The 53,142-nt window shown below is 73.1% G+C and carries 44 protein-coding genes, 1 tRNA gene and 2 pseudogenes (1 of these 47 cut by a window edge); 36 read left to right on the top strand and 11 right to left on the bottom strand.

Annotated elements, in window-relative coordinates; genetic code table 11:
- The 18 genes from ICC28_RS34300 to ICC28_RS34385 form a co-directional block, all read left to right on the top strand.
- Positions 1-283, top strand: the end of a protein-coding gene (locus tag ICC28_RS34300; RefSeq protein ID WP_188292717.1) for an ABC transporter permease. It extends 737 nt beyond the left edge of the window; the window shows 283 of its 1,020 coding nt (coding positions 738-1,020); the start codon falls outside the window, past its left edge; it ends in the stop codon at positions 281-283.
- An 18-nt stretch (positions 284-301) separates the two neighbouring features.
- On the top strand, positions 302-1,339 hold the full coding sequence (locus tag ICC28_RS34305) for a substrate-binding domain-containing protein (RefSeq protein WP_188292718.1): 1,038 nt from the start codon (positions 302-304) through the stop codon (positions 1,337-1,339).
- Positions 1,340-1,397: 58 nt separating this feature from the next.
- Positions 1,398-2,612: a Gfo/Idh/MocA family protein gene (locus ICC28_RS34310; RefSeq protein ID WP_188292719.1), complete on the top strand. Its 1,215-nt coding sequence runs from the start codon at positions 1,398-1,400 to the stop codon at positions 2,610-2,612.
- 13 nt (positions 2,613-2,625) lie between these two features.
- Positions 2,626-3,624: a sugar phosphate isomerase/epimerase family protein gene (locus ICC28_RS34315; protein WP_188292720.1), complete on the top strand. Its 999-nt coding sequence runs from the start codon at positions 2,626-2,628 to the stop codon at positions 3,622-3,624.
- 83 nt (positions 3,625-3,707) lie between these two features.
- Positions 3,708-6,188 (top strand): PQQ-dependent sugar dehydrogenase, encoded by a 2,481-nt coding sequence (locus tag ICC28_RS34320; RefSeq protein WP_188292721.1) that lies wholly within the window; start codon positions 3,708-3,710, stop codon positions 6,186-6,188.
- Between the two features lie 14 nt (positions 6,189-6,202).
- A complete protein-coding gene (locus tag ICC28_RS34325) occupies positions 6,203-7,573 on the top strand; it encodes a ThuA domain-containing protein (protein ID WP_188292722.1) in 1,371 nt (456 codons plus the stop codon).
- Positions 7,574-7,655: 82 nt separating this feature from the next.
- Entirely contained in the window at positions 7,656-8,987 is a 1,332-nt protein-coding gene (locus tag ICC28_RS34330) for an inositol-3-phosphate synthase (protein WP_223190265.1), read from the top strand.
- On the top strand, positions 8,984-10,162 hold the full coding sequence (locus ICC28_RS34335; RefSeq protein ID WP_188292723.1) for an SCO3242 family prenyltransferase: 1,179 nt from the start codon (positions 8,984-8,986) through the stop codon (positions 10,160-10,162). Before ICC28_RS34330 ends, ICC28_RS34335 begins: the two co-directional genes overlap by 4 nt.
- The gene (locus ICC28_RS34340) at positions 10,159-11,115 is read left to right on the top strand and encodes a sugar phosphate isomerase/epimerase family protein (protein WP_188292724.1); all 957 of its coding nucleotides are present in this window, start codon (positions 10,159-10,161) and stop codon (positions 11,113-11,115) included. The genes ICC28_RS34335 and ICC28_RS34340 overlap by 4 nt, the downstream gene beginning before the upstream one ends.
- A complete protein-coding gene (locus ICC28_RS34345) occupies positions 11,112-11,825 on the top strand; it encodes an EboA domain-containing protein (protein ID WP_188292725.1) in 714 nt (237 codons plus the stop codon). The genes ICC28_RS34340 and ICC28_RS34345 overlap by 4 nt, the downstream gene beginning before the upstream one ends.
- Positions 11,825-12,673 carry a TatD family hydrolase gene (locus ICC28_RS34350; RefSeq protein WP_188292726.1) on the top strand — a complete coding sequence of 283 codons (849 nt, stop codon included), beginning with the start codon at positions 11,825-11,827 and terminating at the stop codon, positions 12,671-12,673. Before ICC28_RS34345 ends, ICC28_RS34350 begins: the two co-directional genes overlap by 1 nt.
- 3 nt (positions 12,674-12,676) lie before the next feature.
- Positions 12,677-13,834, top strand: a complete 1,158-nt coding sequence (eboE, locus tag ICC28_RS34355; RefSeq protein WP_188292727.1) for a metabolite traffic protein EboE — start codon at positions 12,677-12,679, stop codon at positions 13,832-13,834.
- Entirely contained in the window at positions 13,831-15,219 is a 1,389-nt protein-coding gene (locus ICC28_RS34360; protein WP_188292728.1) for a nucleotide pyrophosphatase/phosphodiesterase family protein, read from the top strand. The genes eboE and ICC28_RS34360 overlap by 4 nt, the downstream gene beginning before the upstream one ends.
- Before the next feature lie 273 nt (positions 15,220-15,492).
- Positions 15,493-15,577, top strand: a tRNA-Leu gene (locus ICC28_RS34365).
- Between the two features lie 215 nt (positions 15,578-15,792).
- Positions 15,793-16,215, top strand: a complete 423-nt coding sequence (locus ICC28_RS34370; protein WP_188292729.1) for a hypothetical protein — start codon at positions 15,793-15,795, stop codon at positions 16,213-16,215.
- 183 nt (positions 16,216-16,398) lie between these two features.
- Positions 16,399-16,833 (top strand): hypothetical protein, encoded by a 435-nt coding sequence (locus tag ICC28_RS34375; RefSeq protein WP_317454148.1) that lies wholly within the window; start codon positions 16,399-16,401, stop codon positions 16,831-16,833.
- A 140-nt stretch (positions 16,834-16,973) separates the two neighbouring features.
- Positions 16,974-18,068 (top strand): PLP-dependent cysteine synthase family protein, encoded by a 1,095-nt coding sequence (locus ICC28_RS34380; protein ID WP_188292730.1) that lies wholly within the window; start codon positions 16,974-16,976, stop codon positions 18,066-18,068.
- Positions 18,065-19,357 (top strand): MFS transporter, encoded by a 1,293-nt coding sequence (locus ICC28_RS34385; protein WP_188292731.1) that lies wholly within the window; start codon positions 18,065-18,067, stop codon positions 19,355-19,357. The genes ICC28_RS34380 and ICC28_RS34385 overlap by 4 nt, the downstream gene beginning before the upstream one ends.
- A gap of 203 nt (positions 19,358-19,560) precedes the next feature.
- On the opposite strand, the gene ICC28_RS34390 is transcribed toward ICC28_RS34385, so the two are convergent.
- Together ICC28_RS34390 and ICC28_RS34395 are read right to left on the bottom strand one after the other, a co-directional pair.
- On the bottom strand, positions 19,561-20,520 hold the full coding sequence (locus ICC28_RS34390) for an adenylyl-sulfate kinase (protein ID WP_188292732.1): 960 nt from the start codon (positions 20,518-20,520) through the stop codon (positions 19,561-19,563).
- Positions 20,521-20,615: 95 nt separating this feature from the next.
- The gene (locus tag ICC28_RS34395; RefSeq protein WP_188292733.1) at positions 20,616-21,071 is read right to left on the bottom strand and encodes a Fur family transcriptional regulator; all 456 of its coding nucleotides are present in this window, start codon (positions 21,069-21,071) and stop codon (positions 20,616-20,618) included.
- 152 nt (positions 21,072-21,223) lie between these two features.
- On the opposite strand from ICC28_RS34395, the gene ICC28_RS34400 reads away from it, so the two are divergent.
- From ICC28_RS34400 to ICC28_RS34415, 4 genes are read left to right on the top strand one after another with little or no spacing between them, the layout of a single operon-like run.
- Positions 21,224-21,754: a GNAT family N-acetyltransferase gene (locus ICC28_RS34400; protein WP_282703933.1), complete on the top strand. Its 531-nt coding sequence runs from the start codon at positions 21,224-21,226 to the stop codon at positions 21,752-21,754.
- Between the two features lie 7 nt (positions 21,755-21,761).
- Positions 21,762-23,249 (top strand): ABC transporter substrate-binding protein, encoded by a 1,488-nt coding sequence (locus tag ICC28_RS34405; RefSeq protein WP_188292735.1) that lies wholly within the window; start codon positions 21,762-21,764, stop codon positions 23,247-23,249.
- Positions 23,250-23,252: 3 nt separating this feature from the next.
- Positions 23,253-25,019 (top strand): ABC transporter permease subunit, encoded by a 1,767-nt coding sequence (locus ICC28_RS34410; protein ID WP_188292736.1) that lies wholly within the window; start codon positions 23,253-23,255, stop codon positions 25,017-25,019.
- Positions 25,016-26,257, top strand: a complete 1,242-nt coding sequence (locus ICC28_RS34415) for an MDR family MFS transporter (RefSeq protein ID WP_188292737.1) — start codon at positions 25,016-25,018, stop codon at positions 26,255-26,257. The genes ICC28_RS34410 and ICC28_RS34415 overlap by 4 nt, the downstream gene beginning before the upstream one ends.
- Here the strand turns inward: ICC28_RS34415 and ICC28_RS34420 are convergent.
- Positions 26,215-26,970 (bottom strand): CDP-alcohol phosphatidyltransferase family protein, encoded by a 756-nt coding sequence (locus ICC28_RS34420; protein ID WP_188292738.1) that lies wholly within the window; start codon positions 26,968-26,970, stop codon positions 26,215-26,217. The two genes, ICC28_RS34415 and ICC28_RS34420, sit on opposite strands and share 43 nt — an antisense overlap.
- A 107-nt stretch (positions 26,971-27,077) precedes the next feature.
- Here ICC28_RS34420 and ICC28_RS34425 point away from each other — a divergent pair, with 107 nt between their 5' ends.
- The 5 genes and pseudogenes from ICC28_RS34425 to ICC28_RS41365 all read left to right on the top strand — a co-directional run.
- Positions 27,078-28,061 carry a zinc-dependent alcohol dehydrogenase gene (locus ICC28_RS34425; protein WP_188292739.1) on the top strand — a complete coding sequence of 328 codons (984 nt, stop codon included), beginning with the start codon at positions 27,078-27,080 and terminating at the stop codon, positions 28,059-28,061.
- A 113-nt stretch (positions 28,062-28,174) separates the two neighbouring features.
- Positions 28,175-28,573, top strand: a complete 399-nt coding sequence (locus ICC28_RS34430) for a 6-pyruvoyl trahydropterin synthase family protein (RefSeq protein WP_188292740.1) — start codon at positions 28,175-28,177, stop codon at positions 28,571-28,573.
- 5 nt (positions 28,574-28,578) lie between these two features.
- Entirely contained in the window at positions 28,579-29,751 is a 1,173-nt protein-coding gene (locus ICC28_RS34435) for a glycosyltransferase family 4 protein (protein WP_223190296.1), read from the top strand.
- Complete coding sequence (locus ICC28_RS34440; RefSeq protein WP_188292742.1) at positions 29,748-30,854, top strand: trans-aconitate methyltransferase; 1,107 nt, start codon at positions 29,748-29,750, stop codon at positions 30,852-30,854. Before ICC28_RS34435 ends, ICC28_RS34440 begins: the two co-directional genes overlap by 4 nt.
- A gap of 623 nt (positions 30,855-31,477) precedes the next feature.
- Positions 31,478-32,191, top strand: a pseudogene (locus ICC28_RS41365) (lysylphosphatidylglycerol synthase transmembrane domain-containing protein); the annotation flags it as partial.
- 110 nt (positions 32,192-32,301) lie between these two features.
- Here ICC28_RS41365 and ICC28_RS34450 read toward each other — a convergent pair.
- Positions 32,302-33,078, bottom strand: a complete 777-nt coding sequence (locus tag ICC28_RS34450) for a creatininase family protein (protein WP_188292743.1) — start codon at positions 33,076-33,078, stop codon at positions 32,302-32,304.
- Between the two features lie 38 nt (positions 33,079-33,116).
- Between ICC28_RS34450 and ribA the strand changes: the two genes are divergently transcribed.
- Genes ribA through ICC28_RS34475 form a run of 5 tightly spaced genes read left to right on the top strand, consistent with a single transcriptional unit; the run spans position 33,117 to position 38,107 of the window.
- Entirely contained in the window at positions 33,117-33,776 is a 660-nt protein-coding gene (ribA, locus tag ICC28_RS34455) for a GTP cyclohydrolase II (protein ID WP_188292744.1), read from the top strand.
- Positions 33,777-33,809: 33 nt separating this feature from the next.
- Positions 33,810-34,766: an ornithine cyclodeaminase family protein gene (locus tag ICC28_RS34460; protein ID WP_188292745.1), complete on the top strand. Its 957-nt coding sequence runs from the start codon at positions 33,810-33,812 to the stop codon at positions 34,764-34,766.
- A complete protein-coding gene (locus ICC28_RS34465) occupies positions 34,763-35,902 on the top strand; it encodes an NAD(P)/FAD-dependent oxidoreductase (RefSeq protein ID WP_188292746.1) in 1,140 nt (379 codons plus the stop codon). The genes ICC28_RS34460 and ICC28_RS34465 overlap by 4 nt, the downstream gene beginning before the upstream one ends.
- On the top strand, positions 35,899-36,960 hold the full coding sequence (locus tag ICC28_RS34470; RefSeq protein ID WP_188292747.1) for a saccharopine dehydrogenase: 1,062 nt from the start codon (positions 35,899-35,901) through the stop codon (positions 36,958-36,960). Before ICC28_RS34465 ends, ICC28_RS34470 begins: the two co-directional genes overlap by 4 nt.
- A complete protein-coding gene (locus ICC28_RS34475) occupies positions 36,953-38,107 on the top strand; it encodes a saccharopine dehydrogenase family protein (protein WP_188292748.1) in 1,155 nt (384 codons plus the stop codon). Before ICC28_RS34470 ends, ICC28_RS34475 begins: the two co-directional genes overlap by 8 nt.
- On the opposite strand, the gene ICC28_RS34480 is transcribed toward ICC28_RS34475, so the two are convergent.
- A complete protein-coding gene (locus tag ICC28_RS34480; RefSeq protein WP_188292749.1) occupies positions 38,085-39,347 on the bottom strand; it encodes a serine hydrolase domain-containing protein in 1,263 nt (420 codons plus the stop codon). The genes ICC28_RS34475 and ICC28_RS34480 overlap by 23 nt on opposite strands.
- Before the next feature lie 197 nt (positions 39,348-39,544).
- On the opposite strand from ICC28_RS34480, the gene ICC28_RS34485 reads away from it, so the two are divergent.
- On the top strand, positions 39,545-39,985 hold the full coding sequence (locus tag ICC28_RS34485; RefSeq protein ID WP_188292750.1) for a PPOX class F420-dependent oxidoreductase: 441 nt from the start codon (positions 39,545-39,547) through the stop codon (positions 39,983-39,985).
- A 3-nt stretch (positions 39,986-39,988) separates the two neighbouring features.
- Here ICC28_RS34485 and ICC28_RS34490 read toward each other — a convergent pair whose 3' ends face one another.
- Positions 39,989-41,176 (bottom strand): MFS transporter, encoded by a 1,188-nt coding sequence (locus tag ICC28_RS34490; RefSeq protein WP_188292751.1) that lies wholly within the window; start codon positions 41,174-41,176, stop codon positions 39,989-39,991.
- Between the two features lie 119 nt (positions 41,177-41,295).
- Here ICC28_RS34490 and ICC28_RS34495 point away from each other — a divergent pair, with 119 nt between their 5' ends.
- Entirely contained in the window at positions 41,296-43,386 is a 2,091-nt protein-coding gene (locus ICC28_RS34495) for a tetratricopeptide repeat protein (RefSeq protein ID WP_188292752.1), read from the top strand.
- Between the two features lie 3 nt (positions 43,387-43,389).
- Here ICC28_RS34495 and ICC28_RS34500 read toward each other — a convergent pair whose 3' ends face one another.
- The gene (locus tag ICC28_RS34500) at positions 43,390-44,688 is read right to left on the bottom strand and encodes a hypothetical protein (RefSeq protein WP_223190267.1); all 1,299 of its coding nucleotides are present in this window, start codon (positions 44,686-44,688) and stop codon (positions 43,390-43,392) included.
- Positions 44,689-45,317: 629 nt separating this feature from the next.
- Between ICC28_RS34500 and ICC28_RS34505 the strand changes: the two genes are divergently transcribed.
- Positions 45,318-45,728: a VOC family protein gene (locus ICC28_RS34505; protein WP_188292759.1), complete on the top strand. Its 411-nt coding sequence runs from the start codon at positions 45,318-45,320 to the stop codon at positions 45,726-45,728.
- Between the two features lie 24 nt (positions 45,729-45,752).
- On the opposite strand, the gene ICC28_RS34510 is transcribed toward ICC28_RS34505, so the two are convergent.
- Positions 45,753-47,204 (bottom strand): membrane-associated oxidoreductase, encoded by a 1,452-nt coding sequence (locus tag ICC28_RS34510; protein WP_188292753.1) that lies wholly within the window; start codon positions 47,202-47,204, stop codon positions 45,753-45,755.
- Positions 47,205-47,242: 38 nt separating this feature from the next.
- Positions 47,243-50,107, bottom strand: a complete 2,865-nt coding sequence (locus ICC28_RS34515; RefSeq protein ID WP_188292754.1) for a peroxidase family protein — start codon at positions 50,105-50,107, stop codon at positions 47,243-47,245.
- A gap of 295 nt (positions 50,108-50,402) precedes the next feature.
- Between ICC28_RS34515 and ICC28_RS34520 the strand changes: the two genes are divergently transcribed.
- Entirely contained in the window at positions 50,403-51,677 is a 1,275-nt protein-coding gene (locus ICC28_RS34520) for a lipase family protein (protein WP_188292755.1), read from the top strand.
- Positions 51,678-51,720: 43 nt separating this feature from the next.
- Here the strand turns inward: ICC28_RS34520 and gnd are convergent, their stop codons facing one another.
- On the bottom strand, positions 51,721-52,596 hold the full coding sequence (gnd, locus tag ICC28_RS34525; protein ID WP_188292756.1) for a phosphogluconate dehydrogenase (NAD(+)-dependent, decarboxylating): 876 nt from the start codon (positions 52,594-52,596) through the stop codon (positions 51,721-51,723).
- Between the two features lie 6 nt (positions 52,597-52,602).
- A pseudogene (locus ICC28_RS34530) lies at positions 52,603-53,142 on the bottom strand (glucose-6-phosphate isomerase); the annotation flags it as partial.

A 53,142-nucleotide genomic window follows, 5' to 3' on the forward strand; every position in this document is an offset into this window, starting at 1 on the left:
CGGCATCGCCGCCTTCCTGCTGATCATCCTGTCCGGCTCCGGCCAGAACACCAACGGCAACCTCTACGAACTCGACGCCATCGCCGCCGCGATCATCGGCGGCACCCTGCTCAGCGGCGGCCGGGGCACCATCACCGGCTCCGTGCTCGGCGTTCTGATCTTCACCACGATCACCAACATCTTCGCCCTGAACAACCTGGAGACCGCTGTCCAGCAGATCGCCAAGGGCGCGATCATCGTCGCCGCCGTCCTGGTCCAGCGCCGTACCGCGAGCACGACCTGAAGGAAAGGGTTCACCGCCATGCCAGAGCTCACGAGTCGCAGAGGGCTGCTCTTCGGATCCGCCGCCATAGGGGCGGGCGCCCTCCTCGCCGGCTGCACCAGCAACGAGTCCGGCGACGAACCGGCAGCGAACGACAAGCCGGCCGCCGACGACAAGCCCGGCAAGCCCGTCACCATCGGCTTCGCCGGACCGCAGGCCGACCACGGCTGGCTCAACGCCATCAACGACAACGCCAAGAGCCGGGCGAAGAAGTACTCCGACGTCACCCTGGAGATCACCGAGGGCTCCAACGACACCGCCGCCCAGATCGGCCAGATCGAAACACTGATCAACAAGAAGGTCGACGTCCTGGTGATCCTGCCGGCCGACGGCAAGGCGCTCACCCAGGTCGGCCTGAAGGCGATGCGCGCGGGCATCCCCGTCGTCAACCTCGACCGCATCTTCAACTCCCCGCAGGCGTACCGCTGCTGGATCGGCGGCGACAACTACGGCATGGGCCTCAACGCCGGGCACTACATCGGCGAGCAGCTGAAGGGCAAGTCCGGCGCCCGGGTCATCGAACTGGCCGGCCTGGACAACCTGGAGCTGACCCAGCAACGCACCCAGGGCTTCGACGACGCCCTGAAGAACTACCCCAACATCAAGAAGGTGGCCCGCCAGGCCGCAGAGTTCACGGTCGAGTCCGGCCAGGCCAAGATGGCCCAGCTCCTCCAGGCCCAGTCGAACTTCGACGCCGTGTGGAACCACGACGACGACCAGGGCGTAGGCGCCCTGCGCGCCATCGAACAGGCCGGCCGCGACGACTTCCTGATGGTCGGCGGCGCGGGCGCGCTCTCCGCCTTCCAGGCCATCAAGCAGGACAGCGGTGTGCTGAAGGCCACCGTCCTGTACCCGCCGACCATGGCCGCCTCCGCGATCGACCTCGCCCGCGCGCTCGGCCAGGGCAAGGGGGTCGGCGGCCTCGCCGAGTTCGAGATCCCCGCCTCCCTCACCCTCTACTCGGCCGTCGTCGACAAGACGAACGTCGACCAGTACATGTCCACCGGCTTCAAGTGAGCCGTTCCGCCCGCACCCCCCACGTGCGCCATCCGACGAGGACGAGGAGTACACACCCATGGGACAGCCGCAGCAGTCAGAAGGGACCGAGGGAGAGGGAGGGAAGCCGCCACTGAGGGTGGGCATGGTCGGCTACGCCTTCATGGGCGCCGCCCACTCCCAGGGCTGGCGCACCGCCGGACGCGTCTTCGACCTGCCCCGGCGCCCGGAACTGGCCGTCATCTGCGGACGGGACGCGGCCGCCGTGCGCGCGGCGGCCGACCGGCACGGCTGGGCGGCGGCCGAGACCGACTGGCGGGCCCTGATCGCCCGGGACGACGTCGACCTCGTCGACATCTGCACCCCAGGCGACAGCCACGCCGAGATCGCTGTCGCCGCCCTGGCCGCCGGCAAGCACGTCCTGTGCGAGAAGCCGCTCGCCAACACGGTCGAGGAGGCCTCGGCGATGGTCACGGCGGCCGAAGAGGCTTATGAGCGCGGCCAGTTGTCCATGGCCGGGTTCAACTACCGTCGGCTGCCCGCCACCGCGCTCGCCCGGAACATGGTCGCGGAGGGCCGGCTCGGCAGGCTGCGGCACGTCAGGGCGACGTACCTGCAGGACTGGCTGGTGGACCCCGAGTTCCCGCTGAACTGGCGGCTGCGCAGGGAACAGGCCGGTTCGGGCTCGCTCGGCGACCTCGGCTCCCACGTCGTCGACCTCGCCCAGTACCTGGCGGGAGAGCGGCTGGCCGGGGTGTCCGCGCTCACGGAGACCTTCGTACGTGAGCGGCCCCTGCCCGTCGGTGCGACCAGCGGCCTGTCCGCCGGGGCGACCGCGGGCACCGGCCAGGTCACCGTCGACGACGCCGCCCTGTTCACCGCCCGCTTCCCCTCCGGCGCCCTCGCCACCTTCGAGGCGACCCGCTACGCCACCGGACGCAAGAACGCCCTGCGCATCGAACTCAACGGCGAGCGCGGCTCGTTGGCCTTCGACCTGGAGCGGCTCAACGAGCTGGAGTACCACGACGGCACCGAGCCCGCGACGCACGCCGGATTCCGCCGCATCCTCGTCACCGAACCCGACCACCCCTACCTGGACGCCTGGTGGCCGCCGGGCCACGGCCTCGGCTACGAGCACACCTTCGTCCACCAGGCCCGCGACCTGGTCCACGCCCTCGCCGAGGGCCGCCGGCCCGAGCCCTCCTTCGCCGACGGACTCCAGGTGCAGCGCGTGCTGGCGGCGGTCGAGGAGAGCGCCGAGAAGAACTCCGTCTACACCCCGATAGCGGTCTAGGAGGCCCCCGGTCATGCCGCGCACCTTCACCCTGTTCACCGGCCAGTGGGCGGACCTGCCCCTCGAAGAAGTCTGCCGCCTCGCCCGCGACTTCGGCTACGACGGCCTCGAACTCGCCTGCTGGGGCGACCACTTCGAGGTCGACAAGGCGCTGAGCGACCCGTCCTACATCCCGTCCCGGCAGGCGCTGCTCGACAAGTACGGCCTCAAGTGCTGGGCGATCTCCAACCACCTCGTCGGCCAGGCGGTCTGCGACGCCATCATCGACGAACGCCACCGGGCGATCCTGCCGGCCCGGATCTGGGGCGACGGCGACGCCGAGGGCGTACGACAGCGGGCCGCCGCCGAGATGGCCGACACCGCGCGCGCCGCGGCCGGCTTCGGCGTGGACACCGTCATCGGCTTCACCGGCTCCGCCATCTGGCACCTGGTCGCCATGTTCCCGCCCGCCCCCGAGTCGATGATCGAGCGCGGCTACGACGACTTCGCCGAGCGCTGGAACCCCATCCTCGACGTCTTCGACGTGCACGGCGTCCGCTTCGCCCACGAAGTCCACCCCAGCGAGATCGCCTACGACTACTGGACAACACAGCGCGCCCTGGAGGCCGTCGACCGGCGCCCGGCCTTCGGCCTGAACTTCGACCCCTCCCACTTCGTGTGGCAGGACCTCGACCCGGTCGGCTTCCTCTACGACTTCCGCGACCGCATCTACCACGTCGACTGCAAGGAGGCCCGCAAGCGCCTCGACGGACGCAACGGCCGACTCGGCTCCCACCTCCCCTGGGGCGACCCCCGCCGCGGCTGGGACTTCGTCTCCGCCGGGCACGGCGACGTCCCCTGGGAGGACGTCTTCCGGATGCTGCACTCCATCGACTACCGCGGCCCCATCTCCGTGGAGTGGGAGGACGCCGGGATGGACCGGCTGCAAGGAGCACCGGAGGCGCTGAAGAGCCTCAAGAAGTACGACTTCGAACCGCCGTCGACCTCGTTCGACGCGGCGTTCGGCAACTGAGCACCCCTTGTGAAGCTCCGGGATGACGGCGCATCCCGGCGTCCGCACCCGCCCGTACAACCGGCCCCATTCCGGAGGCATCCGTGCACGGGAACGAACACACCACCGGCAAAGCCAGAGCCGAGGCCCACAGACGACGCTTCCGCAAGACGATCGCGCTGCTCACCGGCGCACTCCTCGCCGGAGCGTCCCTGACCCTCGCGGCACCCCGGGCCGTCGCCGACGCCGACGAAGCGGCCGCCGAGGACTTCCAGCAGGTCACCCTCGCCAAGGGCGAACCGGAGGTCGGCGAGCCCATGTCGCTCGCCGTCCTCCCGGACCGCTCGGTCCTGCACACCTCCCGCGACGGCGAACTCCGCCTCACCGACGCGGCGGGCAACACCAGCCTCGCCGGCAAGCTCGACGTGTACACGCACGACGAGGAGGGCCTCCAAGGCATCGGCGTCGACCCCGACTTCACCACCAACCGCTTCATCTACCTGTACTACGCACCCCCGTTGAACACCCCGGCCGGCGACGCCCCCGAGACCGGCACCGCGGCCGACTTCGCACCCTTCGACGGCGTCAACCGGCTCTCCCGGTTCGTGCTGAAGAACGACGGCACCCTCGACAAGGCCAGCGAGACGAAGATCCTCGACGTGCCGGCCTCCCGCGGCATCTGCTGCCACGTCGGCGGCGACATCGACTTCGACGCGGCCGGCAACCTGTACCTGTCGACGGGCGACGACACCAACCCGTTCCAGTCCGACGGCTTCACCCCGATCGACGAACGCGCGAACCGCAACCCGGCCTTCGACGCCCAGCGTTCCGCCGGCAACACCAACGACCTGCGCGGCAAGATCCTTCGCATCAAGGTCAACGCCGACGGCGGCTACACCGTGCCCGAGGGCAACCTCTTCGCGCCCGGCACCGACCGGACACGGCCCGAGATCTACGCCATGGGCTTCCGCAACCCGTTCCGGTTCAGCGTCGACCAGAAGACCGGCATGCTCTACGTCGGCGACTACGGGTCCGACGCCGGCACCGCCAACCCCTCCCGCGGACCCGCCGGCCAGGTCGAGTTCGCCCGCGTCACCGGCCCCGGCAACTTCGGCTGGCCGTACTGCACCGGCGACAACGATGCCTACGTCGACTACGACTTCGCCACCGGCCGGTCCGGCGACGCCTTCGACTGCGACGCCCCGAAGAACACCTCGCCCCACAACACCGGACTGACCGACCTGCCCCCGGCACAGCCCGCCTGGATCCCGTACGACGGCGGCTCCCTGCCCGAGTTCGGCACCGGCTCTGAGTCCCCGATGGGCGGCCCGGTCTACCGCTACGACCCCGCGCTCGACTCGCCGGTGAAGTTCCCCGAGGCCTACGACGGCGACTTCTTCGCCGGGGAGTTCGGCCGCCGCTGGATCAAGCGCATCACCAGCGACGCCGACGGGGCCGTACAGTCCATCAACGACGTGCCCTGGACCGGCACCCAGATCATGGACATGGCCTTCGGCCCCGACGGCGCGCTGTACGTCCTCGACTACGGCACCTCCTGGTTCGGCGGCGACGAGCACTCCGCCCTGTACCGCATCGAGAACGCCACCGGCAGCCACGCCCCGGTCGCGCAGGCCTCGGCGGACCGGACCTCCGGAACCGCGCCGCTGAGGGTGCGCTTCTCCTCCGAGGGCACCACCGACCAGGACGGCGACGCGCTCACCTACCACTGGGACTTCGGCGACGGCGCCACCTCCACCGCCGCGAACCCGACGCACCGCTACCGCACGAACGGCACCTACACCGCGACCCTGACCGCGCAGGACCCCTCGGGGCGCTCCGGCAGCGCGAGCCTGCGGATCGTCGTCGGCAACACCGCGCCCCAGGTCACGCTCGAACTCCCGCGGGACGGGCAGCTGTTCAGCTTCGGCGACGCCATCCCGTTCCAGGTGCGGGTCACCGACCCCGAGGACCGGACCATCGACTGCGCCAAGGTCAAGGTCACCTTCATCCTCGGCCACGACAGCCACGGCCACCCGGTGACCTCCGCCAACGGCTGCACCGGCACCCTCCAGACCACCGCCGACGGCGGCCACGACCCCAACGCCAACATCTTCGGGGTCTTCGACGCCGAGTACACCGACGGAGGCGGCGGCCAGGCCCCGCTGACCACCCACGACCAGAACGTCCTTCAGCCCAAGCAGCGCCAGGCCGAGCACTTCGGCAACGGCTCCGGGGTCTCCGTCATCGCCAAGGACACCGCGCACGGCGGCAACACCGTGGGCGACATCCACCACGGCGACTGGATCTCCTTCACGCCGTACCTCCTGAGCGACGCGAAGTCCGTGACGGCACGGGTGTCGTCCGGCGGTGCCGGCGGGACACTGGAGTTCCGCGCCGGCTCCTCGACCGGCACCCTGCTCGGGAGGGCGACCGTGCCGGTGACCGGCGGCTGGGAGAACTTCCAGGACGTCACCACCGACCTGTCCCGCGCCCCGCGCGGCACCACCACGCTCTACCTGGTCTTCAAGGGAGCGGGCACGGGCGCCCTGTTCGACGTGGACGACTTCACCTTCACCACCGGCTGAGGAGGGAGAACCGGATGCGATCAACTGGCCGACTGACAACGGTGCTCACCGGCACCACCCTGCTCCTGGGCTGCATGTCCGGGCCCGCCGAGTCCAAGCCCTCCGCCGACGACAGGGTGCTGGTCTTCTCCAAGACGGCCGGATTCCGCCACGACTCGATCCCCGACGGCGTGGCCGCCCTGAAGGAACTGGGCGCGACGGCCGGCATCACGGTCGACGCCACCGAGGACGCCGCCGCATTCACCGCACGGAACCTGCGGCGCTACGACGCGGTCGTCTTCCTGTCGACCACCGGAGACGTGCTCAACGACACGCAACAGCGCGCCTTCGAACGCTACATGCGCCACGGCGGCGGCTACATGGGCGTCCACGCGGCCGCCGACACCGAGTACGACTGGACCTTCTACGGCGGGGTCGTCGGGGCGTACTTCCGGTCGCACCCGGCGATCCAGCCCGCGACCGTCGACGTCGAGGACCACGCCCATCCGGCCACCGCCCATCTGCCCGCCGCGTGGAACCGCACCGACGAGTGGTACGACTACCGCTCCAACCCCAGGGAGCACGTCCACGTCCTCGCCTCCCTCGACGAGTCGTCCTACAGCGGCGGCAGCATGAACGGCGACCACCCGATCGCCTGGTGCCACACCTACCAGGGCGGCCGCGCCTTCTACACCGGCGGCGGCCACACCAAGGAGTCCTACGCCGACCCCGCCTTCCGGCAGCATCTGCTGGGCGGGCTGCGCTGGACCACCGGCGCCGCCCAGGCCGACTGCCGCCCGGAGAACGGCTACCGCCCGCTCTTCGACGGCACGGCCGCATCCCTCGCCGGCTGGCGGCAGGCCGGGCCCGGTTCCTTCGAACTCGGCGCCGACGGCACCCTCACCACCACCGGCGGCCTCGGCCTGCTCTGGTACGCCGACCAGAGCTTCGGCGCCTACTCGCTGAAGCTCGACTGGAAGGTCGACGGAGACGACAACTCCGGTGTGTTCGTGGGATTCCCGCCCTCGGACGACCCGTGGTCGGCGGTCAACAACGGCTATGAGATCCAGATCGACGCCACGGACGTCCCCGAGAGGACCACGGGGTCGGTCTACGGCTTCCAGTCCGCCGACCTGGCCGAGCGCGACCGGGCGCTCAACCCGCCGGGGGAGTGGAACACCTACGAGATCCGCGTGGAGGGCGAACGCCTCCGCGTCTGGCTCAACGGCGTGAAGATCAACGACTTCACCAACTCCGATCCGGCCCGGAGCCTGCGTGACGGGCACGTCGGCATCCAGAACCACGGAGCCGACGACCAGGTGTCCTTCCGCGACATCCGGATCAAGGAACTGCCCCTGAACAAGGAACTGCCCCTGAACAAGGAACTGCCCGTGAAGGGCGACTGAGCGGCGGCGGGCGGGGGACGCCGGACCCCCGCCCGCCGTCCACCACCCCCGGCGCCGGAACCGCACGACAAGGAGGCTGCTCATGTCCGCATCCCTCTCCCGTCCGTCCGTCGGCGTGTGGCTGATCGGGGCGCGCGGCTCCGTCGCCACCACCACCGTCGCGGGCTGCGCCGCCGTCGCAGCGGGACTGCAACCGCCCACGGGCATGGTCACCGAGACCCCCCCCTTCACCGACTGCGGTCTGCCGCCCCTGGCCTCCCTCGTCTTCGGCGGCCACGACACGGTGGACTGCCCGCTGCCCAAACGCGCCGAGGAACTCGCCGCCGGAGGCGTCCTGCCCCCGGGCCTCCCCTCCGCCGTCGCCGCCGAACTGGCCGCCGCGGACGAGGAGATCAGGCCGGGCGGCCCCCTCCCCGGCGACACCCGCACCGAGAACGAACTGATCACCGCCTTCGCCTCCGACATCGAGGACTTCGTACGACGACGGGGCCTGGCGCGGGCGGTCGTGGTGAACGTCGCCTCCACCGAACCCGAGCCGACCGGCCGAGCCCTCCCGCCCAGCACCCTGTACGCGGCGGCGGCCCTGCGCGCCGGCTGCCCCTACGTCAACTTCACCCCGTCCACCGGCCTGCACCACCCCTCCCTCGCGGCCCCGGCGGCCGCCTCGGGCCTGCCCCACGCGGGCCGCGACGGCAAGACCGGCCAGACCCTGCTGCGCGCCGCCCTGGCCCCGATGTTCACCCAGCGGGCCCTCGTGGTGCGCGCCTGGTCCGGCACCAACCTGCTGGGCGGCGGCGACGGCGCGGCCCTCGCCGACCCCGCCGCCGCGGCGGCGAAGAACGCCGGCAAGGAACGGGTCCTCGCGGACGTCCTCGGAGAGGTCCCCCAGGGCGAGGTCCACATCGACGACGTCCCCGCCCTCGGCGACTGGAAGACCGCGTGGGACCACATCGCCTTCGACGGATTCCTCGGCACCCGCATGGTCCTCCAGACCATCTGGCAGGGCTGCGACTCCGCCCTGGCCGCCCCCCTGATCCTGGACCTGGCCCGCCTGACGGCCCGCGCCCACGAGAAATCCCTCTCCGGCCCGCTCACCCCCCTGGCCTTCTACTTCAAGGACCCCGTGGGAGACGCCCCGGCCGCCCTGTCGGACCAGTACGCCGAACTGCTCGACTTCGCCCGGCGGTTGGGCGCGGCCGGGGGAGCGGGCTCGGCCGGCCGCGCCGGCGGGGCGAAGGAAGCGGATGCGGCCGAGGAAGCAAGCGGGTCCGAGGAAGCGAGCGCGGCCGAGAGAGCGAGCGGGTCCGAGGAAGCAAGCGGGGCCGAGAGAGCGAGCGGGGCCGAGGAAGCGAGCGGGGCCAAGAGAGCCAGTGGTGCTGAGCGTGCGCGAGGCGCTGAGGAAGGACTGGCATGACGCTCGGGCTCGGCAGCGCCCCAAAGGGGCGCGGGGAACTGCGCGACCAACCACAACGGCGCCGCAGCGACAGGACGACCCCACCCGCCCCCTCCAGCGAATCGCTCCGCGCATGGGCCGAACTCCTGCGCCTGCCCGCCCTGTTCACCGTCCCCGGCGACGCCCTGGCCGGCGCCGCCGCCACCGCCGCACCCCCCAACCCCCGCACCCTGCTCGCCATCGGCTCCTCCCTGTGCCTGTACGAGGCCGGCATGGCCCTCAACGACTGGGCCGACCGCCACGAGGACGCGGCCGAACGCCCGCACCGCCCCCTCCCGTCCGGCCGTGTCCGACCGGCCGCCGCCCTCACGGCGGCCTGCGCGCTCACCGGCACCGGCCTGGCCCTGGCCGCCCGCGCCGGCCGCCCCGCCCTGGCCGTCGCCGCACCCCTCGCCGCCACGGTCTGGGCCTACGACCTCAAGCTGAAGCACACCCCGGCAGGCCCCGTGGCCATGGCAGCCGCCCGTGCCCTGGACCTGCTCCTGGGCGCGGCGGCCACCACCGGCCGCACCCGCACCGCCCTCCCCTCAGCCGCCCTCCTCGGCACCCACACCCTCGCGGTGACAGCCGTCTCCCGGAACGAAACCCAGGGCGGCTCCTCCCTGACCCCCCTGGCGGCCCTCGCCGCAACGGCCCTGCTGACAAACCTGCTCCGGCCCGGACCCACCCCGCACCGCACGCCGGCCGCCCCCCTGACCGGTCACCCCGGACCGCGCCTGCGAACGGCTCCGACCACCGGCACCGAAACCCCAGCTCACCGACCCGAACCACACCCGGCCACCCCCACCCCGACCCCCGGTCGAGCAACGACCGCCCCCACATCCGGGGCGGCCCGCCCCCCGCTACCGCCCCTCGCGCCCGCCCCCCACACCCCGCACACCACCCTCCCGTCGACCCGCATCCTCCGCACCGCCCTCTCCGCCGCCTACGCGGCAACCGCCGCACGCCCCTACTTCCACGCCGCCCTCAACCCTTCGCCTCCCCTCACCCAACGGGCCGTCGGCGGCGGCATCCGCGCCACGGTCCCTCTGCAGGCGGCGCTTTCCGCCCGCTCCGGCGCCCGCGCCACCGCCGTGCTCGTCATGGCCCTCACTCCGCTCGCCCGCAGGTTCGCGAGGAAGGTGAGCATCACGTGACCTCAGCACCCCACCCCACTCCCGGCGCACGCACCAGCGCCCCCACCGACACCCCTCTCCGCTTCGGCTACGGCACCAACGGCCTCACCGACCTCCGCCTCGACGACGCCCTCCACCTCCTCGCCGACCTCGGTTACGACGCCGTAGGCCTGACCCTCGACCACATGCACCTCGATCCGCTGGCCCCGGACCTCGCCGCCCGCACCCGCCGTGTGGCGCACCGGCTGGACGCGCTCGGGCTCGCGGTCACCGTGGAGACGGGCGCCCGCTATGTGCTCGACCCGCGCCGCAAACACGGGCCCTCGCTGCTCGACCCGGACCCGGACGCCCGCGCCCGGCGCGTCGACCTGCTGCTGCGGGCCGTCCGGGTCGCCGCGGACCTCGGGGCCCACGCCGTGCACTGCTTCAGCGGCATCACCCCGGACGGCACGGACCCGGACACCGCATGGAAGCGACTGGCCGAGTCCCTCACCCCGGTCCTGGACGCGGCCGCCACCGCCGGGGTCCCACTCGCCGTCGAACCCGAACCCGGCCACCTCCTCGCCACCCTCGCCGACTTCCACCACCTCCGGCACACCCTCGGCGACCCGGACCGCCTGGGCCTCACCCTCGACATCGGCCACTGCCAGTGCCTCGAACCCCTGTCCCCGGCCGACTGCGTCCGCGCCGCCGCCCCCTGGCTGCGCCACGTCCAGATCGAGGACATGCGCCGCGGCATCCATGAACACCTCCCCTTCGGAGACGGCGAGATCGACTTCCCGCCCGTGCTCGCGGCCCTCGCCGCCACCGGCTACCAGGGCCCGACCGTCGTCGAACTGCCCCGCCACTCCCACGCCGGCCCCCACTTCGCCGAACACTCCCTCCCGTTCCTCCGCCGCGCCGCCACCGCCGCGCGCACCGCACCAGCACGCCCAGGCGATCCCTCCGCCACCCCCGAAGGGAGCTCCGCATGACCCACCCGCACTCCGCCACGGGCACCCCGGCGGCGGCACCCGAGGGCGCCACCCTCGCCCTCACCCCGCCGGCCGAACTGCACGGCCACCTCGCCGACCGGCTCGGCGGAGCCGCCCGCGCCTGGCTCGACCAGGCCCTCGACGAGGCCGCGGCCCACCCCGGCGCCCACGGGCCCATCTCCGTCTGGGAGCTGCGCCTCGCCGAGGCCGGCCGCCGCTGCGGAGCCGAGTACGCCGACGCCGCCCGTGTCCTCATCCTCCACGCGGCCCGAGCCGACGCGGACGCCGTCACCCGCGTCTACTACCAGGGCACCGGCGCCGAACGCCGCGCCGTCCTGTACGCCCTGCCCCACCTCGTACCGGGCCCCGACGCCCTCCCGCTGGTCGAGGACGCCCTGCGCACCAACGACACCAGGCTCCTGACCGCCGCGGTCGGCCCGTACGCCGCCCGGCACCTCGATGTCCACCAGTGGCGCCACGCCGTCCTGAAGTGCCTGTTCACCGGCGTGCCCGTCGACACGGTGGCCGACCTGGACCGACGCGCCCACGCGGATTCCGAACTGGCCCGCATGCTCCGCGACTACGCCGCCGAACGCACCGCCGCGGGCCGTCCCGTACCCGAGGACCTGTACCGCGTCCTGGCCCTGACCGAGACCGACTCCCCCCTCCCACCGCACGGTTCGGTCCACCCCCACGGCAAGGAGTCCTGATGCGCATCTTCGACCCCCACATCCATATGACGTCCAGGACCACCGACGACTACCAGGCCATGCACGCCGCGGGCGTCCGCGCCGTCGTCGAGCCCTCCTTCTGGCTCGGCCAGCCCCGCACCTCGCCGGCCACCTTCCTCGACTACTTCGACTCCCTCCTCGGCTGGGAACCCTTCCGCGCCGCCCAGTACGGCATCGCCCACCACTGCACGCTCGCCCTCAACCCCAAGGAGGCCAACGACCCGCGCTGCCTGCCCGTCCTCGACGAACTGCCCCGCTATCTCGTCAAGGACCAGGTCGTGGCCGTGGGCGAGATCGGCTACGACTCGATGACCCCCGCGGAGGACACCGCCCTCGCCGCCCAGCTCCAGCTCGCCGCCGACCACGAACTGCCCGCGCTCGTGCACACCCCCCACCGCGACAAGGCGGCCGGCCTGCGCCGCACCCTCGACGTCGTCCGGGAGTCCGCACTGCCCCCGGACCGCGTCCTGGTCGACCACCTCAACGAGACCACCGTCAAGGAGGCCAAGGACAGCGGCTGCTGGCTGGGCTTCTCCGTCTATCCCGACACCAAGATGGACGAGGAGCGGATGGTCGCGATCCTGCGCGCCTACGGCCCCGAGCAGATCCTGGTGAACTCCGCGGCAGACTGGGGCCGCAGCGACCCCCTCAAGACCCGCAGGGTCGCCGACCTGATGCTGGCCGAAGGCTTCACCGAGGACGACGTGGACCGCGTGCTGTGGCGCAACCCGGTCGCCTTCTACGGGCTCAGCGGCCGGCTCAACCTGGACGTCACCGCCACGGACGCCACCCACGAGGGCAACTCGATCCTCCGCGGCGGGGCGTGAGCCATGCGCTTCCGCCACCCCGACGGCTCCACCGTCCACCTCGCCTACTGCACCAACGTCCACCCCGCGGAGACCCTCGACGGCGTCCTCGCCCAACTCCGCGACCACTGCGAACCCGTCCGCCGCCGCCTCGGCCGCGACCGGCTGGGGATCGGCCTGTGGCTCGCCAAGAACGCCGCCGACGCGCTCGTCACCGACCCCTCCGCCCTGCGCGGCCTGCGCTGCGAACTCGACCGCCGCGGCCTGGAGGTCGTCACCCTCAACGGCTTCCCCTACGACGGCTTCGGCGCCGGAGAGGTCAAGTACCGCGTCTACCGACCGGACTGGACCGACCCCGAGCGCCTCGAACACACCACCGCCCTGGCCCGCGTCCTCACCCGTCTCCTCCCGGACGACGTCACCGAGGGCAGCATCTCCACCCTCCCGCTCGCCTGGCGCACCCGGCCCACGGACGGCGCCCACACCGCTCTGCGCACCCTCGCCGAACGCCTCGACGCCCTTCAGGAACTGACCGGCCGCTCCATCCGCGTCGGCCTCGAACCCGAGCCCGGCTGCACCGTCGAGACCACCGCCGACGCCATCGCCCCGCTCACCGCGGTCGGCCACGAACGCATCGGCATCTGCGTCGACATCTGCCACCTCGCCACCTCCTTCGAAGATCCGCACACCGCCCTGGACGCACTCACCGCGGCCCGCGTCCCTCTCGTCAAGTCCCAGCTCTCGGCCGCGCTGCACGCCGAACACCCGCACCTCCCCGAGGTCCGCGAGGCCCTCGCCGCCTTCGACGAACCCCGCTTCCTGCACCAGACCCGCACCTCCACCGCCGCCGGTCTGCGCGGCACCGACGACCTCGGCGAGGCCCTCGCCGGCCATGTGCTCCCCGACGCCGCCCCCTGGCGCGCCCACTTCCACGTTCCGCTGCACGCGGCCCCCACAGCGCCCCTCACCTCCACACTCCCCGTCCTGAAGACCGCCCTGACCCGGCTCGTCGGCGGCCCGCACCCGCTCACCCGCCACCTGGAGGTCGAGACCTACACCTGGCAGGCCCTGCCGCCCGAACTGCGCCCCACCACCCGGGCCCAGCTCGCCGACGGCATCGCCGCCGAACTCACCCTGGCCCGCGACCTGCTGTCGGACCTCGGCCTCAAGGAACTGCCATGAGCGCCCCCAACCCCCCCACCCCGCTCCTCGTCCTCGACGTCGTCGGCCTCACCCCCCGCCTCCTCGACCACATGCCCCACCTCAAGGCCCTCGGCCAGGCCGGCTCCCGCGCCCCGCTCGGCACCGTCCTGCCCGCCGTCACCTGCGCCGCCCAGTCGACCTTCCTCACCGGCACCCACCCGTCCGAGCACGGCATCGTCGGCAACGGCTGGTACTTCCGCGAACTCGGCGAGGTCCTGCTGTGGCGCCAGCACAACGGCCTGGTAGCCGGCGACCGACTCTGGGACGCCGCCCGCCGCGCCCACCCCGGCTACACCGTCGCCAACATCTGCTGGTGGTACGCCATGGGCGCCGACACCGACTACACCGTCACCCCCCGCCCGATCTACTACGCCGACGGCCGCAAGGAACCCGACTGCTACACCCGCCCCGCCGCCCTGCACGACGAACTCACCGACAAACTCGGCACGTTCCCGCTCTTCCACTTCTGGGGCCCCGGCGCCGACATCGTCTCCAGCCGCTGGATCATCGACGCGACCCGCCACATCATCCGCACCCGCCGACCCGACCTGACCCTCTGCTACCTCCCCCACCTCGACTACGACCTGCAACGCTTCGGCCCCGACGATCCGCGCTCCCTGAAGGCGGCCGCCGACCTGGACACCGCCCTGGCCCCGCTCCTGGACGACGCCCGAGCCGAGGGCCGTACCGTCGTCGCCCTCTCCGAGTACGGCATCACGCGCGCCGACCGCCCCGTCGACATCAACCGCGCGCTGCGCCGCGCGGGCCTGCTGGAGGTGCACACCCAGGACGGCATGGAGTACCTCGACGCGATGGCCTCACGCGCCTTCGCCGTCGCCGACCACCAGATCGCCCACGTCTACGTACGCCGCCCCGAAGACCTGGAGGCGACCAGGGCCGCCCTCGACGGCCTGCCCGGCATCGAGCAACTCCTGGACGACGAGGGCAAGAAGGCCCACCACCTCGACCATCCGCGCTCCGGCGAACTCGTCGCCGTCGCGGAGCCGGACGCCTGGTTCACGTACTACTACTGGCTCGACGACGACCGCGCGCCCGACTTCGCGCGACTCGTCGAGATCCACCGCAAACCCGGCTACGACCCGGTCGAACTCTTCATGGACCCGCTCGACCCCTACGTCAAGGTCAAGGCCGCCGCAGCCCTGGCGCGCAAGAAACTCGGCCTGCGCTACCGGATGGCGGTCGTCCCCCTGGATCCCTCACCTATTCGCGGCAGCCACGGCCGCCTTCCCGCGAACGACGACGAAGGTCCGCTCCTCATCTGCTCCACCCCCCGCGCTGTCGGCGACCGCGTCGCGGCCACCGATGTGAAGTCACTCCTGCTCCGACTCGCCGGTCTCACCTGAAGGCTGCACCCCTCGGGTCCGACTGCTCACCAGTGAAGCACTCACCACTGACAACGACCCGTCCTCAGCCCCCACGACAAGTTCTCCACCTTCGCCCAGAACCTCCCGGTGACAGGCCGGTCACTCTTCGCGACACCGCCTGGCCGGCTCGCTCCGGGGACCGCGCAGGAGGCCCCCGAGCGCACGGATATGCAGGTGAAAGGCACTCCGAAACCTTGGTATTGTTGTCCATGTCGCCGCCGGGAACACCCCCGGCAAGGCGGCAGACACCTAGTCCGGGTGGCGGAATGGCAGACGCGCTAGCTTGAGGTGCTAGTGCCCTTTATCGGGCGTGGGGGTTCAAGTCCCCCCTCGGACACAAACAAACGACAAACCTCCCACAAACCGTATGACCACTTCGTGCGGGTCGAGCTGAGCTCGGCCCGCACGAGTCGTTTCGTGGGGGTGTGGCGGAGTCGGCTGATCGCGGCGCGGGCCCCGGCGTGCGCGCGCTCGCCGCAGCAAACAAGCCATTCGCCCAGCGAGTCGATCGGTCCTTGAAGTCGGCCGTCGTGGAGCCGCTAGGATCACGGCATGATTACGGCTCGGTCGCTCCGGCGCGTGGCCAGGACCCGCCTCGACGCGGGTTCTCTGCCGCGGGTGCTGGCGTTGGCCGTGCTCCTGTTCGGCGTCCTGCTCACGCATGGCATGCAGGGGGAGAGCGCCGGCGGGCACTTCTCCGTGCACGACGGAGTTCACCAGGCAGCCGTCGCCTCCGTGCTGCCGCAGTCCGCCGTGGCGGCCGCCGATCACGGGGGCGGTCATGATCCGGCCCGGCACGGTGAGCACTGTGCGTCCGGGCAGCCTCAGCAGGGTCCGGTCCTGGTGTCCCCCTGCTTTGCGGCGTCGGTTCGCGAATCGACCGGCACCGACGACACCTTGCCCCCGTACGTGTCAGCCGCCGGTGCGGCGTCGCCGGTTGCCCTGAGAGCGGCCTCCGTGGTGCGGCAGGTCTAGAAGCGCGGCGGTTTCCTCCCCCGGCCGCCGGTCGTCACCGGTACGGCCGTGCAGTACGACGAGCGCTGTTCTGCATGCCCATGACGGGCCGTCACGTTCGTCGACACCGTCCTGCCCCCCACCCATGCCCGCGCCCCGCTCCGCCCCCACCGGCCGGAGACGCGGCAGCGGCGCGGAGGACCCGTGCCGACACACTTCCGTACAGCCGCGCGCACCCCGTCCCCGTGGCGTCGATGCGTCACGGTGATCCGCGCCGTCCTCGTGACGGCCCTCGGGCTGTGCGCCGTCCTGCACGGTGTGCCCGAGGAGCCCCGTGCGTCGCTGCCCTTGTCGGCGACCGCATCGGCCACGACCCCGGACCCTCAGCCCCACGGGCCCCACAACCCGCACGACCCTCATCACCCCCACGACACCGCGGCCTGCGCGGCGGACGCGTTCGCCCGTACGGCGGCCCAGGCGGCCGAGGATCTCCCGCTCGGGGCGATGGCCCCGGCCGTACTCGTGGCCGTGTCCCTGGTGATCGGCAGACCTCTCGCCCGGCCGTACACGCTGCGCAGACGTCGCGGCGCGCGCACCGGCCGTGCGGCGCTCGTCCGCACCTCGCGCTGGCGGATCTAGAAGCCCGTTCGCAGCCGGCCGCACTCACCGGCTGCCGCGCGCCCACGGCCGTGCACGCGGACCCACGGTCCGTACGCCCCGCCCGGCGCGCGAGATGAACCCGCACCCCCCATTCATCGAGCGAGAGTGACAACACGGACATGCAGTCATCGACGAAGGCCGCACCCACCCCGGACCGGTCCGCCCTTTCCGGGCTGGTGGGCAACACCCCGCTGCTGCGAGTGTCGGAGCCACTGGCTCCGGCCGGGCGCGGCTTCTGGGCCAAGCTCGAAGGGTTCAACCCCGGCGGCATCAAGGACCGGCCGGCGCTCCACATGGTCGAGCGGGCCCGGGCCCGGGGCGATCTGCGGCCCGGCGGCCGGATCATCGAGTCCACCAGCGGCACCCTCGGCCTGGGCCTTGCGCTGGCCGGCATGGTGTACGGCCACCCGGTCACCCTGGTCACCGATCCGGGGCTGGAACTGTCCATGACCCGGCTGCTGACGGCGTACGGCGCCCAGGTCAACGTGGTCTCCGAGCCGCACCCCACGGGCGGCTGGCAGCAGGCCCGCCGCGAGCGCGTGCAGCGGCTGTTGGAGCAGTGCCCCGGCGCCTGGTGCCCCGACCAGTACAACAACCCCGACAACGTCGCCGCCTACACCCCGCTGGCCCTCGAACTCGCCTCGGAGATGGGCCACATCGACGTGCTGGTGTGCAGTGTCGGCACCGGAGGCCACTCTGCGGGCGTCTCCCGCGTCCTGCGCCAGCTCTATCCGGAGCTGACCGTCGTCGGGGTGGACACGACCGGCTCGACGATCTTCGGCCAGCCCGCCCGGCCCCGCCTGATGCGCGGCCTCGGCTCCAGCATCCACCCCCGCAACGTCGCCTACGAGCAGTTCTCCGAGGTGCACTGGGTGGCCCCGCACGAGGCGGTGTGGACGTGCCGCCAACTGGCCGCCTCGCACTACGCCACCGGCGGCTGGAGCGTCGGCGCGGTCGCGCTGGTGTCCGGCTGGCTGGCCCGCACGATGCCCGCGGACGCCCGGATCGTCGCGATCTTCCCCGACGGCCCGCAGCGCTACCTGGGGACGGTCTACGACGACGACTACTGCGCCGCCCACGGCCTGCTGGAGCACCCGGCGGCCCCCGAACCCGACCTGCTCGGCCGCCTGGACGAGAAGGAGGTCACCCGGTGGACGCGGTGCACGGCCGTCGTCGATCCCCTCGGCCCGCGCGCCGCCGAGGAGGACCGGTGAAGGGGCTGCTCACCCAGGTCGGGTCGTACGACCGCAGCGTCCGGCTGTTGATGGTGAACCAGTTCACCATCAACCTCGGCTTCTACATGCTGATGCCGTACCTGGCCGCCCACCTCTCCGGCACCCTCGGGCTGGCCGGCTGGATCGTGGGACTCGTCCTCGGCGTGCGCAACTTCAGCCAGCAGGGCATGTTCCTGGTCGGTGGGACGCTCGCCGACCGGTTCGGTTACAAGCCGATGATCGTCGCCGGTTGCGTGCTGCGCACCCTCGGCTTCGCCACGCTGGGGCTGGTCGGCTCCCTGCCCGCGCTGCTCGCCGCGTCGGCGGCCACCGGCCTCGCCGGGGCCCTGTTCAACCCGGCGGTACGGGCGTACCTCGCGGCCGACGCGGGGGAGCGCAGGGTCGAGGCGTTCGCCCTGTTCAACGTCTTCTACCAGGCCGGCATCCTGCTCGGCCCGCTGGTCGGCATGGTGCTGACCGGGGTGGACTTCCGGGTCACCTGCCTGGTGGCGGCCGGGATCTTCGCGCTGCTGAGCGTCGTGCAGATCCGCGCGCTGCCCGCCCGGCGGGCCGAGGGCGCCGGGGGGCGGGAGAGCGGCGTGCTCGCGCAGTGGCGTGCCGTCCTCGCCAACCGGCCGTTCCTGCTGTTCTCCGTCGCCATGATCGGCTCGTACGTCCTGACCTTCCAGGTCTATCTGGCGCTGCCGCTGGAGGTGCGCCGGCTCGGCGGGGACGGGGAGTTCGGCACCGTGGCGGTGGCGCTGCTCTTCGCGGTGTCCGGGCTGAGCACGATCCTCGGGCAGACGCGGGTGACGGCGTGGTGCAGGACGCGGTACGAGCCCGGGCAGGCGCTCGTGCGGGGGCTGGCGGTCATGGGGCTCGCCTTCGTTCCCCTGGCCGCGGCCACCGCCGTGCCCGTACCGGAGTCCGGGACCGGCCTGTGGCTGCTCGCGGCGCTGCCGCCGACGCTGGCCGCGCTGCTGCTGGCCGTCGGCACGATGATCGCCTACCCGTTCGAGATGGACACCATCGTCCGCCTCTCCGGTGATCGTCTCGTCGCCACCCACTACGGGCTGTACAACACGATCTGCGGTATCGGCATCACCGTGGGCAACCTGGGCGCGGGTGCCGCGCTCGACGCCGCCCGCGCCGCCGGGCTGCCCGCCCTGCCGTGGATCACCCTGTGCGCACTCGGACTTGCGTGCGCGGCCGCGCTGTACGGCCTGCATCGCGCGGGACGCCTGGCGGCACCGCCGTCCGCCAGGGAGGCCCGGGCCGCGCGGCTCTGACCCCGTGCCGCGGTCAGCGGACGCGGGCTCGGGTCCGGGTCCGCGTCCGCTGACCGTCGGTCACCGCGTCGGCCGTGCCCGTGGAAGGTCAGGCGCGGGCACGAAGGCAGGCACACGCCGCGAAGGCGGGCACAGGCCACGAAGGTAGGCACACGCCGCGAAGGCAGACACGGGCCGCGGAGGTCAGGCGTGGTCCGCGTAGGTCAGGCGTGGGCTGCCAGCGCCGCGGGCCCGTGCCGGAAGTCGGGGTCGACCTGCGCGGCGAGATCCTCTCCCGTGGCCTCGTTGGCCCAGGCGGCGGCGTTGCGCAGGTGGAACTCCACGGCGTGCCGCTGGAAGGCCGCCCAGTCCTTGGGGCGTGCGTCGACGGCCTCGCGGAGCAGGTCCAGGGCGCGGGCGTTGTGCGGCTCCAGCCCGTCGTGGCCGCGGCCCTGCTCCTGGGCGCGCACGAAGCCGGACTGCACGCAGTGCGCGACCAGCCCGTCTCCGACGTGGCTCCGGAGGAAGTCCAGGTCGTCCTCGCCGGTGACCTTGTTGCCGACCACGGCGACCGGGATCCCGAACTCGGCGGCGTGGTCGCGGTACTGGCGGTACACCGAGACGCTCTTGCGGGTCGGTTCGACGACCAGGAAGGTCATGTCGAAGCGGGTGAACAGGCCGGAGGCGAAGGCGTCGGCACCGGCCGTCATGTCGACGACGACATACTCGCCGGGGCCGTCCACCAGGTGGTTGAGGTACAGCTCGACGGCCCCGAGCTTGGAGTGGTAGCAGGCCACCCCGAGGTCGCGCTCGTCGAAGGCGCCGGTCACCATCAGCGGCACCCCGCCGACCCGCTGGACGTGGTGGGAGTGGATCTCGTCGTCGCCGAGCAGGCGCAGCAGCCGGGAGCCGCGTCCCGGCGGGGTCGTCTTGACCATGGCGTCCCGGGACGGGATCCGCGGGTTGGTGCCCCGCAGGTGGTCCTTGATCTCACCGGTGCGCGCGCTGAGCGGCGGAGCGGCGAAGATCTCGTCCTCGTCGAGGCCGAGGGCGTGGGCCAGGTGCTGGTTGATGTCGCCGTCGATCGCGACGACCGGAGCGCCGGAGCGCGCGAGGTGACGGGAGAAGAGGGCCGACAGGGTGGTCTTGCCGCTGCCGCCCTTGCCGACGAAGGCAACGCGCATCGCTAGCGGCTCCTGTTGGAAATGGATTTCATGAGCACAGATTGGGTGGGGCGGGCCGCGCTGTCAAATCGGCCGGGTGGTGAACTCGCCCTGGATCAAGACGAGTTGGCGCCCTGTGGGTCCGGCAGGCGGTCCCACTGGCAGGGGGCGTCTCCCTCGTGTCCGGAGGGCTGGCAGTCGGTGCAGATGCCGGTGAGTTCGACGGTGTGCTCGACGGCCGCGAAGCCGGTGTCCGCCGCGATGCGCCCGGCCCACTGCTCGACGACCTCGGAGTCCACGGGTCTGCTGCGGCCGCAGCAGCGGCACATCAGGTAGTGGCGGTGCCCGTCGTCCGGCCGTCTGCGGTAGAGCCGCTCGCCGACCTCGTCGCGGACGACGTCCACGCCGCCGGACGCCTCCAGTTCGCGCAGGGCACGGTAGACGGTCGTCAGGCCGATGGGGGTGCCGTCGGCGGTCAGCAGGGTGTGCAACTCCTGGGCGGACACGAATTCCTGACAGTAGGTCAGACCCCGCAGGACCGCGGCCCGCTGCCGTGTCGTCCTGCCGCCCACGGCCGATCACCTCCCGGCGCTCACGTCGTCGTACGGCCAGTGTAAATAGTAATGATAGTCATGTCCATATGAATGGCGGTTCATATGTCAGGCCGTGCGCCCGCGGAAGGGGGTGTGATCGCCCCGCCTTTCCTCTTGCATATGATGTGCAAGTGCGTGACTACAGCATTAGGGCGGCGAGCCCCCAAGATCTGGACGCTGCCCGGGCCGTGATGCTCGACACCGTCTACCGAGACCTCGGCAGCGGCTACGTGCCCCGCTGGCACCAGGACATCATCGACCCCGCCGCGGCCTACCTGGCCTCCGACCGGCACACCCTCCTGGTGGCCGTCGCCCCGGACGGAGAGATCGTCGCCACCGCGGCCCTCGACTCCCGCGGACCGGCCCACCCGCCGAACCCGCGCGAACTCGCCGAGCGCTACCCCTCCGGGCGGACCGCGCAGCTGCGGCGCGTCTACGTCCGCCCCGGGCACCGCAGGCGCGGGCTCGCCCGGCGGCTCGTCGACGAGCTGCTCGCCTTCGCCGCGGCGGACGGCGGCTACGAGGCCGTATACCTGCACACGGATCCCTCCGTGCCGGGTGCCGAAGCGTTCTGGCGGTCGATCGGCAAGGTCGTGCACGACGAGCGGGAGGACGCCGACGGTCACGGCGTCGTCCACTTCGAGATACCGATGGGACGGTAGAACGACCGTGCGCCGACTCCGCTTCCTCCTCGCCCTCGCGCTCGCTCCCGCCCTGACCGCCTGCTTCGCCTCCTCCGGCGGCGACTCCTCCGACGCCGCCGAGGGCGGCGCCCGGCTGCGGGTGGCGCTCGCCTTCCCGCCCGCCGAGAACCTCTCGCCGTACGGCGCCGACGCCACGATCCTCAGCCGCCTCGGCGTCACCGAGGGCCTGACCGCCCTGGACGCCAACGGCGCCGCGGCCCCCGCCCTCGCCGCCTCCTGGCGCCGGGAGAACGACCGCACCTGGGTCTTCACCCTGCGCGAGGCCACCTTCCAGAACGGCACCCCCGTCACCCCGGCCGCCGTCGTCACCTCCCTCACCCACGCCACCCGGGCCAAGCCCGCGCCCGCCGCCCTGTCCGGCGTCGGCCTCACCGCCAAGGCCGCCGGGACCACCGACGTGGCGATCACCACCGAGGACCCGGACCCGATCCTGCCGCTGCGCCTGTCCAGCCCCTCCCTCGCCGTCCTCGCCGGCAAGGCCTACGGCAGGGGCGACCGCGTCGACCCGGTCGGCACCGCCACCGGACCCTTCGAACTCACCAAGGTCCTCGGCTCCACCGCCGCCACCCTCGACCGCTACGACGACTACTGGGGCGGCCGCGCCCAGGCCCCCGGCATCGACGTGAAGTTCATCGCCGACGGCACCGCCCGTACCAGCGCGCTGCGCACCGACCAGATCGACCTCGCCGAGGCGATACCCGTCGCCCAGGCCGCCACCCTCGACAAGGGCCTGCGCAAGGCGACCGCCACCACCCGCACCACGAGCCTGCTGCTCAACACCGGGTCGGGCCCGTTCAAGGACGCCGGACTGCGGGCCGCCGCACGGCAGGCCGTCGACACCTCCGTCCTCGCCGACGATGTCTACGAGGGATACGCCGACGCCGGCACCGGCATCTACGGCCCCGCCGTCACCTGGGCCGAGGGCAAGCGCACCGCACCGGTCGGGCGCGCGAAGGCCACCGGCCCGGACGGCACGAAGATCACCCTCGCCACCTACGACAACCGGCCCGAGCTGCCCGAGGTCGCCCAGGTGCTCAAGCAGCAACTGGAGAAGGCCGGGTTCGACGTCACCCTGGAGGTGCGCGAGTACTCGCGGCTGGAGAGCGAGGCGCTGGAAGGGAAGTTCGACGCGTTCGTCCTCGCCCGCAACACCCTCGTCGACACCGGTGACCCCGTCTCCGTCCTCGCCGGCGACTTCGCCTGCGACGGCGGCTACAACATCGCGCAGCTGTGCGACAAGGGCGTGGACCGGGCCGTCGCCCGGGCCGAGGACGCCGTCGACACCGCGAAGCGGCAGGACGCGGCGATGGCCGCCGAGGCGCGGATCCTCGGCACCGACGCGGTCGTCCCGCTGGTCCACCAGCGGATCATCACCGGCGTCGGCGGCTCCGTGCGCGGCGCGCTCCTCGACCCGTACGAGCGCACCCTCGTCGGCATCGGCACCCGGCGCTGACCCGTGCGACGGCAGGCAGGCGCGCTCCTGTGGCGGGCGGGGATCGCGGTCGCCCTGGTGTGCGCGATCGGCGTACTGCCCTGGGTCTCGCACACCGACCCGGCGCTCACCGTGCTCAAGGCGCGTTCCGCGGACCGCGATCCCACGCCCGAGGTGCTCGCGGACATCCGCGCCCAACTCGACCTGGACGCGGGCCCGTTCCACCTGCTCGGGCAGTGGGCGGGCGGACTGTGGCACGGGGACCTCGGACGGTCCTGGCTGTCCGGCGGCGAGGTCGCGCCCGAGGTGTTCCGGGCCCTCGGCGTCTCCCTGCTGCTGATGGCGGCGGCCCTCGTGGTCGCCTTCGCCACCGCCGCGCTGATCTGCGCCCGCACCCTGCGCCTCGGCGCGCGGCGGCGGCTCGACGGGCGGCGCGCCGGGACCGGTTCCGCGGTCCTCGCCGCACTGCCCGAGTTCCTCACCGCGACCGTGCTCGCCACCGTCGTGGGCGTCCAGCTCGGCTGGCTGCCCGCCCTCGGCTGGTACGGGCCGCAGTGGACGGTGCTGCCCGCCCTCGCCCTCGGCCTGCCCGCCGGAGCGGTCCTCGGCCGGCTCCTCGACGACCTGCTGCCCGGCGCCTTCGCCGAACCCTGGGCACTGGCCGCCGCCGCCCGCGGCCTGCCCGGCCGGCGGATCGCCCGCCAGGCGTTGCGCCGCGGCCTGCCCGGACTCCTGCCCAACACCGGCCTGTTCGTGGTCGGCATCACCGGCGGCGCGGTCGCGGTCGAGCAGATCTTCGACATCCCGGGCCTCGGCCGCACCACCCTCCAGGCCGCCCTCGCCCAGGACCTCCCCGTCCTCCAGGCCGGCGCCCTGCTGCTCGTCCTCCTCGCCGCGACCGCCTCCGGCCTCGCCCGCCTCGGCACCCGCCTCCTCACCGGCCCCGCCCTGCGCGACGGAGCCCTGCCCACCCTGCACCGCCCCACCCCACCCTCCCGCACCCTCCAGCCCCTCCTCTACGGCGGTGTCCTGCTCGGCGTCGTCGCCCTCGGCCTGCCCCGCGACCCGCTCGCCCTCGACACCGGAGCCCGCCTCCAACCGCCGTCCACGGCCCACCCGTTCGGCACCGACGCCCTCGGCCGCGACGTCCTCGCCCGGGTCGCCCACGGCGCCCTCGACACCCTGCTGCTCGCCCTGGCGATCGGTGCGGTCGCTCTGCTCAGCGGCGTCCTGCTCGGACTCGCGCCCCGGCTGTCCGGGCCGCTCGTGGACACCGTCACCGCCCTGCCGCCCGTCCTCGTGGCGCTCCTCGTCACGGCCGTGGCCGGCAGCGGATCCGCCACCCCCGCGCTCGCCGTCGCCACGGTCGCCTGGGCGCCCCTCGCGGCCCACACCTCCGCCCTGCTCCGCCAGGAACGCGCCGCCCTGCACCTCACCGCCACCCGCGCGCTCGGCGCCGGCCGCGGCCACCTGCTGCGGTACGAACTGCTGCCCGCCGTCCTGCCGCCCGTCACCCGCCACGCCCTGCTGCGCCTGCCCGGCATCGCCCTGGCCCTGGCCTCGCTCGCCTTCCTCGGCCTCGGCGCCCAGCCACCCTCGCCCGAATGGGGCCTGCTGCTGGCCGAGAACCAGCCCTACGCCGAGCGCGCCCCCTGGGCCGTCCTCGCCCCCGCCGCCGTCCTCGCCCTGCTCGGCGCGCTGGCCGTGACCGCGGCCGGAGGCATCCGTCTGCCCAAGTGGCGCGCCCCCGAAGCGGCGGCCCGACCGAAGGAGTTGGCGGTCACCTCATGACAACCGCACCCACATCCACCTCCGCACCCGCACCCGCACGCGCCCGTCTCTCCCCGCTGCTGCGCCTGCTCATCCTCACCCAACTCGCCTTCAACGTCGGCTTCTTCGCCGTCCTGCCCTTCCTCGCCGAACACCTCGGACAGGCCGTCGGCATGGCGGGCTGGCTCGTCGGCTTCGTCCTCGGCCTGCGCACCTTCAGCCAGCAGGGGCTGTTCGTGGTCGGCGGGGCGCTCGCCGACCGCTACGGCATCCGGCCCGTGGTGCTGGCCGGCTGCGCCCTGCGGATCGCCGGGTTCGCCTGGCTGGGGTTCGCCGAGCGGACCTGGGCCGTCATCGGCGCCGTACTCCTCATCGGGTTCGCCGCCGCGCTGTTCTCGCCCGCCGTCGAGTCCGAGGTCGCCCGGCAGGCCGTCGTCCACGAACAGGAAGGCGGCTCGCGCACCCGTGTGCTGTCGCTGTTCACGGTCGCGGGGCAGGCCGGCGCGTTCGTCGGACCGCTGCTCGGGGCGCTGCTGCTGTCCTTCGACTACCGCACGGTGTGCCTCGGGGGCGCCGGGATCTTCGTCCTCGTCCTCGCCGGACACGCCTGGCTGCTCCCGCAGCACATCCCGGGACGGCAGCGCGTCCGGGTCCGCGGCGGCATCGGCCCGATGCTGCGCAACCGGCGCTTCCTCGCCCTGTGCTGCGCGTACGGCGCCTATCTGCTCGCCTACAACCAGCTCTATCTCGCGCTGCCCGCCGAGGTGGAGCGGGTGGCCGGCTCGCAGGCGCCGCTGGCCTGGCTGTTCGCGCTGTCCTCGCTGCTGGTGGTGACCGCCCAACTGCCCGTCACCCGCTGGGTGGGGGAGCGGCTCACCCTGCGCCGGTCCATGGCGGTGGGGCTGCTGGTCATCGCGGCCGGCTTCGCGGTCGTGGCCGCGGTGCGCACGGCGGGCCTGCTGCCCGTGGCCGGGTTCGTCGTGCTGCTCACCTTCGGCCAGATGCTCGTGGCGCCCGTCGCCCGCGCCTGGGTGCCGGACCTCGCCGAGGAGGGGCGGCTCGGCCTCTACACCGGGGCACTGTCCTCGGTGTCCGGCCTGATCGTGCTGGCAGGCAGTTCGGTGACCGGGATGCTGCTGGACAGCGGACTCCCGGCTGCCGTGCCGTGGCTCGTGCTGGCCGCCGTACCGCTGGCGGCCGTGGCCCTGCTGCCGCGTCAGACGGCGACCAGGTCCTCCGTCGCCCCGGCGGCCGCCTGAACCCGGGACGTCCGCCACAGCCACAGCACGTCCCGCCCGAACGACCACACCAGCGCCGCCAGCGCCGTGGCCACGACGCCGAGCTGCGCCGCGTACGGCAGCAGGCCCGAGGCGGCCAGCAGCAGGAACACGCCCTGCAGCGCGGCCACCGTCTTGCGGGCCGTGCTCGGCGGCAGCGGGGCGTTCAGCCACGGCCACACCCGGGCCGCGGCGACGAAGGCGTAGCGCATGCCGCCGATCAGCAGCACCCACGGGCCCTGCGCCATCGCGACGTACACGCTGAGCACCAGGATGAGGAACGCGTCGACCTCCATGTCGAAGCGCGCGCCCAGCGCGGTCGAGGTGCCGGTGCGGCGGGCCACCTTGCCGTCGACGCCGTCGAGGATGAGGGCCACCGCCGTCAGTCCGACGAGGAGGGTGAGCGGCGGCGGGCTCTGGAAGGAGTCGGCGACCAGCGCGGTCACCCCGCCGACCAGGATGGAACGGCCGAGCGTGACCCGGTTGGCGGGTCCGAAGGAGCGCGGCCGCGTGCGGTGCAGGGCCCTGGAGAGCACCGCCCAGGTGGCGAGGGCGAAGGCCAGGCCGGTCAGCCAGCCCGCGGGTCCCATGCCGATCGCGCTGCCGAGCAGGGCGAGCAGCAGGATCTGGACACCCGCTCCGACAGCGGTCTCCTGCTGGACCAGCCGTGCCTCGTACGTGTTGTTCAGGGCCACCGAACATCCTCCGGCCGTGTGACAGAGTCGATCAACGCCGCGTACTGTGCGCGGCCTGTGCACACCTCGGTACGTGAACAGCTTCCCGATCGTTCAGGAGGATCCCGATGAAGCGCACCGCACGGGCGTTCTGGGTCAGCAGTCCGGGTGAAGGCGAGATACGTGAGGTCACCCTGCCGGCCCCGGCCGCGGACGAAGTGCTGGTCCGCGCCCTGTGGTCCGGGATCAGCCGGGGCACCGAAACTCTCGTCTTCCGCGGCGGCGTCCCCGAGAGCCAGCACGCGTCCATGCGGGCCCCCTTCCAGGAGGGCGAGTTCCCCGCCCCCGTGAAGTATGGCTACCTCAGCGTCGGCGAGGTCGAGGAGGGGCCGGCCGACCTGATCGGCCGTACGGTCTTCTGCCTCCACCCGCACCAGACGCGGTACGTCGTCCCGGCCGCCGCCGTCACCGTCGTACCGGAGTCCGTGCCCGCCGAACGGGCGATCCTCGCCGGGACCGTGGAGACCGCCGTGAACGCCCTCTGGGACGCGGCCCCCCTGGTCGGCGACCGGATCGCCGTGGTCGGCGGCGGCATGGTCGGCTGCTCGGTGGCCGCGCTGCTGGCCCGCTTTCCCGGCGTGCGCGTGCAGTTGGTCGACGCCGATCCGGCGCGGGCGAAGACCGCCGAGGCGCTCGGCGTGGACTTCGCGCTGCCCGGGGAGGCGCTGGGGGAGTGCGACCTCGTCGTCCACGCGAGCGCCACCGAGCAGGGGCTCGCCCGCTCCCTCGAACTGCTCACCGCCGAGGGCACGGTCCTCGAACTGAGCTGGTACGGCGACCGGCAGGTCAGCCTGCCGCTCGGCGAGGCCTTCCACTCCCGGCGGCTCGTCATCCGCAGCAGCCAGGTCGGCACCGTCTCCCCGGCCCGCCGCGCCAGCCGCGGCTACGGCGACCGGCTCGCCCTCGCCCTCGACCTGCTCACCGACCCGGCCCTCGACGCCCTCGTCACCGGGGAGAGCGCGTTCGAGGAGTTGCCGGAGGTGATGCCGGGACTCGCCTCGGGCGCGATTCCGGCCCTGTGCCACCGGGTGCGCTACGACAGGAGCGCCTGACCTCAGAAAAGAGTGAGATGCGGCTGAACAACGGGAAGCGAAGAGCCGTACTACTCGGCATCCCCGGCGACCATCCGCCGGGGTCAGACGCACCGCACCTGGAGGGTCGTCCGTTGTTCAGCATCACCGTCCGCGATCACATCATGATCGCCCACAGCTTCCGCGGGGAGGTCTTCGGACCCGCGCAGCGCCTGCACGGAGCGACGTTCCTGGTGGACGCCACGTTCCGGCGCGAGCAGCTGGACGAGGACAACATCGTCGTCGACATCGGTCTCGCCACCCAGGAACTCGGCGCGGTGGTCGCCGAGCTGAACTACAGAAACCTCGACAACGAGCCCGATTTCGCCGGGATCAACACCTCCACGGAGTTCCTGGCCAAGGTCATCGCCGACCGCCTCGCCGAGCGCGTGCACAAGGGGGCCCTGGGCGAGGGCGCCAAGGGGCTCGCCGGCCTCACCGTCACGCTGCACGAGTCGCACGTCGCCTGGGCGAGTTACGAGCGTGGCCTGTGACCGACATGACCGTGGACCGCGCCCCGCTGGCCTATGTGCCCGTGCAGCACGCGGCCCTGAAGAACGCCGAGATCGTCCCCATGTCCCTGCGCTCCGTGCACTTCGTCATGCCGGGCGGCGTCGACGACCCGGCCGCGCCGAGCGGCGGCAACGCCTACGACCGGCGGGTGAGCCTGGACCTGCCGGGCTTCGGCTGGCAGGTGCACAAGCGCGCGGTGGCGGGGGAGTGGCCCCGGCCCGGCGGTGAGGCCCGTGCGGAACTCGCCCGGGTGCTGCGGGAGCTGCCCGACGACACCGTCGTACTGATGGACGGGCTGGTCGCCTGCGGCGTGCCCGAGATCGTCGTGCCCGAGGCGCAGCGGCTGCGGATCGCCGTGCTCGTCCACCTCCCGCTGGGCGACGAGACCGGGCTCCCGCCGTCCGTCGCGGCGGAACTGGACGCCCGGGAGCGCACCGTGCTGCGGGCCGTCCCCGCGGTGATCGCCACCTCGGACTGGGCGGTCCGCCGCCTGGTCGCCCACCACGGCCTCGCCCCCGACCGGGTCCATGTCGCCGCCCCCGGCGCCGACATCGCCCCGCCCGCCTCCGGCACCGACGGCGTCTCCCGGCTGCTGTGCGTGGCCGCGGTGACTCCGCGCAAGGGGCAGCACCGGCTGGTGGAGGCGCTGGCCGCGGTCAAGGACCTGCCGTGGAGCTGTGTGTGCGTGGGCAGCCTCACCCAGGACCCGCAGTACGTGGCCGGGCTCAGGGAGCGGATCGCACGGCACGGCCTTGCGGACCGGCTGCTGCTGGCGGGACCGCAGGCCGGCGCCGAACTCGACGCCAGCTACGCCGCCGCCGACCTGATGGTCCTCACCTCCTACGCCGAGACCTACGGCATGGCGGTGACCGAGGCCCTCGCCCGCGGCATCCCCGTCCTCGCCACCGACGTCGGTGGCGTGCCGGAGGCGGTCGGCCGCGCCCCCGACGGCGGGATGCCCGGCATCCTCGTTCCGCCGGAGGACCCCGCCGCCCTCGCCGTCGAACTGCGCGGCTGGTTCGGCGAGGCGGACGTACGACGCCGACTGAAGGCGGCCGCGCGGGGCCGACGGGCCGCCCTCGGCGGCTGGGCGGCCACGGCCCGCAGCCTGGCCGGAGTACTGGGCCGACTGCCGAACGATCCCAGGAGGACGGCATGAGGAAGACGGCGACGACGCGCGAGGCGGGACTGGTGCCGGGCCAGAGGGGGCCGGCGGACCGGGAAGCCCAGGCCTCGGACCCGGAACAGGGCCCCACCTCGCACGGCTCCCCCCTTTCCGGTCCGGGCGCGGAGCCCGCGGGGCGGCGGGCTGAGGGCGTGCCGGAGGCTCCGGACTCCGGTGGCGGTGTGATCGCCGGGGCCGGGCCCGCCGCTCCTCGGCCCGGTGAGCGGCCCACCGTGAAGCTGCGCGAGGGCGGGTCCGAGGAGCAGCCGCGGTACGCGCCCGAGTGGCTGGAGCTGCGCGAGGCGCCGGACGGGCTCGCGCGGGCGCAGGAGTTGCTCGACCCGTTGCGGATGCGGCTGGCCAACCTGCCGGGCCGGGGCGACGGGCTGGTCATCCACGACCTGGGCTGCGGCACCGGTTCCATGGGCCGCTGGCTCGCGCCCCGCCTCGACGGCCCCCAGCACTGGATCCTGCACGACCGCGACCCCTACCTGCTCCACTTCGCCGCCGTCGCCTCCCCGCGCGCCGCCGCCGACGGCAGCCGGGTCACGGTGGAGACGCGCCGCGGCGACGTCGCCCGGCTCACCCCGGACGCCCTGACCGGCGCCTCCCTGGTGACGGCCTCCGCACTGCTGGACGTCCTCACCCGTGAGGAGGTCGAGACGCTCGCCGAGGCGTGCACCGGCGCCGGCTGTCCTGCGCTGCTGACGCTGTCCGTGGCCGGGCGCGTGGAACTCACCCCCGCCCATCCGCTCGACCAGGAGATCGCCGAGGCGTTCAACGCCCACCAGCGGCGCACGGAGCTGCTCGGCCCCGACGCCATCACGGTGGCCTGCGAGGCCTTCTCCGAACGCGGCGCCACGGTACGGCTGCACCCGAGCCCCTGGCGGCTCGGCCCCGCCGACTCCGCGCTGACCGCCCAGTGGCTGCGCGGCTGGGTCGGGGCGGCGGTGGAACAGCGCCCCGAACTGCGCGTCCCCGCCGAGCGCTACCTCCGCGAGCGCCTGGAGGCCTGCGAGGCGGGGGAGTTGCACGTCGTCGTCCAGCACAGCGACCTGCTGGCCCTGTCCCGGCCGACGGGCGGGACGGCGTCATGAGCGCGCAGACCGTGGTGGCGTGGGTGGCCGACCGACGCGGGACCCGGAGGTGCCCGACGCGGGTCCGCCCGACCGAGGTTGCCCCCAGGGCCGCGTCGGTACCGACGACGGCGACCGTGACGCCGACCTCCGCACCCGTGGCCCGGCCTGCCGCGCCTGCGTCGGCTTCGGCCGCGGTGCCGGGTTCGGCGTCTGCGGTCCGGTCTGATGCCGGTGTTTCCGGTTCGGCCGCGGCACCGGGTTCCGCGTCTGCGGCTCGGCTTGGCGCGGGTGTTTCGGCTGTGGCCGGCTCGGCGGTGTCCGTGCCCGTGGTTCGGCCTGGTGCGGGTGCTTCCGCTACGGCCGTGATGCTGGCGTCCGCCTCCCCGGCCCCGCTCGGCATGATCACCTCGGTCGCCGCACCCCCGGCCCCACCCGGCACGATCACCCCGGCCCCGGCACCCGCGCCCCCCACCGCCGTCTCCTCCGCCGCCGTCTCCTCCTCCCACACCGGCGTCATCGTCACCGCTCCCCGCCCCGAAACCGCCCCCGGGCACTGCGCACCCACCCCCCGCCCGTCCCGCTTCCGGGCACTGCGCACCCACCTCGGTACGGTCGCCGGAGTGGTCATCCTCGCCGTGCTGATGTGGCGTCTCGGGACCGGTGTTCTGCTGGACGGGCTGCGCAGGATCGACGCGGCGAGCGTGGCGGGGGCTGTCGGGATCGGCGTCGTCACCACCGTGTTCAGCGCCTGGCGCTGGCAGTTGGTGGCACGCGGGCTGCGGATCAGGCTGCCGCTCGGGGAGGCCGTGGCCGACTACTACCGTGCGCTGTTCCTGAACGCGGCGCTGCCCGGCGGTGTCCTGGGCGACGTGCACCGGGCGGTGCGGCACGGCAGGAGCGCCGGGGACCTGGGCCGGGGGGTGCGGTCCGTCGTCCTTGAACGGGCCGCCGGACAGCTCGCGTTGGTCGTCGTGGGCGCCGTCGTGCTGCTGACCGTGCCGTCGCCGGTGCGGGCGGAGACCAGGCAGTTCGCCCCGCTGCTCGCGCTCGCCGCGGTGGGCGGACTCGCCGTCTTCCTCGCCCTGCGCATGAACCGGCCCCGGGCCCAGGCCCTGCGCGCGTCGCTCGGCGGACTGCTCGCGCGCTCCAACTGGCCCGCCATCGCCGTCTCTTCCGTTGTCGTGCTGGCCGGACACCTCGTGATGTTCGTGCTCGCGGCCCGGGTCGCGGGCACCACGGCCTCCGCCGCCGTCCTGCTGCCGCTGGCCGTCCTCGCCCTGCTCGCCATGAGCCTGCCGCTGAACGTCGGCGGCTGGGGCCCCCGGGAGGGCGTCACCGCCTGGGCGTTCGGCGCCGCCGGGCTCGGTGCGGGCAGCGGACTGGCAGTCGCCGTCGTCTACGGGGTGCTCTGCCTCGCCGCCAGCCTGCCCGGCGCCCTGGTCCTGCTCGCCCGCCGGCGGTCGGCCTATTCCGAGTCGGACGAGTCGGACGCGGCCGAGGTCAGCAAGGAGAAATATGACCCGAAGGAATCCGCAAGGCTCGCCAGGAGTTCCTTCCCTTTTTCCGCGGATCCCAGGGAAGGACGCCCGATGACACCCGAATCGGTATAGGCGGACATACCGAGGGAGAGCAGATGGCGTCGGTCGTCCGCGACGAAGTCGGCAGTCTCGTGTCCGGGGCGCAGCATTTCCGGATGAGTATGCAGAAGGATGGAGGTCTCTATTTCCCCCGCATGCATGTCGGTGAGCAGCGAGGTGACCACCCCGGCCCGCTCCCGCGCCGCCTCCCAGTCCTCCGCGGCCGGGAAAAGTGCCATCCGCTCATTGCGCGCGGAGGCCTCCTGAACGACGTTGCCCAGTACGTAGTTTCCGCCGTGCCCGTTGACCACCACCAGGGCGTCGACGCCGGACCGGCGGAGCGAGTCCGCTATGTCCCGCACCACCGCATGGAGGGTCACGGAGGAGATGCTGACGGTCCCCGGCCACGCCGCGTGCTCGTGCGAGCAGGAGATGGTCACCGGAGGAAGGAGGTGCACCGGATACGCGGCGGCGATCTCCCGGGCCACCGCGCACGCGACGAGGGTGTCGGTCGCCAGCGGAAGGTACGGGCCGTGCTGCTCGAAGCTCCCGACGGGCAGGACGGCGACCTGCGGTGAGACGCCCGCGCCCCGGCTCCGTACGTCTTCCGTGGTGTCCGCGGGCAACAGACCGTACACCGCTGAACGTATTCCCGAACCACTCATCTTTTCACGGCCTTTCGTCTCTGCTTAGGAACCAGATCATGACAGAAAAAATTGGCGTACTCGGCACGAAGGCGCCACAGCGCACCGGCGTGGAACGCGTCGTGAATGCCCCGCTGCCCACCGTGTACGGGGAATTCCAGGCGGTCGGCTACCTCGACCACGACCGCGGCGACGAGCAAGTGGCCCTGGTCTACGGTGACATCGGCACCGAGGAAGTCCTCACCCGGCTGCACTCGGAGTGCCTCACCGGCGACGCCTTCGGCTCCCGGCACTGCGAGTGCGGCGACCAGCTGGCCTCCGCGCTGCGCGCGGTGGTAGCCGAGGGCCGCGGCATCGTCGTCTACCTCAGAGGGCACGAGGGCCGGGGCATCGGCCTGCTCGCCAAGCTGCGGGCGATGGCCCTGCAGGCGGAGGGCTTGGACACCGTCGAGGCGAACCTCGCCCAGGGCCTGCCCGTCGACGCCCGCGACTACGGCGTGGCCGCCCGCATCCTGGACGACCTGGGCGTGAAGTCGGTCCGCCTGATGTCCAACAACCCGCGCAAGCGCGAGGCGTTGCTGAGCCACGGCATCAAGGTCGCCGAGCAGGTGCCGCTGCTGATTCCGCCGTGCGAGAGCAACATCACCTATCTGCGGACGAAGCGGGAGCGGATGGACCATCACCTGCCCCATCTGGACGCGGTGGCGCACTGGTCCTGATTGCCGCGAGGACTGCCGGGACAGGAAGAGGGAATGACCGACGACGTCCTCTTCCTCTCCGGCGACGAGGTGACCCGCCTGCTGGACCCCGACGCGGCGATCGCCTCGCAGCGCGCGGCGTTCCGGGCCCTCGGCTCCGGCCGCGCCGACCTGCCCGGGAAGATCATGCACCCGAGCCGCTTCGACGACAGCGTCGTCTTCGCGTACGTCTCCCGGCTGTCGGCCAACACCGGGGCGGTCGCGAAGATCGGCAGTGTGAACCCGGGCAACGCGGCGGCCGGGCTGCCCACGGTGCACGCCGTCGTCACCGCCCTCGACCCGGTGACCGGCCGCCTCGCCGCCGTCATGGACGGCACCGCGCTGACCACCCTGCGCACGGCCGCGGGCAGCGCTGTCGCCGTCGACGCGCTGGCCACGCCCGACAGCGCGGACCTGGCCCTGATCGGCTCCGGCACCCAGGCCCTCGCCCACGCCCGCGCGTTCGCCCGGGTGCGGGACCTGAAGTCCGTACGGCTGTGGAGCCCGAACCCGGCCCACCGGGAGCGTGCCGCCGAGGCCCTCGCCGTCGAACCGGGGCTCGCCGTCGAGGCCGTGGACAGCGCGGAGGCGGCCGTGACGGGCGCCCACCTCGTCGCCGCCTGCACGCTCAGCACCACCCCCGTCGTGCGCGGGGAGTGGCTGGCGCCGGGCTGCACGGTCGTCAGCGTGGGCTCGTTCGAGCCGACCCGATGCGAGGTGGACGCCGAGGTCGTACGACGCGCTCGGGTGGTTGTCGACGACCCGGAGACCGCCGCCCACCACGCGGGCCCGATCACCGCCGCCCGCCTCGCACCGGCGGACCTGATCCCCCTCGGCGGCGTCCTGACCGGCACCCACGAGGGCCGCACCACGCCCGACGACATCGTCTACTACAACAGCGTCGGCCTCGGCATCCAGGACGCCGCCGCGGCCTGGGCCGTGGTCCACGCGGCGAAGGGGGTACGGCGATGAAGGCGTCCGTCGTCGTCATCGGCGGCGGGGTCATGGGCACGAGCATCGCCTGGCACCTGGCCCGCGCGGGCGTACCTGACGTCGTCCTCGTCGAACGGGACGAACTCGCCTCCGGCTCCACCTCCAAGGCGGCCGGCGGAGTACGGGCGCAGTTCTCCGACGAACTGAACATCCGCCTCGGCGCCCGCAGCCTGGAGGCCTTCGCCCGCTTCGAGGCGGACACCGGCCATGACATCGGCCTGCACCGGGTCGGCTACCTGTTCCTGCTGTCCACACCCGAGGAGGTCGCCTCCTTCGAGGCCGGCGTCCGCCTCCAGAACTCCCTGGGCGTGCCCAGCCGCATGCTCGACCCGGACGAGGCGCGCGGACTCTCCCCGCTGATCACCACCGACGGACTGCTGGCCGCCGCGTTCTCGCCGGACGACGGCCACTGCACGCCCGAGTCCGTCGTCCACGGCTACGCCTCCGCCGCCCGCCGCCACGGCGCGACGATCCTGCGCCACACCGAGGTCACCGGCATCGACCTGCACGGCGACACGATCACGGGCGTGCGGACCACCGGGGGCCGTATCGCCACCGACACGGTGGTCTGCGCCGCCGGAGCCTGGTCCCGGGCCGTCGGCGCGATGGCCGGCGTGGACCTGCTGGTGGAGCCGCTGCGCCGCCAGATCGCCGTCACCGAACCGGTCGCCGCGCTCCCGCCCGACCTGCCCATGACGATCGACTTCAGCAGCACCCTCTACTTCCACACCGAGGGTCCCGGCCTGCTCGTCGGCATGTCCGACCCCGACGAGCGCCCCGGCTTCGACACCGCCACCCATGACCGGTGGATCCCCCGGCTGTACGAGGCCATGGAGCGGCGCGCCCCCGCCCTGCTCGACCTGCGCCGCACCGGCGGCTGGGCGGGCCTGTACGAGGTCACCCCCGACCACAACGCGCTGATCGGCGAGGCGCCCTCCCCCTCCCGCTTCCTCTACGCCACCGGCTTCTCCGGCCACGGTTTCCTTCAGGGGCCCGCCGTCGGCGAGGTCGTCCGCGACCTGTACCTGGGGCGCGTACCCTTCGTGGACACCAGCCCCCTGAACGCCGGCCGGTTCGCGGCCGACGCCCTGCGCCCGGAGGCCAACCGCGTATGACCGAGCTCCACCTGTGGCTGCGCCACGAGGTCCGCTCCACCGAGCGGCGCACCCCGATCGTGCCGCCCGACGCCCGGCGGCTTGTCGACAGCGGCGTGACCCTCACCGTCGAGGAGTCCCCGCAGCGGATCTTCCCGATCGAGGAGTACGAGGCGGCTGGCGCCCGGGTCGCGCCCGCGGGCTCGTGGGTGTCGGCGCCGGACGACGCCGTCGTCGTAGGACTGAAGGAACTCCCCGACGCGCCCGACCGGCTGACGCACCGGCACGTCTTCTTCGGGCACGCCTACAAGCGGCAGCCCGGGGCGGCCGGGCTGCTCGGCCGGTTCGCGGCCGGGGGAGGGGCGCTGCTGGACCTGGAGTACCTGGTGGACGAGGACGGGCGGCGGCTGGCCGCGTTCGGGTTCTGGGCCGGGTATCTGGGCGCCGCCCTGGCCGTGCTGCGGCACCGGGGCCGGCTGAAGGCGCCGCTCGTGCCGACGGCGAAGGAGGAGCTGGACGAGCGGCTGCGGCCCGCCGCCGGGGACGAGGAGTTCACCGCGCTGGTGATCGGCGCCCTGGGCCGCAGCGGCCGGGGCGCGCGTGTGGCCTTCGCGGCGGCCGGCACCGAGCCGACCTGCTGGGACCTCGCCGAGACCCGCGACCTGGACCGCCCCGCCCTGCTCGCCCACGACGTCATGGTCAACGCCGTCCTCGCCACCACCCCCGTCCCGCCCTTCCTGCGCGACGAGGACCTCGACGACCCCGCCCGCCGGCTGCGCACCCTGTGCGACGTCACCTGCGACGTCGGCTCGCCGCTGAACGTCCTGCCGGTCTACGACCGCACCACCGACTGGACGGAACCGGCGCGCCGCCTGCGCGAGGACCCGCCGCTGGACCTCATCGCCATCGACAACCTGCCGTCCCTGCTGCCGAAGGAGTCCAGCACCGACTTCTCGGCGGCGCTGCTGCCCCAGCTCCTGGACTTCGCCACCGGCGCGCCCTGGGCGCGCTGTCTGGACCGGTTCCATCAGGCCTGCCGTGAACTCGGCATCGCAGAAGGGGAGTTCCGTCATGTCTGACCTGGTTCCGGCGAGCGGCACCGTCCACTGGATCGGCGCCGGACTGTCCACCGGCAGCGGCCTGGCCCGCCTGTGCGAGACGGCCGACAGGGTCCTGCTGTGGCACCGCACCGAGGAACGCGCCGAACAGGCCCTTGAGGAGCGGGGCCTGGCCGGGCACGCCGTACCGAGCGCGTACTCGCTCGACGCCCTCACGGCCGAACTGGCCCCCGGAGACGTCGTCGTGTCGATGCTGCCCGCGCCCGAGCACGCCGGGATCCTCGCCGTCTGCGTCGCGCGGAAGGCCCACTTCGCCTGCTCCAGCTATGTCTCCGACGCCGTCCTGGAACGGGTCCCGGCCGCCGAGAAGGCCGGGCTCGTCGTCCTCACCGAGGCCGGACTCGACCCGGGCATCGACCACCTCTTCGCGCACGCCCTCGTCGCCCGCGCCCGGGAGGCGATCGGCGAGACGACAGCAGCCTCGTACCGGCTCACCTCGTACTGCGGCGGCGTCCCCGCCGAGCCGAACGACTTCCGCTACCGCTTCAGCTGGGCGCCCGCGGGAGTCCTCAACGCCCTGCGCTCCCCGGCCCGTTACATCGACGAGGGCGCCGAGACCACCGTCGACCGCCCCTGGGAGGCGACCCGGCGGCACGTCGTCGAAGGGGAGGCCTTCGAGGTCTACCCCAACCGGGACAGCCTCCCCTTCGTCGCCCAGTACGGGCTGCCTGCCGCGTGGAAGCCGCGCACCTTCGTCCGCGGCACCCTGCGCCTGGACGGCTGGCTGCGCGCCTGGGACGGAGTCTTCGAGGAGCTGAAGACCGGGGACGACGCCCGGATCGCCGCCCTGGCCCGGGAGTTGGCGGACACCTACCCGACCACCGACGCCGACCGGGACCGGGTCGTGCTCGCGGTCTCCCTGGAGGTGCGGGGCGCGACCGGGCAGACCTGGGCGGGCAGTTACCTCCTCGACCTCGTGGGCGACGAGGAGGAGAGCGCGATGGCCCGCTGCGTCTCCCGGCCACTGGCGATCGGCGTGGGCCACGTGCTCGACGGCGAGCTGCCGCCGGGGCTGAACCGGGCCGCCGAGACGGCGGACCGGTCGCAGCAGTGGCTGCGCGAACTCGCCCGCGAAGGGGTGGACTTCACGCTGCGGGTGGACAGCTGAACGGTGCCCGGTCGCCGACGACGGCCTCGTGCACGAGCCGCTTGAGCTCCGGGTACACCGTGTGCGAGGTCCTCGGCCGCACCTGCGTCATGAACTGCACGGTCAGATCGTGGGCCGGGTCCACCCAGAAGGTGGTGGTCGCCACCCCGCTCCAGCCGTACGTCCCCAGGCCCGCCGGGGCCCGCGTACGGGACGGGTCGACGACCACCGAGACGCCGAGGCCGAAGCCGACACCGTCGTTGCCGGGCTCGTCGTGGGCGGGACGGCTGCCGAAGGAGCGCAGATCGGCGCCGCCCGGCAGCTGGTTGGAGGTCATCAGGTCCACCGTTCCGGGCGCGAGCAGCCGCACGCCGTCGAGTTCACCGCGGCGGCGCAGCAGCTCCATGAACCGGTGCACGTCGTACGCGGAGGCCGCGAGCCCACCACTGCCGGACAGGAAACGGGGGCGGCCGCGCAGCGGAAGTCCCGGGATCGGCGTGATCCCCCCGTCGTCGGTCTCGCCGTACAACTCGGCCAGCCGGGGCGCCTGTTCGTCCGTGACACAGAAGCCGGCGTCGGTCATCCCGAGGGGGCGGAAGATCCGCTCGGCGAAGAACTCGTCGAGCGGCTGCCCGGAGACGGTCTCGATCACCCGGCCCAGTACGTTGGTGGCGACCGAGTAGTTCCACTGGGTGCCCGGGTCGAACTGGAGCGGCAGGCTCGCGTACACCTCGACCGTCCGGGCCAGGTCGGAGCCCGGCAGCACCGCGGACTCCAGGTTGGCCTCCCGGTAGAGGGCGTCGACCGGATGAGTGCGGTAGAAGGCGAAGGTCAGGCCCGCGGTGTGGGTCATCAGATGCCGGATCAGCATCGGCCCGGCGGCCGGCCGGGTCCGCACGGCGGTGCCGGAGCCCTCGACGTACACGCGCGGCTCGGCGAACTCCGGCAGGTGACGGCCCACGGGGTCGTCGAGCGACAGCTTCCCCTCCTCCACCAGCAGCAGCGCGGCCACCGAGGTGACCGGCTTGGTCATGGAGTACAGCCGCCACAGCGTGTCGGCCTCCACGGGCAGCCCGGCCGCGAGGTCGCGGTGGCCGTGCGCGGTGAGATGGGCGACGCGCCCGCCGCGGGACACGGCCACCAGAAAGCCGGGCAGTCGCCCCTCGTCCACGTAGTGCGCGAAGTGCTGGTCGAGGCGGTCCAACGCCTTCGCGTCCAGCCCGACCTCGCCCGGGTCGACCTCTTGTCGCAGCAGTGCCATCGCTCTCCTTGTGCGTGCGTCTCACGAGGTGCGCTACGGCATACCCAGCCGCAGCGGCCTCGGACCTCATCGTCGCGCAGGAACGCGTGTGCGGTCCTGCCGATCGACGTGCTCGTCGGCCGCCGCGGCGAAACGTCCCGGCACGGACACGGTCCGCCCGAGGAATGCGCGGCCCGCCCCGCATGGTTGATCCCGGCATGACTCATGACGCGCATCAGGACGCCCTGCTCCGGCTGCTCTCGGAGGAGAACGGAGGGGTACTGGCAACCCTCAAGCGGGACGGCCGGCCCCAGTTGTCGAACGTCAACCACGCCTACTACCCGGACGAGCGGATCATCCGGGTCTCCCTCACGGACGACCGCGCCAAGACCCGCAACCTGCGCCGGGACCCGCGCGCCTCGTACCACGTGACCAGCGCCGACCGCTGGGCCTACACCGTCGTCGAGGGCACCGCCGACCTCACGCCCGTCGCCAAGGACCCGCACGACGACACGGTCGAGGAGCTCATCCGCCTCTTCCGGGACGTCCAGGGCGAGCATCCCGACTGGGACGACTACCGGGCCGCGATGGTCCGCGACGGGAGGCTGGTGCTGCGGCTGAAGGTCGACCGGGCGTACGGGATCCCGAAAGCGCCGTAACCGTCACCGCCTCTGTGCCGGAAAGCCGTGCCTGCGTGCTCCCGTCACCACCGCGAGCACGGGCACGAGCAGCGCCAGCACGCTCCACGGAAACGCGGTCGCGCCGAAGAGGCCGAGCAGCACGCCGCCGACCACTCCGCCACCGGCCATGGCCGCGTTCCACAGCGTCACCAGCATCGCCTGCGCCGCGTCCGCCTGTTCGCCGCCCGCGTCGGCCACGGCCGTCTGCAGCAGGGTGGGGGCGCCGCCCCAGCCGAGTCCCCACAGGGCCGCCGCCGCGTGGACGAGGGCCGGGCGGTCGGCGAAGGCGGCCAGCAGCGCGGCCGCCGCACCCGTCAGGAGTACGGCCGTCACCGTGAGCGCGCGCAGCCCGCGGTCGATCCGGGCGCCCACGATCCAGATGCTCAGCAGCGAGGTGGCGCCGAACACCAGCAGCACCAGATCGGCCGAACCGCCCATGCCGTACCGGTCCAGGAACGGGGCGATGTAGGCGTACAGCACGGTGTGCGCCAGCACGAACACCAGCGTGACGAACAGGACGGGCGCCACACCGGGGACGGCGAGGGTCCGCAGCACCGGCGCCCGGTCGCCGCGCTCCGTCCCGGGCCGGTCCGGGACCAGCAGCGCGATCCAGCCGAGCAGCAGCACGGTCACCCCGGTCATCAGCGCGAACGCCGTCCGCCAGCCCAGCGCCCCGCCCAGGTACGTGCCCGCCGGCACCCCCACCGAGAGCGCCACCGGTACGCCCGCCATCACGACCGCGACCGCCCGGCCCTGGACCGCGGCCGGCACCAGACGCCGGGCGTACCCGGCCAGCAGCGCCCAGGCCAGCCCGGCCGCCACGCCCGCCACGAAACGGGCCGCCATGGTCAGCGGATAGCTCGCGGAGACCGCGGTGACCGTGTTGGCGGCGGCGAACCCGGCCATCGCCGCCAGCAGCAGCCGCTTGCGCCGCCAGTGCGCGGTGGCCGCGGACAAGGGGATCGCGGTGAGCGCCGTACCGACGGCGTAGACGGTCACCGCCTGCCCGGCCGCGGACTCGCTCACGCCGAGATCCGCGCTCATCGCGGGCAGCAGGCCCGCGGGCAGGGTCTCGGTCAGGCTGGTGACGAAGACGGCGGTGGCCAGGGCGAGCAGGGCGGGGAGGGGAAGGGCGCGGGCCGGGGCTGGTTTCTGTGCAACGGTGGTCATGGCGGCAGGGTCGACCCTGACACCGGTGTCAGGTTCAAGTCCGATCCGTGATGCGTCGTCATCTCGACCCCGGAACACTAGAGTTGATCCACAGTGAGCGAGCCGGGGGAGCGGGCGCGATGATGGATCTGATTTCGGTGGGGGCGATCAGCGCCGTGCTCGGGGCCGTCGGCTCCGGCATGGGCAGCGAGGCCGGGCGATGGGTCTGGGAGTCCACGGGCGGCCTGGTCCGCCGGGTCACCGGACGCGAGGTCCCCGCCCCCACCACCCCCGGCGCACGGGACGAAGTGGCCAGGCTGGTGCACGACCGCATACGCGCGGACGACCAACTCGCCCGGGACTGGGCCCTGTTCGCCCGCGGCGTCCGCGTCCCCGGCGCGGGCGCGCCGCTGCGCCCCCGGCTGCCCGCCGCGCCCCGCTTCTTCACCGACCGCCAACAGGCCCTGAAACTCCTCGACAAGGAGGCCACCCGCCCCTTCGACGGCCGCCCCCGCCTCGCCCTCCTGCACGGCCCCGAGGGCATCGGCACCAGCACCCTCGCCTGTCACTGGGGCTGGCGGCACACCGCCCGCTTCCCCGACGGCCAGCTCTACGCCGATCTGCGCACCCTCACTCCCGCGACCGCCCTCGCCACGCTCCTGCGCCGCCTCGGACTGCCGGACGAGGAGATGCCCCCGGCCGCCGAGGACCGCGCCGACCTCTTCCGGCGCACCCTGGCCGAGCGCAGAGCGCTCCTCGTCCTCGACCACGCGCACTCCGCCGCCCAGGTGCAGCCGCTGATCGTCTCGGCGCCCGACGTGTTCACCCTGGTCGTCGCCCGGCAGCCGCCGGCCGGCCTCGGCGCCCTGCCGGTCGAGGTCGGACCGCTCGCGCGACGCGACGCGGTCCGCATGCTCGAGAACCTCGCCGGCCCGTCGGCGGTGGCCGCGGCCCGCACCGCGCTGCCCGCGGTCCTGACCCGCTGCGCGGGCCGCCCCTACGCCCTGCACGCCGCCGCACTCCGCCTGACGACCCCACGGGAGGCCGCCTTGCCCGAGTCCGACGACGACCCGGTCCGCGCCGCGGCCGAGGACTCCTACCGTCTGCTCACCCCCGACGCGGCCCGGTTGTACCGGCTCGGCGGCCTGCGCGACTGGCCCGCCCTCGACCCGGCTGCGGCCGCGCGCGCCGCGCAGGTGCCGCGGACGGACGCCGCGCGCCTCCTGGAGGAACTCGCCGACGCCCTGCTCCTCGACCGCACCGACACCGGACGCTACCGCTACCGGCCCTCCGTCCGCGCCCACGCCGAGCGCACGGCGGCCACGGTCGACGGCATCGCCGCCTGCTCCGCCGCCGTGGCCCGCGTGACCGAGCACTACCGGGACCTCGCCGTCGGCGCGGCCCGTGCGGCGCTGCCGGAGAGCTGGCGCGTCCCCTCGGCGCCCTCGCCCGTCTCCTACCCGGACCGGGGCACGGCCGTCGCCGCCCTGGCCGCCGAGGCACCCGGCCTGGTAGAGGCGGTGCGCGCGGCCGACGAGCACCGCGACACGGACACCGTCCTCCTGCTCTGCCAGGCCCTGTGGCCGCTCCAGCTCAAGGCCGGCCACCACGACGTCCTGCTGCCCGCCCTGCGCATCGGCACCCGCGTCGCCGACACCCACGCACCCGGGACACGCACGTCCGGCGCCCTGCACGCCCAACTCGCCCACACCCTGACCGAGTTGAGGCGATGGGACGAGGCCGAGCCCGAGGCGCTCGCCGCCGCCCGGGACGAGCGGGCCGCCGGACACCTGCGCGGGCACGCCTCCGCCGTGGAGTTCCTCGGCCTGCTCCGACTGCGCCAGTGGCGGTTCGAGGAGGCACAGACCTGCTTCGATGAGGCGTACGGAATCCTCGACGGCATCGGCCCCGACGACGAGGGCGCCGCCGACCTCCCCCGCGCCCGGGCCCTGCTGGAACGCCACCGCGGCCGCGCCCTGCGCGGCCAGGGCCGCCGCACGGAAGCGGTCGCGCACCTGGAGCGCGCCCTGCGCTTCTTCCGCGACACCGGCGAGAACTACAACACCGCCCGCACCCTCACCGACCTCGCCGAAACCCGCCTGGACGGCGGCGAGTCCGAAGCCGCGCTGCCCCTCGTCGACGAGGCGATGGCCGCGCTGGCGGGGGAGAAGGCGGAGTACCACCTGGCCCGGCTGCGGACACTGCGGGAGCGGTGCGTCACGCCGGAGTGACGGTCACGCCGGAGTGACGGTCACCCGATGCACGGTGCCCCCGGTGCGGACCGTCAGCCCCGGACCGTACAGCTCCTGCGGCGACTTGCCGGCGGCGAGCCAGGCGTGCAGCGCCGAGGCGTACGCGGCCGGGTCGGCGGCGTCCGCGCCGGGCCGGGCGTCCACCCGCAGCAGCGCTCCGCAGCGGGTGCGGACGAGGCAGGAGGCGGGGCCGGTGACGTAGGCCGCGAGGGCGCAGTGCGGATGCCGGTCCAGGACCTCCGCCGTCCAGCGGGCGGGGGAGCCGAAGCGCGGGTCGTCGGCGTCCCCGTACCGGAACACCACGTCGGCAAGGTCCAGTTGGTCCGCCTCGCGGGTGTCCTCGTGCACCGCGGTGTGCGCCTCGCCGGTGTCGTACGGGGCGGGATGCGGGCCCGCGTACCGGGTGACCGTCACCTCCCCCGCCCCCAGCAGCCGGGTGAGGACAAGGAGCGGCACCGTGCGCCGGGCGGGTTCGTACGGGGGCAGGGGCAGCGGTTCGAGGCGGGCCGGGGCGTCCGGTTCGGGGATGCCGATCAGGTCGTAGAAGAGGTGGCGCAGGCGGGGGGCGGACTCGCCCGGGGTGGAGCTGATGAACTCGGCGGGTTCCGGGGAGGGTTGGTGCCGGGCGATCAGTGACTCCACCTGGGGGAGCAGGGGGAGCGCCGGGTTCAGGCGCGGTGCCGTGCGGACGAACGTGTGGACGGGGGCGTCCGGGGCGAGGCCGGTCAGGGGCGCGGCGCCGAGCAGGACCGGTGCGCCGAGGGCGGCGGCGTAGTAGGTGACCGAGCCGTGGTCGCCGATGACCGCGTCGGCGGCGAGCAGCGCCTGGCGCCAGCCGTGCAGCGGGTCGACTAGGGCGAGCCCGGCGCGCCGGGCGCGGTCGAGCCAGGCGCGGAGCTGTCCGGGGCCGTGGCCGTGCCAGATGTTGGGGTGCAGTACTGCCGCGAACCGGTACTCGTCGGCCGGGAACTCCGAGGTCAGCCTGGGCAGCAGGGCGGGCAGGACGTCGTCGCCGTCGTCACCGAGGAGCGACTGGGGGTTCCAGGTCGAGGTGAGGACCAGCAGGCGCTGGCCGCGGCCCACGCCGAGGGCGCGGCGGAAGCGCTCGCGGTACGGCCGGGCCGCCAGCATGCGGTCCCAGCACGGGTCGCCCGCGAGTACGGCGGTCGGCGCGGCCTCGGGGCAGACGTGGCGCAGCCGCTCGTACTGCTCGGGATGCGAGAGGACGAGTGCGTCCGCGATCGGCCGGCCGTCCTCGTCGAGCAGCCACTCCCGGGACATGCCGAAGACGGGATCCGACGCCGCCGCCCTCTGCCCGGCGCCGGGTGTCGGGTGTCGGGTGTCGGGTGTCGGGTGTCGGGTGTCGGGTGTCGGGTGTCGGGTGTCGGCAGCGTTTTAGTATATCCGACGCCGTGAGACAATATGGCCAACTCGCCTGGAATTGATCGGAGTTGACCGCCGAAGCTCGCCGATATCGCCAGCGCGACCGGGGTCTTCCGGGCCTGGTCCCACGGCAGCACCGGCACCCCTGTGTCCGCCAGCAGCTCCGCGATCCCCGCCCGGAACGCCGACGAGCCGGGGCAGGTCGCGAGCAACTGCACCCGGAAGTCGTCGTGGAACAGGGGCAGGACGTCCAGGAGGCGGGTCGCCGCCGTCACGTTGTGGACGACGAGGAGCACCTTGCGGCTGCGCCCCCGTGTGGCCCAGCGTGCCGCGTCGTCCCCGACCGGCACCCGTATCCACCCGTCCCCCGTCACGCCTTCGCCACCCCTCGCTCGCGCTCCCGTGATCGGGCCACGATAGCCGCGCGGTCCTAGGCCTCCGGGTGCAGGGCGGACGACCGATGGTCCGGTGGGGGCGGCGCTCCTAGGCTGCGAGGTGAACAGATGATCTCAGACAGGGGAGGCAGCATGCCGGTCGACGGCCGTGCCCACATCCGCATCGCCAGGCCCTCACGGGACTTGACGGCCGCCGAGCGCTTCTGGGGTGAGGGGCTCGGGCTGAGCGTCGTATGGCGGGCCGAGGCGGGACCGGGGCACGGGGAGCACGATCTGCTCATGCTCGGCTGGCCCGACGCCGGCTGGCACCTGGAACTCGTCCACGAGCCCGCCCGGCCCGTCGAGCCCCGGCCCACCGAGGAGGACCTGCTGGTGATCTACGTCGACGGCCCGGTCCCGGACGAGGTGGTGGCGCGTCTGGAACGGCACGGCGGAAAGCGCGTCGAGTCGCCCAACCCGTACTGGAACGCATGGGGCGTGACGGTCGAGGACCCGGACGGGTACCGGCTGGTGCTGTGCACGCGGGGCTGGTCCAACAACTGAGGAGCGGGGCTCGGTTGCATGCCGTCACTGGCGGCTGACCGTCCGGGTCACGCCGGCCAGGATCGTCGTGGCGAGGATCCAGCCGGTGAGGACGAGGACGTAGGACAGCCACTGCTGGGCGCCCTGCGGGGCGAACGCCCCCTCCTGGCCGAAGGAGATCACCGGCACGAGCAGGTCGAGGGTGAAGAACACCGGGTTGAACTCCGGGGCCTCCTCCTGCTTGAGCGCGGGCGGGTGGTCCAGTGCGAACGCGATCGAGCCGACGGCCAGCAGGGAAAGCAGCCAGCCGAAGGCGCGCAGCGGGCGGAAGCCGTAGCCGACGGCGGCGTCCTGGACGTAGCCCCACAGGCGGCCGTACCAGGAGAGGGTGGCGCGGTGGCGGCGCTGCTTGGCGAGCTGGACCTGCCGGGCGGCGTGGTCGTCGCCGCTGCGGCGGTAGGCGGCGGTCAACTGCTCGTAGCCGTGCGGGTCGTAGGCGCCGCCGTCCCGGGTGAGCATCGGCAGTCGGCGCTCGACCGGCTCGTGCGGGGTGAGGAACGTGTAGGTGAGGTCGAGCAGGCGGACCTGGTCGGGCAGCATCTCCGGTTCCAGATCGAGCTGTTCGAGCTGGGAGCGGCGCAGGTTGAGCCTGCCGACGATCGGTGGGCCCTCGCGCAGCCAGAGCTCGCCGATGACACAACTGCTGGCCCGCAGCGCCGTGTTGCCGGGGTTGGACAGGGTCGCCCGCAGCAGGTCGATCCGGCCCGGCACCCGCGCGCCGCGCAGATCGATCCGGCCCTGTGCACGCAGCCGCCGGGCCTGTACGTTGGCGCCCACGTCGAGGGCCTCGGCGTCGAGGACGGTGCCGCCGGGGTGGCTGAGGTCGGCGTCCTGGAGGTCGACCGAGCCGGCCACGGTCGCTCCGTTGAGCCGTATCCGGCCCCGGGCGCGCAGTCCGGGCGCGCAGAGCCGGTCCTCGATGACCACCTGGTTCAGCCCCAGGGCCGTCTCCGTCGAGCCCCCGGCGGACAGCTCCGCACGCTCCAGGAACAGCACCCCGGAGATCCGGGCCCCGCCGAGGTAGACCGGCCCGTGGAACCGGCATCCGCTCAGCCGCACACTGCCGTCCACCCGCGTGCGCGCCCCCGACAGCCCGGGCAGCTCCGAGTGGCTCAGGTTCAGATAGCTCAACTGGGAGCCGGAGAGGTCCGGTACCTCGTCGAACCGGCAGTGGCTCAGACGTACGACGCTGTCGACCGTCGCGTACCGCAGGTCCAGCGTGCCGGTGACCCGGGCGCCCGACAGCTTGAGGGCGGCTATCTCACCCGGCTCGTGGGGCCCGTTGAGCAGGAGGGCCCGCAACACGCGGGCCCTCACGGTACGTTCCGGCCCCCAGGCCGCGTCGTCGTCCGCCCCGGCGCCGAAGTCCACGGTCTCGCCCCGCGGAAAGGCACGCCACACGCGCAGCTCGGCCGGTGAAAGATCGTCTGTGTCCATCAGCCGGGACTCTGACGTGACGCACCGCGCCTGTCAACTCACCCCCGGTTCTCCTCCGTCGGCCGCACCGTCCGCCACGGCGCGAACGCGCTCGCCCCGCGTGGCAGCAGCGCCGCCAGCTCCGGGCAGTGCCGCAGGACGACGGCGTTCATGTCGCCCCGCTCCACCCAGTCGATGCCGAGCGGGGTGTACACCTCGGGCCGGTAGTCGACGTTCAGGAAGCGGTCGGACTGCAGGCGCCGGCTCGCCATCAGGATGAACACGCGGAACGCGGTGTCGCTGAAGCCGAACCCGGTCGGCGGGTTCTCCCCGAACAGGCCCACCACGGTGTCGATCTCGTCGACCGAGCGGTAGACCTCCTTCAGCCGGGCCAGTGTCTCGGCGTTCTCCGTCAGCTCCTCGAAGGAGCGGATGCGCGGCTTGTGCAGGCCCTCGCGGAAGTCGTTGTAGCGCGGGACCCCGCGCCGCCGGGTGCGGACCAGGTCCACCACCGACAGGTCGATGATCTCGCCCTCCCGCTCGAACTCCTGGAGCGAGCGCGGGAAGTTGTGCAGGGTGATCGCGCCCGGATGGGCGATGCCGAAGGAGTACAGCGTGTTCGCCAGGCCCGTCTTGCGGATCTGCGACTCGGCCGCGCCGCCCTGGATGTCCAGGAAGCCCACCGTCTCCAGCCGCCGCCCGAAGTGGTGCTCGCGCAGCTCGAAGTCGTCCGGGATCAGCGGGTGCATGCGGTAGACGGTGACGAAGTCCTCCGTCAGCGAGTACGGGGCCGTGTGATGGTCCGGCAGCGTCTTCGGGATGCCGGTCAGCGAGTGCGCCTCGAACAGCCACAGGCCCAGCCGGTTCAGCCAGTTGGCGGGTGGGCCCTGCCAGTTGGTGTGGAGGGCGAGGTCGATCGCCTCGGTGGCGAGGATCGCCGGTGTCCACTCCACCGTGTGGATCTTCGCGATCAGCGCGGAGACCACCAGCCGGGCCGTCTGGTAGATCCGCTCCTCGCCCATCGCCGGGTACTCGGCGCGCAGCGCCGCGCACACCGCGTTGTGCTCGCGCGCGAATAACGTGTGCATGGCACTCAAGCCCATCCACCAGTTGTCGCTGAAGCCGGTCAGCGGAATGCCGCCGTTGGAGCCGGTCGGCAAGTGCCCGTCTTCCAAACGCAGTTCGGCACGCCCCTCCGGCTCGCGCAGATGGCGTGCCGTCTCCTCGTCGCCGCCGTACACCTCCGAGCCGTCCCACCAGTGCGAGGCGGTGTTGCCGAACAGGACGGGCGGGCTGCCGGGCACCTCGATGCCCTCGTTCTCCGCGAACCGCATCACGTGCTCGGCCGGGCCGCCGGGCGTGTTGTGCCACGGCCCGCTGCCGGGCGGCAGCGGTACCTCGACGCTGTGCTCGCCGGGCTTGTGGCGGCGGTGGTTGACCCAGTCGTGCACCTGGAACTGGATCCAGGCGGCGGCCAGTACGTTCAGCGAGGTCGCGGGCAGGAAGCTCTCGCGGTACAGCAGCTGGCGGCTGACCGTGACCGGGTTCGGGACGTCGAAGAGGTCAGGTCGGTGCACCGGCGGCATGTTGCGGCCGAACGCCGAGCCGACCGCGCCCATGCGCGGCTCGGACAGGTCGTTGTACGTGCCGTCGTAGGACCGCTCGGTGCGCAGCCGCTCCGGGATCGGCTCCGGAACGCGCTGGGCGCGCGGCGGCGCCTCGCGGGGCTCGGTGTCGATCAGATTGCGGCGGCGCAGCACCTTGCGCAGGAACACCAGGTTCAGCAGGCTCAGCTGCAACGGCAGCCGGTGCCAGGGCACATACCGGTTCAGCAGCGTGAAGACCGCCTCCACCGGGCGGCCGAGGACCTTGTTGCGCACCGGCTCCTCGGTGACGAAGCGCAGACCCAGCCGGTGGGCGCTCGCCGCCCGGTAGGCCGCCTTGCGGGCCCGGTTGATGTTGCCGAGCGGGCGGAACTCGTCGGTGGTGTACCAGGGGTTGAAGGAGAGGTCCTCCACCCGGCGGGCGGCCGCCCTGGCCTCCGCGCTGTCCAGGTCCTGGGCCGGGAGGGTGAGTCGGGCCACCGGGACCGCGGGCGAGACCGCGTCCTTCCACTCCGCCGACGCGTCCTCCACGGGGGTGCGCCGCTCGTCGACGAAGCGCTGCACGCACAGGTCGTAGGAGACGTCACCCTGGGCGAGCCGGCGGGCGAACTCGTGGTGCAGGTGGTCGGGGTCGCGGCGGTCCGGGGCCGGCGCGGGCGGGGTGCCGGGCGCGGGCCGCAGCAGGTAGCGCACCGGTCCCGCCTCCCCCCACAGGATCGCGCCCCGGCTCCAGTACGTCTCGTTCGCCAGCGAGTTGACGGTACGTCGGGTGGCGGCCTGCACATTGCGCCGCATCCGGGTGGCGGTGCCCAGGCCCACGGCCAGCGGCAGCTTCACGAACAGCCCGAACGCCTTCTGCAGCGGGCTGCGGGCGCCTGCCAGCGCCTTGGCGAAGGCCACGAACTCCCGTGCGTTGCGGGCGTGCGAGACCGGGTGGCCGGTCGCGAGCAGATCGTGGCTCTCGTCCTGCGACACCCGCACCCGTACGGCCGCACCCCTGAGATCCGGGGAGCCGTCGCCCTGCCGGATGCCGCTCGCGTTGGACAGCCGTACCACCGCCGGGTACTCGGTGCCCGGCTGGGCGAAGCCGACGCGCAGGGCGGCCGGCAGATCGTCGTGGAACCGCAGCCGCGCGTTCTCGACGGCCACCGGCGCCTTGGCGTGGAAGGTCCGGGCCACCTCACCGCCGGCCGCCCGGCGATTGCGGACCTGCACCTCCATCAGCTCGCGGGCCAGCCGCTCGAACAGCAGCCGTTCCGCCTCCGGACTGCCCCCGTCGTACCGTTCGTAGCGCTGTTCGTGCTGTCCGGTGTCGGCCATCGTCGTCCACCTCGCGGGTACGGATGCGTAGTACGGGACAGGGGCCGCACGCTACCGACGGCCCCGACGCGGCCACAGCGACGGTTCGCGCCGATCCGGTCCGGATTGTTCCGGTGTGAACCATCGGCGGGGGAGCACGTCAGCCGGGCGGGCGGCACGCGCCCGCGTCCCGTCCGTCACCGGCAACCCCACGCGGACGCACCCGCGTTGGCCGGGGATCGACTCCCCGTCCATTGACGGCGGCCGCGCCCGGTGGTGTGCTCACGACCCGCAGACGCTCCGGGGGAGGTCCCTCATGCGGGACACATTTGTCAAGGCGCCCGGTTTCACGGCACTGCGCCCCTGCAAGGCGGTGACGGATCCGAGCACCTTCCCGGTCTACCCCGACCTGGTCGACCGGCTGGCCGAGGAGAAGCTCCAGCCCGACCCCGACGGGGTCATCCCACACGTCATGGCCACCTGCTCGGCCTACGCGTACGCCGGGTTCGCGCAGGTGGGCGACCCTGAGACGGTCTCCATGATCATGGCGCGGCTGGGCCTGGAGGAGAACAACTGCCGGGTCTTCGAACAGCGCGTGGACGCCATGTACATCGCCTCGGCCGGCTACCTGATCCAGGACAAGAGCCGCAGAGTCGCGATCCTGTGCTACCGCGGCACCCAGCCCGAGGACATCATCAGCATCCTCACCGACGCCGACGTGCGCCCGGAGATGCTCGCGGTCGAACTCCAGGGCCGCCGCCACGAGGTCCACGCCGGCTTCTACCGCAACGTCCGCGCCACCCGCCATCTGATCATCGAGACCCTCGAACGCGCCCTGCGCGGCGAGTCCGTGGACTCCCGGGAGGAGGGCACCCGGGGCGGCGGTCTTGAGGCGCTCTACATCACCGGGCACAGCCTCGGCGGCGCGATGGCCGCGATCATGGCGCTGACCCTGGTGCACGAACCGCGCTACCGGCACATCGTCGACCGGCTCAAGGGCGTGTACACCTTCGGCCAGCCGATGGTCGGCGGCCCCGACCTCGCCAAGGCCTGCACGGAGGTGCCCGGACCGCACGACGTGCACGTGCTGCGCGACCGGCTGCTGCGCTACATCTTCGACCGGGACGTCGTCCCCGCGCTGCCACCGCGCCCGGTCGGCCCCTACGCCCCCTTCGGCCGCGAGTTCCACTACCGCAGGCGCCGCGGCCTGACCGACGAGCTGCTCACCACCGCCACCGACGCCTCGATCGAGGCGCTCACCCTGCCGAGCGAAGCCCTGCGGGCGGTGGCCCGCCGCGGCTGGTCGGAGCTGGCGGCGCGGTTCACGGACAGCGCCGGACGGTCCCTGCGACCGCTGCTGCGGGCCCACGACGAGGGCTGGACCGAGGTGGACGAACCGGGCCTGCACTACCCGCAGATGGACTCGCTCGCCGGCCTCGCGGTGGTGGCCCCGCTGGCCTTCCTCGCCACCCGACTCGCACTGACCCGCACCATCCCGTTCAAGTACTCCTTCGACGACCACGGCCCGGGCCACTACGTCAACGCCCTCGCCCCGCCGGGGGTGCTGAGCGAGTTCGGGGACGTGCTGTAGTCGGCGTCGTGGGGGACCGTCAGCAGGTCCCCCACGGCCCGGCCTACTTCGACTCGACCGCGTGGCCGCCGAACTGGTTGCGCAGCGCCGCGATCATCTTCATCTGCGGGGAGTCCTCCTGGCGGGAAGCGAACCGCGCGAACAGGGACGCGGTGATCGCCGGCAGCGGCACCGCGTTGTCGATGGCGGCCTCCACGGTCCAGCGGCCCTCGCCGGAGTCCTGTGCGTAGCCGCGCAGCTTGTCCAGGTGCTCGTCCTCGTCGAGGGCGTTGACCGCCAGGTCCAGCAGCCAGGAGCGGATGACCGTGCCCTCCTGCCAGGAGCGGAAGACCTCGCGCACGTCGGTGACGGAGTCGACCTTCTCCAGCAGCTCCCAGCCCTCGGCGTAGGCCTGCATCATCGCGTACTCGATGCCGTTGTGGACCATCTTGGAGAAGTGCCCGGCGCCGACCTTGCCCGCGTGGACATAGCCGTACGGGCCCTCCGGCTTGAGCGCGTCGAAGACCGGCTGCACCTTGGCCACGTGCTCGGGGTCGCCGCCGACCATCAGCGCGTAGCCGTTCTCCAGGCCCCACACGCCGCCGGAGACGCCGGCGTCGACGAAGCCGATGCCCTTCTCGCCGAGCTCGCGGGCGTGCTTCTCGTCGTCGGTCCAGCGGGAGTTGCCGCCGTCGACCACGATGTCGCCGGGGGACAGCAGCTGCCCCAGCTCGTCGACGACCGACTGCGTGGCGGCGCCCGCCGGGACCATCACCCACACGACGCGGGGCCCTTCGAGCTTCTCCACCAGTTCGGCGAGGCTCGCCACGTCGGCGAGGTCCGGGTTGCGGTCGTAGCCGACGACGGTGTGGCCCGCGCGGCGGATCCGCTCGCGCATGTTGCCGCCCATCTTGCCGAGGCCGATGAGTCCGAGCTGCATGTCAGTTCACTTCCTGAGTTCACGGTAGGCGGCCACCAGGGCCGTGGTGGAGGCGTCCAGGCCGGGGACCTCGGCGCCTTCGGTGAGGGCGGGTTCGACGCGCTTGGCGAGGACCTTGCCGAGTTCGACGCCCCACTGGTCGAAGGAGTCGATGTTCCACACCGCGCCCTGGACGAACACCTTGTGCTCGTAGAGAGCGATGAGCTGGCCGAGCACCGACGGGGTCAGTTCGCGGGCGAGGATCGTGGTCGTCGGGTGGTTGCCGCGGAAGGTGCGGTGCGGCACCTGCTCCTCGGCCACGCCCTCCGCGCGCACCTCCTCGGCCGTCTTGCCGAAGGCGAGCGCCTGTGTCTGGGCGAAGAAGTTGGCCATCAACAGGTCGTGCTGCGCCTTGAGTTCACCGCTCATCTCCTCCACCGGGCGGGCGAAGCCGATGAAGTCGGCCGGGATCAGCTTCGTTCCCTGGTGGATCAGCTGGTAGTAGGCGTGCTGCCCGTTGGTGCCCGGGGTGCCCCACACCACCGGCCCGGTCTGCCAGTCCACCGG

The organism is Streptomyces sp. TRM68416, from assembly GCF_014596915.1.
GTDB lineage: Bacteria > Actinomycetota > Actinomycetes > Streptomycetales > Streptomycetaceae > Streptomyces.

What these genes read in the sequence shown, in the direction of transcription:
- ICC28_RS34305 (WP_188292718.1), top strand. Translation starts at nt 302, where the DNA reads ATGCCAGAGCTCACGAGTCGCAGAGGGCTGCTCTTCGGATCCGCCGCC.
- ICC28_RS34310 (WP_188292719.1), top strand. Translation starts at nt 1,398, where the DNA reads ATGGGACAGCCGCAGCAGTCAGAAGGGACCGAGGGAGAGGGAGGGAAG.
- ICC28_RS34315 (WP_188292720.1), top strand. Translation starts at nt 2,626, where the DNA reads ATGCCGCGCACCTTCACCCTGTTCACCGGCCAGTGGGCGGACCTGCCC.
- ICC28_RS34325 (WP_188292722.1), top strand. Translation starts at nt 6,203, where the DNA reads ATGCGATCAACTGGCCGACTGACAACGGTGCTCACCGGCACCACCCTG.
- ICC28_RS34330 (WP_223190265.1), top strand. Translation starts at nt 7,656, where the DNA reads ATGTCCGCATCCCTCTCCCGTCCGTCCGTCGGCGTGTGGCTGATCGGG.
- ICC28_RS34335 (WP_188292723.1), top strand. Translation starts at nt 8,984, where the DNA reads ATGACGCTCGGGCTCGGCAGCGCCCCAAAGGGGCGCGGGGAACTGCGC.
- ICC28_RS34345 (WP_188292725.1), top strand. Translation starts at nt 11,112, where the DNA reads ATGACCCACCCGCACTCCGCCACGGGCACCCCGGCGGCGGCACCCGAG.
- ICC28_RS34350 (WP_188292726.1), top strand. Translation starts at nt 11,825, where the DNA reads ATGCGCATCTTCGACCCCCACATCCATATGACGTCCAGGACCACCGAC.
- eboE (WP_188292727.1), top strand. Translation starts at nt 12,677, where the DNA reads ATGCGCTTCCGCCACCCCGACGGCTCCACCGTCCACCTCGCCTACTGC.
- ICC28_RS34360 (WP_188292728.1), top strand. Translation starts at nt 13,831, where the DNA reads ATGAGCGCCCCCAACCCCCCCACCCCGCTCCTCGTCCTCGACGTCGTC.
- ICC28_RS34370 (WP_188292729.1), top strand. Translation starts at nt 15,793, where the DNA reads ATGATTACGGCTCGGTCGCTCCGGCGCGTGGCCAGGACCCGCCTCGAC.
- ICC28_RS34380 (WP_188292730.1), top strand. Translation starts at nt 16,974, where the DNA reads ATGCAGTCATCGACGAAGGCCGCACCCACCCCGGACCGGTCCGCCCTT.
- ICC28_RS34390 (WP_188292732.1), bottom strand. Translation starts at nt 20,520, where the DNA reads ATGCGCGTTGCCTTCGTCGGCAAGGGCGGCAGCGGCAAGACCACCCTG.
- ICC28_RS34415 (WP_188292737.1), top strand. Translation starts at nt 25,016, where the DNA reads ATGACAACCGCACCCACATCCACCTCCGCACCCGCACCCGCACGCGCC.
- ICC28_RS34425 (WP_188292739.1), top strand. Translation starts at nt 27,078, where the DNA reads ATGAAGCGCACCGCACGGGCGTTCTGGGTCAGCAGTCCGGGTGAAGGC.
- ICC28_RS34435 (WP_223190296.1), top strand. Translation starts at nt 28,579, where the DNA reads ATGACCGTGGACCGCGCCCCGCTGGCCTATGTGCCCGTGCAGCACGCG.
- ICC28_RS34440 (WP_188292742.1), top strand. Translation starts at nt 29,748, where the DNA reads ATGAGGAAGACGGCGACGACGCGCGAGGCGGGACTGGTGCCGGGCCAG.
- ICC28_RS34450 (WP_188292743.1), bottom strand. Translation starts at nt 33,078, where the DNA reads ATGAGTGGTTCGGGAATACGTTCAGCGGTGTACGGTCTGTTGCCCGCG.
- ribA (WP_188292744.1), top strand. Translation starts at nt 33,117, where the DNA reads ATGACAGAAAAAATTGGCGTACTCGGCACGAAGGCGCCACAGCGCACC.
- ICC28_RS34460 (WP_188292745.1), top strand. Translation starts at nt 33,810, where the DNA reads ATGACCGACGACGTCCTCTTCCTCTCCGGCGACGAGGTGACCCGCCTG.
- ICC28_RS34465 (WP_188292746.1), top strand. Translation starts at nt 34,763, where the DNA reads ATGAAGGCGTCCGTCGTCGTCATCGGCGGCGGGGTCATGGGCACGAGC.
- ICC28_RS34470 (WP_188292747.1), top strand. Translation starts at nt 35,899, where the DNA reads ATGACCGAGCTCCACCTGTGGCTGCGCCACGAGGTCCGCTCCACCGAG.
- ICC28_RS34475 (WP_188292748.1), top strand. Translation starts at nt 36,953, where the DNA reads ATGTCTGACCTGGTTCCGGCGAGCGGCACCGTCCACTGGATCGGCGCC.
- ICC28_RS34480 (WP_188292749.1), bottom strand. Translation starts at nt 39,347, where the DNA reads ATGGCACTGCTGCGACAAGAGGTCGACCCGGGCGAGGTCGGGCTGGAC.
- ICC28_RS34485 (WP_188292750.1), top strand. Translation starts at nt 39,545, where the DNA reads ATGACTCATGACGCGCATCAGGACGCCCTGCTCCGGCTGCTCTCGGAG.
- ICC28_RS34490 (WP_188292751.1), bottom strand. Translation starts at nt 41,176, where the DNA reads ATGACCACCGTTGCACAGAAACCAGCCCCGGCCCGCGCCCTTCCCCTC.
- ICC28_RS34495 (WP_188292752.1), top strand. Translation starts at nt 41,296, where the DNA reads ATGATGGATCTGATTTCGGTGGGGGCGATCAGCGCCGTGCTCGGGGCC.
- ICC28_RS34500 (WP_223190267.1), bottom strand. Translation starts at nt 44,688, where the DNA reads ATGTCCCGGGAGTGGCTGCTCGACGAGGACGGCCGGCCGATCGCGGAC.
- ICC28_RS34505 (WP_188292759.1), top strand. Translation starts at nt 45,318, where the DNA reads ATGCCGGTCGACGGCCGTGCCCACATCCGCATCGCCAGGCCCTCACGG.
- ICC28_RS34510 (WP_188292753.1), bottom strand. Translation starts at nt 47,204, where the DNA reads ATGGACACAGACGATCTTTCACCGGCCGAGCTGCGCGTGTGGCGTGCC.
- ICC28_RS34515 (WP_188292754.1), bottom strand. Translation starts at nt 50,107, where the DNA reads ATGGCCGACACCGGACAGCACGAACAGCGCTACGAACGGTACGACGGG.
- ICC28_RS34520 (WP_188292755.1), top strand. Translation starts at nt 50,403, where the DNA reads ATGCGGGACACATTTGTCAAGGCGCCCGGTTTCACGGCACTGCGCCCC.
- gnd (WP_188292756.1), bottom strand. Translation starts at nt 52,596, where the DNA reads ATGCAGCTCGGACTCATCGGCCTCGGCAAGATGGGCGGCAACATGCGC.